The sequence below is a fragment of the Vibrio tapetis subsp. tapetis genome (assembly GCF_900233005.1).
GTDB classification, from domain to species: domain Bacteria; phylum Pseudomonadota; class Gammaproteobacteria; order Enterobacterales; family Vibrionaceae; genus Vibrio; species Vibrio tapetis.
The window spans coordinates 807,402-865,072 of sequence record NZ_LT960612.1; the positions used below are offsets into that span (position 1 = coordinate 807,402).

Here is a 57,671-nt window from a genome sequence, read left to right on the forward strand (position 1 = left end):
TGAATCATCAGGTATTTACCTGCGTCATCTAGGTATACAGAAGCGATGAGGTTTGCTTGGTAACCCGTTTCAGATGCGTTGTCTTTGCTCAATGTTACGTGAGCAAGATTTGGGAAGATAGCTAACCAATCTAGCCCTGTTTCAACTTTTGCGATTGCGCCGATGGCCACAAGATCAAAATCACCGGTATGGTTTTTGATGTAATCAACAGAAACACCCACTTTAGAGATGACGTTCCACTCAACGTCTTGCGTACCGAATAAACGTGCACGGGTACTATTCGCAGTATCTTCGTGATCTTCTGCTTGTTGGTAAGAGCGAGAGTGCTCTAACAAACCAAGGTAGTTGAATTTTTCAGTCAGGTTACCAGCGATACCACCTGTAAGGGTGTAATCTTTGTTGCCCGCTTGGCCCCAAAGGAAAGTATTCGTTTGCGTGACATCTGCCGGATCAATTTGGGTTTCTTCTGCCATTACTAGGTTAGGAGCAAGAGCGAATGTTAAGCCTGTCGCTAAAAGTAGCTTTTTCATATCGATAATCTCTATTACTGTATAGTTGATGGTAACGAGATTATATCCCGCATAGTTTCATATTAAACCATATTTATTATGGGGATTAAAAAACCTCTCAATTTTGAGAGGTTTGGCATGTTGATGCGATGACGAAAAAATATTTAGGCTGCTTCTGTTAGCTTCTTGTTGACAAGATTTTCAACTAAGTCCTTATATTCTTGGAAAGAAGTCACACGTTTAGGCAATACCTGATATTGATTTCCAATGATGACAGCTGGCACTGCATTGATTTTCATTCGTTCAATGTCATTCATGTATTCATGCAATTTGTCATTGGTTTCTTTCGCCATAAATTGCTTCTGAAATTCAAGTGGCTCGATGTCTAACTCTTTGGCTAGAAGCTCAGTTAGTGTGTTCATACACTGAGGCGCTTCATTCGCTTTTAATGCGTCGAAAAGAACTTGTGTATATTCTTTATCTTTATTGCATGATTCAGCGACAGCAAACCCTTTAGTGTAAAGAATGTCCAGTTTATCGTTAGGGCTGAATACAGGGACTTTCTTGACGCATACATCCTTTGGCAGTTGTTGCGCGATTTCTGCATAAACAGAGTCCATCGTAGCGCAATGCCAACAGCGAAAACTGAAGTACACTCGAACGTCGTTATCTTGCTGTACATTAGCCGTTACAACTTGAAAGTCAGTGCCTTCTTTTAAATCCAAAGCCAAAGCAGGTGTGCTAAAAGCAAAAGACAGCAAAGCAATAGATACGAAAGATTTGGTTTTATTTAGCATGTTTTCTACACAAAAGGTTAAGAAGTTGAGGGAATATTATTGTTAAATTGGCTTGATGTCAAATCATTTATGGGGTGAGTGAATGCTTTCATTTAACTTATTGCTTTTTATGATAATAAAAAACCGCCAATAGGCGGTTTTCATAATAGAGTCTTTTGGGGGCTATTAATCATCGCAGTCGTAATATTCTGGATTGTAGCGAAGTACCATGCCTCTCATTGCATTAAATACAATGTCTCTGTGCTCGGTTGGAACATGACTAACCGCATCTTCCAACTCTTGGTTGATGATGACAGACAGTTCGTCGTGAATTTTTTTGCCTTTTAGTGTTAAGAAAATTTTCTTAGCATTTTTATGTGTTGGATCTGGTGTTGAAGCAATATATTCATTCTTTTCAGCGTGGCGAATAAGACTCGTCATCGTGCCTTTACTTCTCAATAGGCGCTCAGCTAGTACGCTTGGGCGTAAGCCGTCTTCCCAGTCTAATTCCATGAGGACTAGCAATTGTTCTACGTTAATTTCTTTATGCAGCTTTTGGATTTCCAATTGAATACGGTTTTGCATTTGACGAGTTGCAATCCAGCTGATACCCGCAGTAGTTTGATAGGGTTTAAGAACATTTTTATCCGACACGAGTTAATTCCTTAATCTATTCATAATCTTTATGAGGTCATAATAACCATAAGATAGTTCGAAGTGAAAGTTGTTTCGGTGACTTTTTTGAAGTATTTCCAACACTTATCTGTAAGGAATTATATTAAACGTTGGCATTTTTTCATGAGTATGTGTTTTTACCTTATGATCCTTTTCATGCAATTGTTTAAAATTGAATTAGTTGAGTCATTGAAAAAGAACTCTTGTGATCTCGGTCAATTTACATTCATAAATCTCAGGCGTAGTATTACTTTATTGTTCAATATTAAATCAATTGGTGGAAGAATGAAAAAATCTCTTATATACACTGCGTTGTTATCTCTGTTTTCACTTCAAGCTAGTGCAAAGTTAATTCAACACACCGAGCAAATCGCTGAAGTGCAGTTCAATGGTTCGTCTTACGAACTCGGGCAACACGTTGCGGATGTGGCCGGCGCTCAAATCTTAGATAGTATTGACCGATTCAATAATATGTTAGGTGTCATGTTACCTGGCCTTAATGTTGTTTCTATTTCTAAAAGCTTTGAAAGCAAAGATGTGTTCACAAAGCTTGAAAAAAGTAGCCCAGATGCAGCCGCTTACATCAAAGGATTGGCGAAAGGTTTAAATCGGACTCCTGAGTTACTGTTATCCGTTGCTATGTCTGATGAGGCTATTTTGGAAAGTCAAAGCAATGGCGGTATGGGCTTCCTACAAGCGGATGTTGATTCAAGTGCTCCTGCGAGGTGCACTGTAATGGCGAAGTCTGATCAACAAGGATCGGCTTGGGGGGCGGCTAACTTCGATTACATGGGCATTAATTACACCGGCCTTATCGTCTTACATCATACCGATACTGATGGCAAAACACGTGTTATTCAAACTTGGGCTGGCTTGATCCCTTATGGCGGTATTTCTAAGGGTGGACAGATGGTGTTGATGAATACTCTGGCCAGTGATGGTACGGCTCGTGAAAAAGATAAGGGTGAGATCATCAGTGACCATGCCACGCCTTCTTTTTACTTATCTTGGGATGCTTACAATATTGAGCAACCAAAACAAGTGATTGATATGGTGAAAAATCATGATGGCTACACGGCATTCTTTTCTTACATCGTGGCGGATGGTAACAACGAAGTCGTGAACATTGAGAATGGTTATAAAGGTGCCGTTCGAACCTCTACCGGCCCGTGGAAAGCCCACGCTAACCATTCAACCTATCAACAAGAAACGTTTGTTGATGAGTCATTTGCCGCTCACTCTCTGACACGTCAAGCCGCAGCGGACAAGTTTATGCCTAGCGCTACGGGTGAGATGGCTGAAGCTCAAAATTTTCTTGGCACAAAACCACTTTGGAAAGGTCGTGGTGAGTTGATGGGAACAGTAACGTCGACTTACATGAACTGGACGCCAACAGAAACGACCATGTACATTCAGACTGATAAGTCTGGTGATGGTGAGCGCACGGTTGTGATTAACAACCACTTTGTTGTAAAAGACGAAAGTGAGTCTTACGCTGACATCAGTTCGTAATAGCAACAGGCTATACTGTTTGAGCCTAGCGAATTTGCTTAATGCCGATCGTTTAGCTACTTGAACGATCCTCCAGAGGCCTCATAATCGGTCGTAACGTAAGTTACGGCCGATTTTTTATGTCTGAGTTTTCAAAAGAGTTACAGGTTACCGCAGAGTTTTGCCACGAACGTCCAATCGATGTGTTTAATAAACACATTCCTTGGGAATGGGTTGAAGAAGCTGTTCAACAAACTGGACGAGTATCGCTCAGAAAGCGACGCCTCCCCGCAGAGCAAGCTGTTTGGTTAGTATTAGGGATTGGGCTCCAACGTAATCGCTCCATTCAAGATGTCTGCGACAAGTTGGAGTTAGCATTCCCTGATGTAGATGGTGAACTCACACCTATGGCAACAAGCAGTATTATCAAGGGGAAAGAACGCCTCGGCGATAAACCTATGCGTTACTTATTTAAAACTACAGCCCAACAGTGGGAGCAACAATCAGACTTTGACGAAGTTTGTGGCTTAAAGCTTCTTAGTGTCGATGGAACGTATTTCAAAACTCACAATACCGAAGAAAATCAGCATTTTGGGTTTGCTCAAAAAGGTGCATCATTTCCAAGCGTGTTGGCAGTAACATTAATGTCTACACGTAGCCACCTTGTGTCCGATGCTGCTTTTGGACCAGTAACAAACAGTGAAATATCATATGCCCAACAACTTGTGGGGTCAGCACCAGATGACTCATTAACACTTTTTGATAGAGGGTTCACTTCTGCGGAGTTATTTACCAGCTGGCAGGGTGCTAGCAGTAACAGCCACTGGTTAACACCAATCAAAACCAAAATGCGCTATGACATAATCGAGAGTTATACTGATTATGATCATCTCATTGAGATGCCTGTTTCACCACAAGCTCAAAAGCAGACTCCCTATCTTGGCAAGAGATGGCAAGCACGCCTTATTCTAATTCCAACCCCTAAAGGTGAAATCAAAGGCTTCATTACTTCGTGCTTATGCCCTGAGCGCTATCTGTTTGATGACTTAGTTAAAGTGTATTGGGAGCGTTGGGAAATCGAACGCAGTTACGGCGAACTAAAGCAGTATCAGTTACAAAACAAACCAACATTACGAAGTAAGAAAAAAGTCGGGATATATCAGGAGCTATGGGGAATATTAACCAGCTATAACATCGTGAGGCTGGAAATGGCTGAGATGGCTAAACAACATGAAGTTGAGCCTCTACGGATCAGCTTCATTAATGCCTTATTTTTGATTATGGATGAGATGATTTGGGCGAGCGACACTCGAAGTCCAGGAGCGATACCAAAAAACTTAAAAGCTCTCAGGGACAATGGGAAGCGGCTTATTCTCCCCAAGAAACGGAAAAGGAAACCATACCCCAGAGCGGTTTTAAAAAAGCCAGCCCGATACCCCAATAAACATGCCACTCGCTCTTAAGCGAGTGGCATTAAGCGAATTTGCTGGGCTTTTTTCTGTCTCGATATCGGAGTTAGGTCGTTGAGTGTTCAGAAAAGCAATTTACCGTATAGAGGTTTGACCTGATCGTTCTACGGTCTTAAACGAACGCTTTTGCTTGCCTTATGCAAGTGGTTGAGTTATTAAGGGGTAAATGTCGTTCATGTGAAACCATAACAAATTGGAGTTGGCTTGTGATTAGTAAACGATTTTTTAAAACAAAAGATGAAGTAGAAGTAACTTTTGTCCTTGATGTAGAAAAAGCCTCATCGGTGGCTTTGGTTGCTGATTTCCTGGACTGGGAAGCTCAGCCAATGAAGCTGAATAAGAAAGATAAGGCGTTTAAATTTAAAACTCGCCTGCCTAAAGGGAAAGAGTTTGAGTTTCGTTATCTTGTGAATGAATCTGAGTGGGTTAACGATGCGCACGCAGACCGCTATGTGCCTAATTCATTTGGACAAGATAACGGTTTGATTTCTACTACTCAAGCATAGTGCTTTTTGTGGTGAGTTTTTGTTAGCGCTACTCATTAGTAGCGCTTTTTCATTCTTATCTTAATGGCTTTTAGTCTTGACGCTTTGTTTGCTTTTTCTCCTAAATTTAGCTCGATGATGACAACCGCTGTTTTAAGTAATTGATAAACAGTTTGGTTCTCGTATGCTCGTAATCTAATTTAGGGTAGTAGGCATATACGGTTGTTGTATCTGCAGTAATGTTTGGTAGGACTTGAACGAGTTCGTTAGCATCTAACATATCTTGTATCATCATGCGGCTAGCGATGAGAACACCCATTCCCGCTTTTGCACCATAAAATAACGCCTCAGGATTCGTGGTAACGAAGTTTCCTCCTAAGGTTACTCGTTGCCCTGTAGAAAGCTGGATGTCTTTTTCTAGCCTCTCCCCCCATACCAAAACATTATGTAACTTCAAATCAGAGACAGATTGAGGAGAGCCATGGGTCGCTAGATAACCCGGCGAAGCAAACAGTTCCGCTTTATGCTCAAACAGAGGTGTGGCTTTAAAGCTTAGTGAGTTCATCTGTTCGATTTCTCTGCTGATAAATAGATCCAAACTGAGTTCAGGTAGTTGGCCCGAGATCGTGGTCGTCAGTTGGACTTTGATCTCGGGATACTGGCGTAGGAAATCATCTAAATAGCGGACAATAAATTTGGAGCCAACGGCCAGCGTAGCGCCTATTTTTAGTACGCCAGCAGGGGTTTGATTAACGGAACGAGTTTCGTCGATGACAGACTGCCATTGTTCCATTTGCACGCAGGATCGCTCGTAGAATAATGCGCCAGCTTCCGTTAAGTTGATGGATCGGGTTGTGCGCTTAAGTAATTGAACGCCAACACGCTCTTCTAGCCAGTGTATTCTCTTACTGACTGCCGAACTCGTGGTATTGAGCCTGCGGGCTGCGCTGCTGAAGCTCCCTTCATCGACTACTCGAATATAACTGCGTATTGCTTCGTTCCAATCCATAATCCCCCCATACTCTTGTTATTATTTATTCCCCACAGGACTTAATCTATTTCCTATTTGGCTAATTATCAATTGCTATGACTAAATGTACACTAGATGCATGAAGAATGAATCGTTTAATAAACTGCCGTTGTTTCTTGCAATGATGGTTATCGCCACCGGTCAGGTTGGCGTTGGAATTTACCTACCAGCATTACCACTTATCAGTGGTGACTTAGGGGTGAACGCCGAACAAGTGCAATACATCGTTACCGGTTATTTGGTTAGCCTAGGGGTGTCGCAACTATTTTATGGCCCAGTTGCGGATGCAATTGGACGCCGACCTGTGTTTATCTTTGGTCAAGGGCTCTACTTAGTTGGTACGTTAATTTGCGTGGTATTTGGCCATGACTTATCCATGATTATTTTAGGGCGTGTCCTGCAAGGGTTTGGTGCGGGTAGCGCCTCTGTTATTGGAGCCAGTATTTTACGATACTCGTATAACGGCGGCCAACTGGCTCGGGCGCTTTCGTACATGTCTATTCTGGGCTCTGTTATGCCGATGGTTTCACCTGTGTTAGGTGGTTGGCTCGCGTGGAGTTTGGGTTGGCAGTCGGTGTTTTTCTTTGTGTTTATCTACGTTGCTGCCATCTATGTTCTAGGGTGCACTATATTGCCCGAAACACTGCCATATAAAAAATCGGAACTAAAGCTGAGGCATGTATTTAGTCGCTATATTGGACTCATTAAAAGCAGCCAAGTGCTCACCAGTGCTTCTTACAATTGGATTAATTTCTTGATGATCATGGTGACCTTGTCTTTAATGCCCTACTTGTTACAAGGCGAGCTAGGAATGAGCACCGCTGATTATGGCGTGGTGATGATTTTACCATCGTTTGGTCTGTTGGTTGGTAGCTTGGTGCAAAACGTGATACGCCGTTATCTAGGCAGCAATCAGATATTGGCGTTGGCTTTGATGATGTGCAGTGTATCAGGTATGTGGTTACTGCTGAGTGATATGACAATGTTCTCTCTTATCGCATCTGTCTCGCTTCTAGCGACAGCGCAAGGCTTCATTTCACCCGTGGCCAATAGGTTATTGCTCGAACCCCATAAAAGACAGGCTGGAACGGTTACTGCGTTATCTGGCGCAATACAGATGTCGCTTACCGGATTACTTGGTGGGTGGCTAGCCGGTTGGGTTCACAGCCAAACAACGTTGGGGTTATTTTATTTAACCATGACGCTGATTATGTTGGGCTTGCTGGGTTATCGCATCTACAGTCAAAAGAGATACGAGATAGGCACGGCGATAGATTAAACGGAGTAAGATGACAAATAGCGAGTTGGACGGCCAAACAATGTAATGAATTATGAGCTTAATACGAAACTTGAGTAACCTCGCGAAATAGACTTTTGTTGGCTGTTGTTTTGCGGCCTACTTATCATGAACATAAAAGCTGAGTTGCATAATAAAAGTACTAAAGCTAACGTGAAATTTGATAATGATTCCATAATTATAAAAAATTTCAGTGGGCTTAGGGTGAACAAAGTGCAGAAACAGCAAATAGTCTCAACGGTTTCATCCGCTCGCGACCATAAAGTAGTTGCGGATGTGGTATTCGATTTTCTTGTAGAGCGAATCAATCCAAGAGCCATGTATTTTATACAAGATCCGCTATTAGTCCCTGAAGCCAATCCTTTGTACTCACGAGGTGACTATACTCCGGTCATTTCGTTTCCTGAGACCTTTTGGCGTTGGGCGGCCCAATTTGATACCTCAGAGAATCTGATCCCCCTTGAAATCAATACCTGTGCTTGGAACTACCAAGATGCACTGGGTGGGGAGTGCTATATCATGATGTTTGATAACCACCACGATTGGCGAACCTACCTATTTGTTGAAGCGGTTGACCCAAAATACATAGAAGATCAAAGTTTTAGACTTGATTTGGATGTACTTAACTTTGTGGCTTCGCGCTGGCAGTGTTTACGAGCAGAGCGAGACGCTGCAAGGGAGTTTAAAAATCGAGACATTCGGGAAGCGAAATACTTAGACGAGATCCGTTCACGAGAACAGTTCATTGAACAAATGAAAATGATCCAACAAGTTGCTGTTGGGCTATCAAATCCGCCGACATTGGATGAACTGTATCTAGGTATTGTTGAAGCCATGCGAAATCAGCTCGGATTCGATCGCAGCGTGTTCATGTTATTAGATTTAAAAAAGCGTTGTTTTACTGGTACCTATGGTACAAGCGAACATGGGGAAACCATTTCAGAGTACCACACCATCTACGATATTCATCAATTAGAAGAACAGTACATTGAAGCATTATATAGCCCCGATGAAAATCTAGTGATTATTGAAGATGCACCGCTTTACAGCTCCGGCTCAGTCGTCGGGCAAGGTTGGAATGGGATGTTGATTTTACGAGACGGCGAAGATGCGATTGGTTGGGTTGCGTTTGATAATTTCATTCGCCGTGAGCCAATTAGTAAATATGACAGAGGGATATTACGCTCGCTTGGTTCTTTGATGTCTCAAATTTATATTCGTAAAAGACAAGAACAGAACATGCGTTTATTGCATTCGAGTATGGTTGAACTTTCTCGCTGTACGACAGTAAGCGAAGTGTGTCGTTCGGCGGTTGATTTTGCCATTCATCACCTTGGTATTGACCGCTTAGCGGTGTTTTTGACCGACAGCGAACTGACCGAGATAGAGGGAACATGGGGCACGGACATTCAAGGTAATGTGGTAGACGAAAGCTATTATCGAAGCGAAGTTCAATACGATAGGCCGTTAGTCAGCACGGCGATAGCCCAACCAAATGAAATTTCGTTTGAAGACTCTGTCCCCATCTATCATGACAAACGCATTGTCGGTAACGGTTGGACTGCCATGACATTACTGAAAAGCTCAACTGAAGGGCCAATTGCATTCATTGCCGCAGACAATCTATTGTCTCGTAAACCGCTAACCAGTCAGTTACAAGAATTGATGTTGCTATTTGCGTCCAATTTGACGGAAGTGCTTCAACGTACCAAAGCACAAGAAGGGATACGCAACCTAAACGAAAATCTTGAGCGCGAAGTTAAAAGGCGCACGTTAGAATTAGAGCAAGCGAATCAACAACTGGAACTGTTATCCAATATCGACCCATTAACTCGGCTTGGAAATCGTCGCCAGTTGAGTAAGTTGATGGATAGTTTTGAAATGATGCCAAATAGTGCCCCGGTGGGCTTCGGTTTGATTTTATTGGATCTCGATTTTTTTGGTTTGTTCAATAATGCCTATGGTCACCTTGAAGGGGACATCACGTTAATACGTATTGGTAATATTCTGAATGGTTTTTGTAAAACAGATGGTGAGAGTTTCTGCCGAATTGGCGGTGAAGAGTTTGCGCTGTTGTTATCAAATACCAATGAGAAAAGCACCTGTCAATTAGCTGAGGAGATTCGGCAGGCCATTGAAAAAGAATCCATTTCACACAATCAGAACCCGCCCAAAAACCTGCTTACAGTTTCTGTCGGCTATTATTTTTCCTCAGCATTGCCGAAAAATTTCGATTTTGAAACCATGTACAGTAAAGCCGATGACGCATTGTATGAAGCTAAAGCAGGAGGAAGAAATCAAGTTGTAGGCGCAAGTGAAGTGCATTATGAGCTAAGCTATTAGCGTTGTTCTAAGGCTAATTATTAGCTAAGTGATAATACGATTACGGTTGCTGAGTCAATTCCGGTTGGATAGAGATATTAACCGTATCGTGATAGCGGCCACTTGGTTTGTTTTTTGTATCCCCTACCAGAAATGTCATGGGTATGGGCTTACCAGACGTAGAGTGTTGACTAAACCATTGATCAATAGATTGGTTTAGGTCGATATTCTGATTCTCTAATGTCAATTGGTAGGCGATATCCCATTGTGAGTTCTCTGATTGATGACGTAAAACCCCGCGATTTATTGATTCGACAGTAATGGAATAACCCCCGGTACTTTGCACCCATAGTTTAGGCCCAGGCTGGACGGTTTTATTTTTAGTTAAGTCACCGATGTTCAATTCATAGTGTCGTTGAGACAAGCCATAAAATTGTATCTTGGCACTGGGTAAAACCGATACGCTCACATCATAGGTTAGCTGTTGTTCCTGTTGGGCTAGGTTTGCGTTAGGCCCAGAGAATGAAGCGTGTAACTGACCCGTAAAATGACCGGCTGTAAGCCATTGATTGGGCGGATATCGAATTTGAAATCTTGCAGTTTCATTCAATTCAGAAAGGGAAATATACCACCGGCCTGCCTTCTCGTAACCGGCATTGCCATGCCATTCTAGCTTCATTTCTTTAGAGCCTGAACGGCGTAATACTTTAGCGCCTTGATCAATATCTAGCTCAACGTCGATTGCGCATTCTTGGCCTGTAATCTCTGCTCTAATTTGGTAGTTTTGTATCAGTGGCATTCCGCCCGTAAAGAACACATCGTAAGTTGATTTAGCCGAGAGAGGCTCAATACTGAGCAAGTTAAATTGGCAATCTAGATTGCTTGAAAGGGCGTGACCAGACAGGATGCTAGCTAAAAAACAAATAAGAAATCGGCGATTAATCCACATAGAGTTCTCCTAACAAGGTTAAAACATCGCTGTCTTGATCCAAAGTGATCACAAGACTTCTTTTTTTCTTCATGTTGAGCTCTAAACGATAAGATCCCGGTTGTAACCCTGAAATAGCAAATCGGCCAGTACGGTTAGTGAAAAATTCAACGGATTCTTGTTTGTCATCATCCAGAAAAATGGCATTGCCTGCGATGAGCTGGATCGGCGAGCCGGTTTTTTTATCGAGCATTCGGCCGATTACCGTTAACACCGCGTCAGACCCGACGGTGAGTTGGTAACCTCGGTTGTAACCCGGGTTCAGTAAGAATGCACCGTCGCCCAAATCGTAACCAGGTGGAAGGTTTTCTACGTCGTAGCCAATCAACTGTGCATTGTAGGCAACCAAGTCTGGCAGCAATACGTTGCTGCTAGAGTCACTCACGACACGGGCATACTCGGTGTTTCTGAGTGGTTCGATGGCCACCCGATTCTCAGCTAAGCTTTTGTGTTTTTTGATCACCGCGAACGACTCGCCGACTTTACGGCCAATCGCCACTGATGTGCCCGCAAAGGCAATAGCACTGGATAATTGCACTCGAGTATTGTGAGTTCGATTATCTTGATTGATGTCTTCGTAGCGTGTTGTATGGTCAGCGACAAATTGATATCGGTTACCCGTGTAATTCACACCCGCATCGACATCAGCATTGACTTTTGGGTCGGTTGTTACTGTCGCAAACGCGGAAAGAGCACCAGTATTGCCGACGCCTTCCTTATAATTTATATCCATTATAGCTTGATCGTTTTGCCCCACGTAACGTCCCACAATTCGAGTGGCTTGACTCAACGGCCAGCTCAGAGTGAGCGACGCTGATAATTCATCCTGCTGCTGTTGGTAATCACGATAATCCACCCGAGTACTCCAAGTCGCTGGAGTATCAAAAAATGAACCAGAAAGACTAGGGCTCAATGACCAGTAGTTATTATTAGATGAAATACCAGAACTGTAGGTGGCCGATGCGGCGGCTCGTAGTCTTGGCGTCAGATTTACGGAACCAAACATAGAGATGTAATGGGCAATATTATTTAAAATTTGGTCATCGACTTGATAATCATCGACCCCAGCAAAGTTCTCAGTTTGATAATCGTAGATCACGCTCCATTGCGGGCGAAGCGAATGATTGTCAGCAAAGCTGGCATCAAAGGCAATGCGCATGGCGTGCCCGTCACCCATGTTTGGGTGGTGACTTTTTGACGCGATGAACTCAGTCACGCCAAACGGCCCCGCCATTAACAAAGAGCTGCCATATTGATACAGATCCTCTTGGCTTTGCGCGTTTAAACCAATAGTTAACCAGGGATACACGCCCAAATCCAGATAACCGTGTAGCAGTCTTTGGTCGGTTTCATATTTTATTTGGTTGCCATTAAAGCCGCTAGGTGCCCCAAACATTAAGCTGTATTCAAACTCTCCACTATCGAGTAAATCATTACCGGTCGCGACTGAAAATTGAACTCGTTCTTGTTTGCCAGTTGCATCAGTAATGATCAATTCAATGTCGTTGTTCCCCTGAGCAAGCGGAATGTCATTGAGGTTATAGCTACCTGCATTGAGTGTTAAACGTTGGACGATAGCCCCATCAATGACAACGTCGACACTTGACGTTCGTTGTAATGTAAATGATTGAGTGGCCTTAGGACGCACATTTCGAGTGGGGATAAGAGTAAAGTCTCGAGTGATCCCGATACCAAGAATATCGGCACTGCCTTGTAGGTTCTTGCCGTTATTAAACATATCACCCACAACCAGCCGAGTCCCTTGAGTTGGAAAGTCGACGTTAACTCGTGTGCCATTGCGCGAATAACTGGCGGCTTCGGTACTAGAATGTTGGTAGTTTGATTCGTACTCGAGATTAGCTTGACCAACACTGAATGCAGACTCAAAACGGTGATTCGTCTGGCGGTCGATAATGGAATCCTTGTTAACGGCCTGCGTTTGTGTGCCCGATAAACTGACATTGACATAGCCACTGACCAATGAGGGTTCCAAGTAATTAGAATCTAGCTGTGAACCAGCAGCGGAAAGTTGTTGGGTGAGTAAATGGTCGGTAGGAACCAAAATTGTACATTCCAGAGTTGAAAAACTAAAAATTAGGTCTAATCCGACAGCGCGAAAGTCTTGTTGAGAGAGAATATCAGTGGCATTTGATTGCGCTAGTTTGGTTATCGTTTCTCTTGAAATTAAGCGCTTTAGTAACGCTATTGTGGCGCTTTTTGGCAACAAGATTTGATCATCTTTTGTGATGGTCAATTGAGCTTCACCAATCACACTATCGCTGATTTTCAACAGCGAAATCATTTCAATATCGCGGCCGGTTTGGTTGAGTTTCATCGTCTCGGCCTTGGGCCAAGTGGGGAAGAAAACCAGAGATGTAAACCCGATAGCCCATAGGCAGAGTCGTCGTAAACTCATGGTATCAAGCCTTGATACTCACCGGGGGGAAGTGCGTGTTTAGGAAGGATACTGAGCGTTGAGAATGGGGGAATAAACCGCTCATCAAGTTGATCGAAGAGTTGCGCATTGTAGTTTTTGGATAGTGTGGTGGTGGTTGGTACAAATTTGATGAGGCTTAAGTAGGTATAGCGATTGCCGTGATTGACCAGTTTCACTTCACCGCTCTTCTCAACATGTAAAGCCACGTTTGCTTGTTGTGACTGAGAGAAAACATGCACCAGAGCGTTATAGTGAACCTGAACTGAAATACCACTTCGCTTCTCTGCCGAATGGCTGACGGTCGATAGGCCAACACCTAGGTTACGCATCGATTCAGAAGATAAAGCCGGTTGGCTTAGCCGTAAATAGTAACTTTCAGAATTAGTTTGTTGGTTTTTGCTTACCCATTGAAGGCGAAACACCTGAGACTGAGCAGGGTGTAAAATACTGGCTAGTGGAAACACCAGTAAGTTATCGTCCTCTACTTCCTCAGTAATGAACTCGCCATTCGCTTGAAAGACAATCCGACGTAAACTGGCTTCAAGTGGCACACTTTGATTGGTGTTATTCGTGACCACTACTTGGGACATACCGCCACGTTGAGTGTCTATTTCTAATACGGTTGGTGACAGTACAAGGCTGTTGGAGAGAGCGGAGAAAAGCATCAAACCTATGAGTAGAAATAGTTTTCGTTTCATCATATTTATTCCGCATCTTCAATTTCGATAGAAACTGAGTCCGAATCAAACCCTTTAATCGGTTCCATGATGAAGGTGCGCTTAGATTTAGGTAAAACTAAGGTGCCAGCAACTAAGTTACTTAATTCAGAGCCCTTTATGAATCTAGATTGATTTTTGTCTGAAATTTTCCAATTGGTTTGCGTTAAGCGACCGTAGCTGTTGCCCTCATTTTTTACTTTAACCAACCATTGATTTTTTGAATGCTCAATTCCATCAATGCTGAGGTCTGAATGTGTGTTCTGAGGCTTGATATTTAACAAGGTATTAAATTGAAGCAGTAGCCCTAAGCTTGCGGAATCAGCATTCGGTTTTTTCACTTTTACTTGGCGAACGGAAATTCGGTAAGATTTTGACTGTGAAATGGATGGGTTACCAAGATAGCGAACCATGACAGACTGAGAACGACCAGGAGGGATAATGGCGGTAAACGGAATAACAAGTAGGTTATCTTCGGCTAATTGGGTCGTTTCGTTACCATGTTCATCCATGGTCATTGAAAAAGGAGTCAACTCTACCGTCAGAGGATCGCTGCCAGTATTGTCAATTCTCATCGACATTTGAGCGCCTTTTCCTATTGGCGATAACTCTGCGACCATAGGTTGCACTTTATATGCATATGTCGAGGAACTAACAAGTAAACCGACGATGAAAAATACCTGCTTTACTGGCATCATGATTGCTACTCCTTAGCGAGAAGTGGGAGGCCGAAGCCCCCCAAACAGTCCGCTTTGACCGTGATTTATTTGCGTTTAGTTTGCTGTGATTTGAACCGTTAATGTGTCTGAATAACCGCCAGACCACTGAGCCGTTGATGCCGTTTCTACAACTAAAGATGCAGCCGTACCGCTCGCAAGATTTGAACCGCTATATCCTTGAGTTGCACTCACATTATTCAGCCCTGGACCACCTGCCGTAACCAGCACAAGAGGTGTCATGCTCGATGGGGTTAATGTGGCGGTATAGCCGATTGCGAAATCTTCATTATCATCAGATTCAAGCCCACCTTCGGCACTGGTTAGCGTGACAACTGCGCCATCTGCATCGTTACATTTCAATGTTAGGTTTGCGGTTACAGTTTGTGTCGATGCATCAATTTGGCCAAAATCGAGTAATTGAGTGTAGAGGCCGTTAACTTCACATACTGGTGCGACATACCCGACGAGCTGAACATCACCAGCATTAGCTTGAGTAGTAAATGCTGCGGTGACTGCGATTGCACATATTGTTAGCTTATTCATATTGTTGACTCCTTTCACGGGGTAAAATTACTAGTTGTGCCCAACACCAAAATGGGCTGTGTTTGGTTTTTGGGTATTCATACTTCTTATTGGCTTATGGCATCTAGTGATGGATAAACATCAATCTCGATGACATCTTCGTACTGTCCTGCATAAAGCAGTTTGTCGCTGAGCGTTACTTTCATTATTCCTTTAGCCGAAAATGGAATGGCATCAGCACCGTTAATAACATTGGGTGACAATAGGTCACGGCTTGCCATTGAGGAACTTAGCCCGACCGACACAACATCTATTTCCAGTTGATAGTTAGTCAGGATTTTTCTATTACTGTCTAACAACTGTAAACCACCATTTTTTGAATATACAGACAACGTTAAAGGTTGGTTGCAATAAACGTTAAACGGCAACGATTGTTGTTTATGGTCGTTAAATACCATTTTGTTATTGGTACTAAAGTTAATGTTGCACTGGCTAGGTATGTAACCAGAAATATCTATTGATAACTGTTCTCCGGTTGAGGCCCAACTAGGATTATTTAATGTAAACAAACTAAAAAAAAGATAAGCATTGACCGTGAATCTTTTTTTCATTGTATATCGTCCTATGTCCCTCAGCCGTGAAATAACTATAAATGCAATTCCTAATGTAAGAGTGTTAAACAAGATTGATATGGAAGGAAAAGTATTAGTTAAGTTGTAGTTTTGGCATGTTGCTTTAAGTAATATCGTTTTAATTCATCAAGGTATGCTGGTTTGGTCCGAATAGTATGGTAAGTATCAATTTAGAGACATCAACTGAGGTTAATATGTATTTGATTGTTTTATTTCTTATTTTAAATGGCAATGAAATACTACATATTTATTTAGAGGCTTATCATGATTGAAAATATTTCAACTAAGAATCATATAAAAAAGACGGTTGTATTTATTGGAAAGGTTAATATTCATTCACAACTAATTCGTAGAGAATTAGAAAGAACTAATAAATTTATTATAAAACAGATAAATATAGATGAATTTAGTAAAGACAATATCATTAGCACAGCGTCAGTAGTATTGATGAGTTATGATTGCAGTAATGAACTTTCCCATAACGAGTTATTTCCCTCGAGCTCATTAACTAGCAATTTAGTTGTGTACGACATACCGCTAGAGTTGAAAAATCGTTATCTTGCTTCTTGGTATAGTTTAAAAGGCGTTTTATATGAAAATGCCTCGCTTGACCACCTCACTCGTTGTGTTGAAGCTGTTGCCGTTGGGGATTTTTGGCTGCCACGTCATCTTATGGCCCGAATGCTTGATAAAATGAGACCTTATGCATTGTCTTCCCAAAGTGATATTGAAGATTTAACTAAGCGAGAAAAACAGATTTTTGATCGTTTAGTGTGTGGCCGATCTAACCTTCAAATTGCAAATGAGCTCTTTATCGCTGAAAGTACGGTTAAAACACACGTCTATAAATTGTATAAAAAGTTGAATGTTAGTTGTCGAAGAGACGCCGTTAAGTTGGCTCGTAAGAAGTGTCAGCCTGCTGTTGTTAAGTTCTCGAAAATGAACACGTTTAATAAACTGACGCCATTAAAAAGGGAGTGGCACTAAAATGATGCAAGTGAAACGTTAATATTCGCTCAGCCTCATATCTGTATGGCTTATGTAATGTGTATTTGGTATAACTGTATGTAATTATTTGTATTTTCTCGTTAGGAAATGGGATGTCATACCAAATACATACTCATTTTGGACATCATCAAACTTTATCTAAAACGGCTGTCGTGGCGAGTTTTGCTGCGTTACTTTCTGCTTGTAGCAGCACATCTAGTACGTCTAATCAGTTTATCCCAGACACCAAATGGCACTCTAGTCAGCTCGAAAATGGGTTGGGCTATCACTTGTATGAGAAAAAAGGTGAGCCTATCGAGTTGCGTTTCATTGTTCGTGCTGGTGCGTTGAATGAATCGGAAAATCAGTATGGTTACGCTCATTTTCTAGAGCATATGGCTTTTAATGGTACCCAGCATTACCAAGGCAACGACATTGTTGCTGAGTTTGAAAAAGCGGGAATGAGCTTTGGTGCTGACTTAAACGCATTTACATCCCATGAAGTGACGTCTTATACACTATCTCTTCCTGACCAAACCAGTTTAGCGATGGCCTTAGAGTGGCTTCGAGATGTTGGCGACGGCATTAGCTTTGATTCTGCTGAAGTAGAAAAAGAAAAAGGGGTGGTATTAGGCGAGATTAGAAGTTACGAGCGTAATGAAAGATCTGTATTTGATCAGGCATTTGATGTTGCATTAGGTGATTCAGTCTACGCGACATACGATGTTTTGGGGACTAAAGAGAGCATTTCAAATATCGATATAGATCAGCTGAAGCGTTTTATCAAGCTTGGTATGTGCCTAACAATGCTGAGCTTGTGGTTGTGGGTGATTTTGATAAAAAAGCCTTAGTCAAAGCGATCAGTGATGAATTCGGATCTTGGGAAAAGCGTGACCTAACGGCAATTTCACCGCCCGCTGAGGTTAAAGTTTGGGATAACGAAGCGCTGCTGCTAGATGCACCTGAAGGATCATCGTCTGGGTTCGGGCTTTTTAGTCACTTGCGTACATTAGGCGATTCAGACAAGTTAAGCCAGCAAGAAGACCTCTATATTGATTTAGTGAATGGGTTGCTTTCCAATCGCTTGAAGAACAGAGCGTTTGAAGAAAACAAGTTGTTGCTTGATATCGGTGCCCAGTCATTTGTTACGTATGATCAACAGTATAGTGTGATTTATGCCGACTATGATGAGCAAGAGCGATTGACGATGCTTGAGTTTATGGCCAAAGAGCTGACGAGTATTCGTGATTATGGCTTTGTAGAAAGTGAGCTGTACACGGTTATGTCTCAGTTTAATAGTGAGCATGCCAATATCGATTTGGATGAAACCAACACAAGCTCTAGCAGCATTGCAAACTACAAGCAAAACACCCTGATTGATGATCGAGTTTATCAAGATATTGCAGATTATCGTGACAACTTAAGAGCATTTATCGATAAGGTGACCCTTAGCGACGTGAATAAGCGAGTGAACCGACTACTAAGTGCAGAGTTAAAACACATTTACTCTGCGAGCTTAGCCGATGATATGAGCGAAGCTGAACAAGGGCGTAGATTGCGCTCGTATCATCTTCCAATGCTCGCCATGTTGGAACAGCCAGGTCAGAAAACGTATATTAGTAGCGTCCCGAATGAACTGATTACTCCCACTTCGCATGGCAAGGTTGTTGAGCAAAAAACGCTGAGTGAGAATATGCATTTTTGGCAACTGGATAACGGGATGAAAGTTTGGCTTAAACGTGTACCTGAAGCTGAGAAAGAACTGTATTTGTCTTACGCTGCCAGAGGGGGAATCAAAAGTGTCGATGCCAAATTAAACCCGGCAGTCGAACTGGCATTGGATTCGTTTATGCGCAGTGGCCTTGGTAAATTTAATGCAGTTGAAGCAGACCGCTTCTTAACTGAAAATGGCATTACGCTGTACCCTATACTTGCTTCCAGTGCGCAAGGTTTTAGTATGACTTCTCACAAGGAGTCTCTTGATAACGCATTTTCCGCGTTGTATACCGCGGCCACTTCGATGCAGGTTCAAGCGAATCAGCTTGAGTTGGTTAAAAAGAATGTCGTTAACAACCGCATACAGGGGCTTAAATCGTCTTCAGGCCAGTTAACGAAAGCAGCGCGTGAAGTCTTGTACCAACCAAATAGCTACTATCAATTCCCTTCTGTTGAGCAGATTAAAGCGGTGACAGTGGAAGAAGTTCAAAGCCTTTATGATGGGCTGTTCCGTCAAAAGTACGGCTTTGATGTTGTTATCGTTGCTGACATGTCGGCATCTGAAGTCGAACCTTACCTGACGCGTTATCTAGCAAATATTCAGTATGATGAAAAAACAGATATGGGGTCGCAAACCGCAAAATTGAAGGAGGATCGCCAAGACCTTCGATTAGATATTTCTAAGGAAAACAGCGTTGCGTTTAATCTGTTCTACTCAAGTTATTATAAGACTAATTCAACACGAGAACTCATTCAGCTTGATTTGATCTACTATCTGCTTGAGACCCGTTATCGAAACGAGCTTCGAGAAGAAAGGGGGCTAGATTACACACCGGCGGTGATCCTTTCCGTCGAAGATAAAGCCGATATTGCTTCTGTTGTGATCAGTTTAAATTTGGATACAGCGGATGTAGAGAAAGCCCGTAAGGCGTTGAATGACATTCACAAAGAGCTGGCAAGTGGCTTTACTCAGTTAGAGTTGGATACCGCTAAAAAGCAAGTAAGCCATTCGCTTTCAGTGCAAAAAGACAATCCATTTGCGCAACTTTCCTGGCACCAACGAGCCGTGCTGTATGGCTATGACTTTGAAATATTTAGCCGTGCACCCGCAATACTCAATACGATCTCCGTCGATGATGTGAACAAAACGCTCAATGCGTTAATGGGGCAGGATACAGCAACCTTTGTGGCTGAAATGTGGCCGAAGCCTTAGTGAGGCGATGTCTCATTTTAGAGAGGTATAACAACAAAATATTAACAATAAGATGTGAGCAACTTGACACATTGCTGTTGGTGGCTTTTCTTTAATACTTGTTTGATATTTTTATCAAGCAGCGTGTAGTTAGACATTCATGTAGAAGGAGCATACAAAGTGAAGCTAATTTCAATATCAGTATTAATGGCAGGTTCGGCTTTGATGTTTGGTTGCCAATCGACGGCACCAATGTCAGAAGATGAAAAAATGGTTACCTCGAAGTTGTGCTCGGTGGGTGATATGTCGGGCGTCTCTGCAAACCAAGATATGTTTGAAAAGGCAGTCATGGATTGTGGTGGATATGACATCTTTACCGAGGACATGCTAGTTGGGAGCACATTGACGTTTTCTTTCAACAATGGCAAGAGCACTCGCATAATGAAGGCTGCTGAAGATGGAACAGCATCTTATGATAAGCCGGAAAAAGGAACTTCAGAAACGATTCAGTGGAAGCTGGATGACAGAGGAAACTTGTCTTTGATGTTTGAAGACGGTTATCTGTGGCACTGGGTTCTACAAGCGGAAGCGGGGAATTACTGGGCTATTAAGAGCTATGGTATCGGGGCCAAAGCGGAAGAGCGTGACATCATGAGCATGGTGGTGACGGTTACGCCTCCTGTGGAAATATAACCTACTCGTGATTCAATAAAAAACCACTCAGTCATTTCTTACTGAGTGGTTTTTTTATTTACGGCCTGAAAAGCTCTTGTTGGATTTTCGTATTATTTACAATTTAGCCAGTGAGGTATTAATCACTTGGTTACCGTGAGGAGACAAGTGCTTGAACATGGACTTCAGCGCTTTCTTATCAACGGACATGCTTTCGTGTTCAGGCCTTGAGCTATATAGGCTTGCGAGAAACTCATCCACTAGTGTTTGTAGGTTTTTACGCTCTTCACTCGACGGTGAATAGAGGGTCATCCATTTTTGGTAATCGCGATTGAACGCTATTCCGTCGTTATCGTCCAGAGCGCGGTTGATAGACGTCAGCAGCGATGAATTGGTGTCTAACTTGATGACTGTCGGTACGGATAGGTTGTTTGATGGGCTGCGTTTTTCTTTCAGCCAAAGTGCAACAAACACTAACCAAAGTAATGCAAAAAGGCCACTTGCATATGGCCAGATCCCAGCATCAACCACCGTGATGGTTTGGGTGGGGATATCCGATGCAATAGTGGGAGCCAAATTGTCTGATTCTGTGCTGGCTTTTACGGTCCAATTTGCGCCGTTTATCTTAGCAAATTGAGCCTTGTTGGAGTCACTATGCCACCAGTTCACACCGACGCTCGGGAGGGCGTATTCTCCGGCCTGTTTGGCGATTAAAACCTGCTTTAATGTCATGGTGGTGAGGCCATTTTCATCCGTTTGATAGGTTGCGGGCTCTTGATATAAACGAATGTTATTCGAGTATTCCACCACCAAGTTTGGCAATTGTTGCGCAGATAAGTTAGCGGCCTTAAGGACTAAGGTACGGCTAATGGGTGTGCCGACTTCAGAAGAGAAGCTATCGCCGTTGATTTGTGCTCCATCCGCGTCTTGCCAAAGCTGTTGTAGTGACAGTTGTGTGGTGGGTAACCAAGTCCCTTGGTAATCACTTGGCTTGTCTTTGATGTTGAGAATGACGGGCTGAGCACTGGTATTTAATTGGATAAGACGAGTGCGGCCACGGTTATCAGCCTCTACTAGTGAGCCTGTTAAAGTCGAAGGGGTTAAGGTGATGGTTCCTGATTGATTGGCACTGACATTAAAAGATTGTTCGACGACGGTTGCTTGAATGCCACTGATAACGGTTTGATACTGATTGGCTTCCGCAACGGGAGTGATGGTTAGGCCGTCGCCAGTTGGGGCTTCAATATTCGTATTTTGCAATCGGCGCGGGTCTGCTTTTAGAATCAACTTAGTGTGGAGCAGTGTTGTTTCTCCGATATACAGTGTGTGTTTGTCTACGGTCGCTTGCATCTTCACCACGTCGGCTTGTGTGGTTGCTTCGCTATCCATAGACACTTGTACGTCTATTGCCTTTGTCTTGGCTCCGTTTATGTCAAAGCTCGGGATAGTTAACACGCCTAATCGACTGGCCGCGAGCGCTATTTTCCACTCGCTGCGCAGTGATGTTCGTCCGTTGACGCTATTTTGATAAGAACCAAAGCTTGGCCGGCCTATGTAAAAATCTGGTTCTAGCGCCGAGAAGTCGACCTCGTTGCCTTTTGCCCGTGTATCTACACTGATGGTCAGTTGAAATACTTCGTCTTTGTTGACTTTGTTAGTACTCACACTCGCGGTGGCGACTGGAGCGGCGTAACTTTGCACACTACCCAATGACGCAAAACATGCGATCAATAATAAGGGCCATGTTTTGAAAATAGAGACTTTTACCATGATTTCTTCACTTTGTTAGGTGATTCTTTTTGCTGCGCTTGCAGAAGCATTTGCGCTTTTAATAAGAAGCTCGGATCGCCCTGGCTTTGGATCTGTTCCAATTTGCGCAAGTTCGGATCTACGTGTTGTGTGTTGTCTGAATCTTGCGCCATTGACGCTGTTTTAGCGTGAGCATTGTCATTTTCAACACCATCTGTATCTGACGCTGGTTCTGTTTTGCTTTCTTGTTGCGACGTTTGATTCGCTTCATCTGAAGTCGGCTGTTCTTGACGCTGCTCGTTTTGAGCTTGCTCCTCTGGAGACGGTTGCCCTTGAGATTGAGCTTCTTCGGGTTGGCTTTGTTGTTCTGGTTTCCCTTGCTCTGATTGGGTTTTATCCGATGCGCTTTGATCTGAATTTTTTTCACCAGAAGAAGGTTCGCCATCAGACGACGGATTCGAATTAGACGGATCATTGCCCTTTTTGTCTGGGCTATTCTGATCGTTTTTTTGTTGGTCATCCGGTTGTTGATTGTTGCTGCCATCTTTTTGCTGCTGCTCTTTTTGTTGTTGCTGTTTTTGTTGCTCAAGAGCGTGTTCTACGATGGCCAGATTTTTCTTAATATCATCGGCGTCAGGTGACTCTTTCAATAAGGATTGATAGGCTGATTTGGCGTCCTCCAACTGCCCATTTTGCGCTAAGGCGTTGGCGAGATTGTACTTGGCGTTGGCCGTGTCGATCCCTTGTAGGCTATCAATGGCCTGCTGATATTCCCCAGCTTGATAGTGCGCCACACCTTGCCATTCTTTACTCGAAAATTGACTTGCCGCTTGTTGGTAATCTTGCTGTTGAAAAGACTCGTAGCCTTGTTGATTGGCGTTTTGTAAAGGCGCAGATATTGATGCAGCCAAAGCAGGTTGACTTGGCGTGAGTGGCAGAACAAGCAGAGCCAATGAAAATAACCATCCTTTACGAAATAAGCCAAGCAAGGGCAGCAGTACAAACGGAAGCAACCAGAAGCCATTATTAATACGGCTACTGAGTTGTTTTCCGTTCGCCTCTGAACTGTTGATCTCTGAACTTGAGGTCAGGCTGAAGTTCGCAATGGCATCGACGTCTTGGTTATCTTGTCTTAACGCGCTGAATACCCCTTCGGTGCTGCGCGCCAAGCTTTGCAGACCAGAAAGATTAGTGGTTGCCATAACAGTGACACCGCTGTTGTCTTTTAACAGTGTGCCGTCAGGTTGAGTGATAGGAGATCCTTGCTGCGTGCCAACAGCAAGAACTGAAATACGCCACGGTTGGCCCGACAAGTGATTGTTCAACGCTGTTAGCTGGTCGGTATCGATATCATCGGCCAACACAATCACGTCACCTTGCTGGTGCCCAGCTTCTTTCATCAGTTGAATAGCTTGCTCTATACCGGCTGGTAAGTTACCACCTTGAAATGGCATGATCTCCGGTGATAAGTTTTGTACTAAATCCGCTAAAGTTTGACTGTCGGTGGTCAATGGGCTGAGTGTATAGGCATCTCCGGCAAACGCGACTAAACCAGTTGTGCCTTCTTTCCATTTAGGAAGAAGATCCAATGCCTTGTATTTGAGCTGCGTTAGACGATTAGGCTTGATGTCCGTTGCGTATAAACTGCGAGACATATCCAACACCAATACACGAGCACTTTGCAGTTGAAACGCAGGGCGCTCTTGTTGCTGCCAGCTTGGCCCTGCTAAAGCGATACATCCGAAGATCCAGCTGAACAACAGGAGCTTAGGTAAATGAGATGCACGGCTTTGTTCTAAGCCGAGCCCAGTTGCGATATGAGCTGCGATGAGTCCCTGTTTTGAACGGCTTCGAATGAGCCAAAATGCCAATACAATGGCTGGTAACATGGCGAGCAACCATAATGGCGTGATGAACATGAAATCAACCATGATGCCTCCTTAATACGGCAACAAACATGGATAAAAATAGCGCAATGGCAAGTGGGAGGGTGAACCATTCTGATTGTGGTCGCCAAGTTTGACTGACCGAAGTGATAGGTTCTAGTTTGTTAATTTCATCGTATATATTGGCCAAATCTTTGCTGTCTCGAGCTCTAAAGTATTGGCCTCCTGTTATTTGGGCTATCTCGGTTAACATTTTTTCATCCAGGTCTTGGGCGGTGTTAACGGTACGCTCAAAAAAGAAGTCCTTCACTACCATTTCGCCCGCACCCACACCAATGGTGTAGATGGTCGCGCCATATTGTTTGGCTATTTTGGTTGCTTCAATAGGGTCGATGATACCAGCGGTGTTGCTGCCATCACTGAGTAATACCATGACACGTTGTGGTGCTTCACTATCGATGAACGTTTTAGTGGCAAGGCCTATGCCTTCTCCGATTGCAGTTTTAGTGCCGATCAACTTTAGTACGGTTCTATTTAACTGGGCTTTGACGGTGCTCTTATCTAGTGTCAGTGGCGTTTGCAGATAGGCATGATCAGCAAACAAGACCAAGCCTAGCCTGTCTCCGCTTCGTTTATCAATGAAGTCACCAACGACTTGTTTCACTGCCGTTAGGCGATCGATAAAGTCGTTGCCTTGCTTCATGTCCTCTTGGCTCATGGAGTAGGATAAATCTACCACTAGCATCATATCTCGATGTTTTGGATGAAACTCGACGGGTTCACCAAGCCATACTGGGCGAGCCAATGCAGTTACCGCCATCATCCAAGTAATGACGGCCAGTAATTTTAGCAATTTGGAGAGGCTGGGGGTTTGCGCGTCTTCCGTTGGCACAAACGGGAGCTTGATTGCTTCTTGGTTAGGCGCTGGTGGAGCAAAGAAATAAATTAGGGACGGTAAAGGCAGTAAGAAAAATGCCCACCACCAAGCGAAACTAAGCATGAGTTGCTCCTTGATTCTGGCGAGGTTTTGGTGGCAGGGCTTGTACAATCCATTGTTTAGCATCTGCAATTAATGCGGGGTCTTCCTCTCCTGATTGATATAGCGCGGTGTCCCAGCGAGCCTGTTTGGTAACAAAAGTTGGTTGGTTTAACTGTTGGTCAAGAAATTGATACCAACTCTTCCCTGTTAAGGAGGCAATGTGTTGACGAGGAAAGTAGCTCATGGCGGCTTGGCGCATCAGGTTATGTGCCTCCATGACGCTGGTTGATGATGAAAATTGGCGAAGTGCTTGAGTTTTAGCTCGGAGCTTTTGCTCGCGACGATAAAGTGCATAAATAAGGGCGAAAACCAGGCCGACTGTCGTAAAGATGAGCAGCCACCATCCCCATGCGAGCGGCCAGGCGCTCGGTTCTAACGGTAACCGTAAAGATTCAAGAGGAAGAGGAGGTGTTTCCATATTCGGTTGGGGGTTGTTAACGGCCATTTTGCCCTCCTTTTACTTGCAGATCATGCAGTTGAGTGAGCAAAGAAACGTTGCTAGAGATTTCGCTAGTAGGTATCGCAAGTGACTGGCAAGCTTGAGTAAAAGGAGTCAAAGCGTGTTGAAATTTCTGCTCTATTTTGTCTTTTGTGGCTTTTGAACCAAAATTTAGCCAAGCGCTGCTGAATGCATCTTTTACGTGTGCAAGCCCTTTATATTGCGTTTCACCGTGCTCTAGCGGGTCTGAGATCTGAATGGCTCGAATGTGATTATGTTGGCGCAATTGGCTGAGCAGTGCCTGGTGCTTGTCGCCAAACCGCTGGAAGTCGCTGATTAATATCACGTCACTGCCCTTGGGGCATAATCGATGAAGAGACTGCAAAACGTCGGTCACTGAGGTCGAATTTTCTGATGCTTGAGTGATTGAAATCGCATCACTGTGTTTTCGAACCATTTGGTCGGCAATGTACAGGGCTCCTTTCGCCCGAGCCGTTGGCTTTAGGTCGTACAGAGAGGCGCCGTCATCAATGATGGCACCGATTCGGTCTCCATTGCTTACGGTTAGCCAACTGATTAGGCTGGCCATGTGTGCAGCTTGCACGGATTTCAGCATCAATTGAGAACCAAAACGCATGGTTGTACTCAGGTCAATATACAAAATAACGGGTTGTTCTCGTTCTTCTGTAAACAACTTGGTGTGCGTTTTTCCAGTGCGAGCGGTAACGCGCCAATCAATAGAACGAATGTCGTCACCGGCTTGGTACTGGCGCACTTCAGCAAAGTCCATTCCTCGCCCTTGATGTCGGCTTTGGTGCCCACCGTTTAACTGAGACCACAAACTTCTCGCTGGTGGTTGCCAGTGTACCGTTTGGCTTTTATAGGCGAGTAGCTCATCTAGGCACAGTTGCACGCCATTGCTTTTTTCAGGCAAAGCCAACGCTTGCGAGGTGCCCGGCGATGTGGTTGGCGCCGCTTTTCTTTTCCCTTTCATGACAACCCCTAAGCGCTGCCAACAACACTGAGTAAGTGGTCAATTACTTGGTTTGGTTTTATGCCTTGAGCTTGAGCCGAATAACTTAGCAGTAAACGGTGTCTTAGAACCGGGTAAGCCATGGCTTGTATATCTTCTGGTGTCACGTAATCTCGGCCAGCTAACCAAGCATGAGCGCGACTGGCTCTGTCTAAGGCAATGCTGGCTCGTGGGCTGACTCCCATATCAAGCCATGATGCTAAATCTTGGCTGTATTCTTGTGGTTGTCTGGTTGCCATGACTAAGCGGATGATGTATTCCTCAACGCCTTCAGCCATGTGAGTGGCTAATGCTTCTTGGCGTGCCGCGAATACGTCGCTTTGCGTCACCTTAATTGCTGAATGGTTGATTTGACCTTGAGCTTCCCCACGATTAAGCCTGAGTATTTTTAGCTCGTTTTCAGCGTCTGGGTAGTTCACTTCTAAATGCAATAAAAAGCGATCCAATTGAGCTTCTGGCAATGGGTAGGTGCCTTCTTGCTCTATCGGGTTCTGAGTTGCCATGACCAAAAACAGTTCTGGTAGCGCATAGGTATTGCGCCCAGCGGTGATTTGCTTCTCTGCCATGGCTTCAAGCATGGCGGCTTGAACTTTTGCTGGGGCACGGTTGATTTCGTCGGCCAGCAGTAGAGAGTTAAATATTGGGCCAGATTGAAAAGTGAACTCTCCGGTTTCTGGGCGGTATATATCGGTTCCCGTTAAATCAGCAGGCAGAAGATCGGGAGTAAACTGAATTCTGTGGAAATCCCCTTCAATACAATCAGCAAGGCTTTTAACGGCTCGGGTTTTTGCAAGACCAGGAGGGCCTTCGACCAATATATGACCGTCAGCTAACAGGGCAACTAACAGCTGCTTAACCAGACCGTGTTGGCCTATCACTTGGGAATTTAAGTAGTTTTGTAATTGAAGGAAGGTGTTTGATTGCATATCGATTACGTTCCAATGGTTATCAACGTCACATATCTGACCTAAATCAGAAAAAAAAGTTCAGCTTAACAATTTAATAAAATGCTGATTGCGAAAGAGAAAACAAACCTATCATTAAATAGTTTTTGACGCCAAACGTTTGCGATCTGCTGGGGGGCTAAAATAGGCCCAATTTTTTGCGTATAATTGGAAGGTATGTGTAAGCATACGTAAATCCACAGTATTATTTGTATACGCTGGCCGTCAATATTTTGTATAAATCATTTATAGGCCGGCATTAATTATTTGTTTGAAAAAGGCAAAACTATGATTGGCTCGCGCTCAATGAGTATTAAACGAAAAATCGTTGTCGGGATTACCTTTGCGGTAATTGCATCAACTAGCCTAGTTGATGCAATTACCGCAAAATCAGTCCCGAGATGTATTGGAACACCGTCTGGTCGATATTGAGTTACCGTCTATGCTGGACTTAGTGGGCGTACAAATTGACGGTGAAGTCTCACAAATGCTGGCAGCGGCCGAGCAACTCGCGTCGAATCAATTTATTCACCAAGCAATCAAGAATACCGATCGTGATCCTGAAAGTGAAGCCATGTTAGTCAAACAATTGAACGTGGTTCGCGATCAATATGGACTTAACGATGCGTCAGTTGCGAACCGTAATACGGCGTATTATTGGAATCAAGGCGGCTTTTTACGTGAATTGAATCAACAGCAAGATGGTTGGTTCTTTGGCTTTACTCAGTCAGGACAAAAAACCAGCGTCAGCATTTTCCAAGAAGCTAATGGCGACGTGAAAATGTTCTCTAACTTCCAGCAAGTGAATGGTTTAGCTATGTCAGGATTATCGAAGTCACTGACGGACATGGTTAATTTGCTAAACAGTTTTCAGATAGAACAGTCTGGCTACGTTTATTTAGTGAACGCCGAAGGTAAGGTTCAGATCCACAAACAAGCAGGTAAACGCAAAGATAGCCTAACCTCACTCTATGGTGGTGAGACTTCGGCTTTACTTAACAAATCTGCTTTTAACTTGATCACCGCTCAAGACAATGGCCAAGAGGTGTTTGTTGCGACTCGCTACATACCTTCGATGGACTGGTTTGTGGTAGCTCAAGTACCTGTAGATGAAGTGTTTGCAGAGCTCAACGCTACCGCGCAAAAAATGCTGATCACGACACTTGCAGTGGCCGCCGCCTTTATCTTTTTAGGGCTGATCCTTGCTAGAAGTATCACTCGTCCAATTCAGGTGATTTCTGAGCGATTCAGAGAGCTGGGTGAAGGTGACGGTGATTTGTCTCAACGTATCCCGATTAATGGTAATGACGAACTAGCGAAACTTTCTGAAGGATTTAACGGCTTCATTGAGAAAATTCATGGGTCAGTTAAAGAAGTGGCTGAAACCAGTCATGCACTTCAAATTGCGGCGCAAGGGGTTTCAGAAAAATCTCATTCGACGCACGATAATAGCCAAAATCAACGTGACCAAACTATTCAAGTGGTTACGGCGATCAACGAAATGGGCGCAACCATCAGTGAAATCGCTACGAATGCCGCAACCGCAGCAGAGACAGCGAGTGGGGCTGAGAGCAATACCGAAGAAGGTCGTGCTGTTGTCTTTAAAGCAAAAGATGCGATCAGTCGTTTATCATCAGACATTGACCACATTGGCAGTGTTGTTCAAAAACTGGCGGGCACGACACAAGATATCGGTTCAATCTTGGATGTGATCCGTGATATTTCTGACCAAACGAATCTACTGGCATTGAATGCGGCTATCGAAGCGGCTCGTGCGGGTGAGCAAGGTCGTGGTTTTGCAGTGGTAGCCGATGAGGTTCGTAACCTTGCAAGCCGCACGGCATCTTCAACTGAAGAAATTCAGAAGATGATTAACCAGCTTCAAGGGGATGCTCAAAATGCAGTCGATGCAATGGAAGCTGGGAAGGCGGTAACGCAAGAAGGCGTAGTGTCGACGGACCAAGCTGTGGGAGTCTTAGCACAAATCTCTGAAAGCATTTCTGATATATCAGATCGTAATACTCAAGTGGCTACGGCGACAGAAGAGCAATCTACGGTTGTGCATACCATTAATGAGAACATCGAAGAAATCAACGCTATCAACGAAATGACAACCAATGCGGCGCAAGAATTGGCAGATGCAAGTAACGAGCTGCAAGAGCTATCTCGTCGTTTGGATGCCATGGTTGGTGGCTTTAAACTCTAGATTGAGACTGAAAAAATGAGTAGACTCAGCTTAGAGTTAATTATTGGGTAAGTGATATGAGCGATTTTGAAAAAGAACTGGAACAGATAACAGAACAAGTGGCAAATGAGCCAGAAGTGAAACTGCCTTCAATTGAAGAGCAAAAAGCCGTTGTTGCTGAATTGAAGCGTTTGGAAGCGGAAGGAAAGCTGACTCCAGAAATTCTAGAAAAGCACTTTGGTCAATTTCAAGAGAACGCAGGCGGCCCGATCCACTAAGCTTTGCCTAATAGAAAAAGCACCGAAAGGTGCTTTTTTTGTGCCTATCGTTTATAAATATGCAAGGATCTTGTCGATCTTGCGTGCTGGGAATATTGATCTTGCTCAATTTATTGGGGCTGGCTAGGGCTATTAAACCGTTGTTTTGTTAACTGCTGCACAAATTTTTACTGTGTGAATTAATAATACTGAACGAGTTTGTTTTAATTGTGTCAATACAATGACATCATCATCACGCGCTAATAAGGAAAGGCCCCATGCCAAAGGTATATTGTGAAGCTTGCGATAAGAAAACCGACCACAAATCGATTATGCGCAAAAACCCTCCTCAATGTACTACTTTCCTCGAGAAATTGTCTTATACCAATCAATCTGTGTTTCAATTCATCTGTGGTAAACATTATTACGATATGGAACGCCAGCATTACTGTCGAGTTTGCAATCATCAAAACAGTATTATTTCGATGAAAGAGCAAAGATTGACTGAAACGCGCGTTGCGTAAAGCCAAACCATAGTTATCGTTGACTGCCTGATCTAATATTTTTCTGGGTTGGCGTCATGTTAGGCAATAACGGATGACGGTAGATTCTGATGCAATCTCGTCCAGAGCGTTTTGCTTGGTACAAGGCATCATCGGCGTGTGCAATGACCTGAGTTATGCTCTCTTCAAAATCCCATTGAACGATGCCATAAGATGAAGTGACCGAAAATGCTTGTTGGGTATCGGTGACAAATGAATGGGTATTGAGCGCAGATTGCAAACGCTGGGTAAATATCAACGCATCACTGAGCTCTGTGTTGGGCAGCATCACAATGAATTCTTCACCGCCAAATCGCGCGCAAATGTCGCTCTCTCGTGCAATATTAGTAATTGTTCTCGCCACACCTTCAATGACCTTGTCGCCCGTGTTATGACCATACTGGTCATTGATGTTTTTAAATAGGTCAATATCTAACAGAACTAAGCAATATGTGCTGTGATTTCGCCTTGCTTGCTTCTCCTCGATTTCTATCAGTTGCGAAAACATACGGCGATTATAAAGTTGTGTAAGCGGGTCAATGGATGCTAAGTGACGTAACCGTTCTTCAACTTCTTCTCTGCGTTCAATTTCCAGCCTTAATTTACGCATTACAAACGTTAAAAAGCCGCACAGTGCAATCATAGTAAACAAAATGATCGACAGTAAAATTACACGATTATTCGCTGTTGTAATGGCACGTTGTTCTGCTCGATAGATAAAGTTGTTGAGGTGATAGCGAGTAGCAATAAGCCCTTCATCAATGAAAACATCAGCCATTTCATCAATTCTATCGGCTTTGATATACCCAATTTCGACCAATTCTGAACGAACGAGATTGGAGATAGCAAGTGCTTCATAACGGAGTTCATCTAGGGTCTTATTCGATCCCCATTTGTTTCTAATGCTATGGATCATGCGTTCAGGGTTTGCGAGTGCATAACGCCAGCCCTTTAGTGTGGCACGTCGAAAATCATCAACGACCTGTGGTTTGCTGTCGATCAGCTTTTGACTCGTGAATAAAAAATCACTGTAAAAATCAATGCCGAGATTTTGAGGATTCAAAGTATGGTAATGAACACCCAATTTTTGGAGCAGAAAGGGCTCGTTTGGGAGGTAGCCGTTAAACGCATCGACATTACCGTTGATGAGATCTTGCAAAGCAAAAGAGCTTTGAATCACGTTAACATCATCGAGGCCTACTTCGCCTTTAGATAACATGGATAAAAATTCAGGGCTGATACTGCCATCTAGGGTCATGATGGATTTGCCTTTCAAGTCGGCCGCGCTGTTAATGTTAGAAGAGGCTAAAGTTAATAGTACTGCTGGTGAGTTCTGAAAAATAGCCGACAGAGCGACGACGGGCTTACCCCTTAACCTTTCTAAGATCAGTTCACCATTTGCAACGCCAAAGTCCAACTCATTGTTAAGGACGAGATCAATCGTGTTGGTGTTAGGGTTGCCTTCATGGAGTGTGACCTTGAGGTTTTCTTGTTCGTAAAAGCCTTGATCTACCGCAGCATAGTAACCGGCAAACTGAAATTGATGCATCCATCGCAGGCCGACGGATATGTGCTCTTGTCCCAAAGCTGAGTAACTCATGCAACCCACGACAAAGGTGAGAATTTTGGTGGTTGTATGGTTTTTTTTCATCGGGAGCACGCTGATATTGTTTACGATAGGAAAAGGCTTGAACGGTTAGTCTAAAGATTCTTAGTTATATGCGCCATAGGTGATATGAAACAATGGTGATTTATCTTGTTTATGATTAATAAAATAAGATTAAATGCGATATGAGTCACCTTTGGTGTGAGAGGTGATGAAGAAGAAGGGTAATCGATGGTTTGTTATGCATTGTTAAGGTGAATGGGTCAGTGCTGCTTCCTCATTTGCATTTTTCATTGCATTTTGCGATTCGATAGTTGTATTTTGCAAATAAAAAAATCATATATGCAGCATTTTTCACCGTTTGAGCGATAATTCGAGTAATTCAAAGTTGGCACGGTGATTGCTTTATACCTAGTGACCCTTTTTAAAGCCGAGGGTCACCTAGCCAACTGACGTTGTTAGTGAATCTATTTGTTCACAATATATATCGGCCAATCGCACTATTATTTGCGATTGGCTTTTTTTGCCGGCAACTCGTCCTCCTCTGGTAACTGACCAAAATCTCCATTCTCAATCAAAAATACAATAAATACCTATTGCATGAACTGAAAGAAAAATGCTATTTAATTGTTAATTAAATGTTTATTTCTAGGCGGTTAATGTGTCGACCTCTCCACCGGATCGAATTGATTATGAAATTTTGCGGCAGCTTAGGCTAAAAGGTCGGCTGACGATGGTTGAACTGGCAAAGTTGGTTAACTTAACCACCTCACCGTGTACTGATAGGGTAAAGCGGCTCGAAAAATCGGGTTATATCTTGGGCTATCATGCAGAATTGTGCCCCGATAAGCTTAACTTAGAAGTTCAGGTGTTTATTCACATTCGTCTTGATCAGACGAGCTTCTCCATCTTTGACAAATTTGCTGCTGCCGTTGAGTTAATGCCAGAAATTGAAGAGTGTTATTCGCTGTCAGGTGATTTTGATACCATGATCAAAGTGCGGGTGAAAGACATGAAAGCGTATCAGGCATTCATGTCGACAAAGTTGGGAACATTACCGGGTGTTATTCAAACTCGCAGTGAAGTGGTGATCGAGGAGCATAAATCTGGGTTTGGCATTAACCCTGACTTAGTTGGGCGCTGATTGTATGCTCGTTTTACCTTAAACGCGAGGGCACTTGCCATTAACGAGCACTACAAAGTGCGGTAACAATCGACCTTTGCATCAGGGTATCTGGTTTGCAGTCGCATTGATTGTTATGGTACTTGCCTTACTTTCCCTTATCGAATGATGCAATGAAATCTCCTTGTCTTGGCTATGCACTGGCATGTCTATTAAGCGTTTCTTCACCCTCAGCTTTTGCTTTCTATCCACTTTGGCTTGCGCCTTTAATGCTTGATGATGAACCACAGTGGACTCTGTCTCAAGTCTCAGCACAATCAGACTTATTTGACTGTGGGCTAGAGGCGGATAACCAGCGGTTTTGCAGCGATGAAATTCGTTATTACAAGGTGCCAGTAATGGGGGAGGTCTTTATAGCAGAAGACAGCATGTCGCAAATTCAACTACAACGTGATTACAGTTTGCTCCATTATTCGGAACTGCAAATAAACCTTCGTAAAGACGGGTTCTTACTGAAAGAAGCCCATATCGGTGGCGAGTCGTTTATTGTTGACGAGGTGCTAAAGACGATGTCAATGGAAGAGGCAAATAAAGCCTTGGTGCCTTTTCTTAATCGTCCTACCGACGCGAATGAACGTACGCTTGTTTGGCAGCGAGGTGACAAATCCAAAGTTAAGCTCGTGACAGACCGAGAGTTTGTAACCGTTATTTTTTATTATCAAGACTGAACGCTATCGACTGTATTTACGACCAATCATACTTTCTGGTTTTGTCCTCGGATGATTATTTAATAAAAAGAGACGGTCTTCTATGTCTTCTATTTTTGATTGATTTGTGAGCGTTCTAACGGAACGTAGACCTGAATTGAAAGCAATCTGTGATCTTGAACTCTAAGCCCCTGACCTAAGCCTTTATACATTGATTTATAGGATGATTCGCCCAGAATTTCGGCCTTTATGATAAACAAGAACAGTCGCGTTTATCGAAGGGGAAGTGTGTGAACAGTCGGAATTGGAATAAAGGCAATACTCTGATTATCAGTGCAATATTGTCTGGCGTGTTAGTGGGTTGTGGTAGCAGTGGAAGCTCCTCTAGTGAATTGCAACCTGTCGTGGATGATAAACCCGTCGTCACGCCTTATGCCTGCCTTGATAGCACGGAACAAGCGGTTAACGATTTACGTATTTATCAAGTGATGGTGGAGAGCTTTGTCAGTGGAGACGATACCATAGGCCACGGTACGGGATACGGAACGAGCCAGCATAATGGTGATATCCAAGGCATCATTGACTCGCTCGATTACGTTGAGTCACTTGGCATGAACGCGATTTGGCTTACGCCTATTTTCAATTCTGTTGCTATCGATGGACAAAATCACTGGGCAGATAGGTTAGACGCGACGGGATATTTTGCGACCGATTATTTTGCAATAGATCCTCGATTTGGCACGATGGAAAAAGCCAAAGAACTGGTCGAAAAAGCACACGCCAAAGGTTTATATGTCTTCTTTGATGGGGTGTTTGGTCACCATAAGGAAAACGTTGTTGCTTCTCCGACTGGAAAGCGACCGGTTGGTAAAAGTAACCCCGTTTCGTATCCAGAAAGTTTAGCCTTCTATCAAGAGGTCGCCGAATACTGGGTCACGGAGCTTAAAATTGATGGCTGGCGTTTAGACCAAGCCTATCAAGTACCAACGGACGCTTGGAGCCAAATTCGCAAAACGGTCGACCAAGCATCTGCCAGTGTGACTTACCAGAACAAAGAGGGCAAGACGGTGAACCCGCTCGGCTACATGGTGGCCGAAATTTGGAATAACGAGAGTTATATTAAGCAAACGGGCTATGGTGAAACGAATGCGCCAGCATTGTGCTCAGCGTTTGATTTCCCTGTTCGTTATCGTGTGGTCGAAACTTTCGCTGTGAATGAAAGTGGCGTTGGTGGTAAAGGAGGTGATTGGCTTAATGAAGGCATGAGTTTACACCAAACCTACCCGGATCACGCCAAGCCCAATTTGATGATAGGCAACCATGATTTGGTTCGATTTGGTGATCTAATACAAAGGGGAGAATTGGGCCAGCCAACAGAGGCGAAGTACTGGCAACGTTACCGTGCTGCTTTGTCGTTTCAAGCGGCTTATACTGGACCAATCACGATGTACTACGGCGATGAAATTGGCGATCAATTAGATGGGTATGCTAATAAAGTTGAAACCGATTGTGCAGTGCAGGGGTTATGTGAAGATCACGTAGCGAGAACCGATGGTAAAGTTGCTGGCGTTAATGCGACATTGAATCGTGATCAAGCAGCACTAAAGAACTACGTGACGTCATTGATGAAGCTACGTGCCGAACACCCAGCCCTATATTCAGGAAAACGCGTTAATGTTATTGCGTCTAAGCAGGCCTATGTAGACCACAAACAATTTGGCACTGACACGGTACTTTATGTCGTCAGCACCAGTGACCAAGCTCAGACCTTGACCATAACGGGCGAGCAAATAGGTTCTGCGGGAAAATTGGTTGACCTACAAAGTCGCGATGAGTTGGCTTTGGCCTCTGGTCACTACACGATCACGTTAGCGCCATTCGAAGCCCGTTTTTTAAAGGTTGATACACCGAACTCAGTGGGGCCGATAGCAAGCTCTACGTCTAACGGTGCGATTGATGGGGATGCCTTTATGGCAAAATGTGATAATCCGTTATCTGATGAGGCAGGTCCGGTCAGTAACGCGTTATACGTTGTTGGTGATTTTTCTGACTCCAACTGGAAACACGTCGAGGGACGTAAGCTAACGCATAGGGGAAATGGCGTTTATCAAATGACATTCACCGAAAAGCCGGGCAGTTACAAAATGCAATATGCGACCAAGGGATGGCGTTCTCAGTACACTGCTGAGGGGATGGGCTTAAAATTGGGCAAAGAAACGGCGCTAATGAACGGCGGTTACGGTAAAGATACCGTTGCGTCGTTGATTGATGGCGGTGAATACGTCTGGAGTTTAAAGTTTGACGACTCCGGTAACCCCACCTCTGTGATGGTCGCGCAATGTCAGTAAGGATGATGCGTGATACTTGCTCGTTAGTCGTTTTCGCTATGAAATAGCCAAGCCGCACTAGTCTATTAGCTGCACTGGCCTATTAGCTACATCTGTCTATTAGCCTCACCGTCTTTTAGAATTCAATTTATTGAGTTAAAGGTGGTGAGGTTTTTTTCGCTGTAAAGTATGACGTTGTGCTCTAAGTTACGTTAGCCAAAAAAACCAACCGGGAGGAAAAAATCTAATTCGAATTTTTCATCATCGGCAAGAAAGTGGTTTTTCCGATAATGTACATAAGCAGGAGATGCCATCATTTTAAGGCCGGACTTAGGCAGCCAATGCTCTTGAATTAAGCTAATTTGTGGTAACAGTTCCCCATATACGCCATACAATGAAAACTTGGCGTATAGTCCTCCGGGGATGGTCAGTTGATTGACCAGCCCTCGTTGCGGGATTGGCTTATCAATCTCGACGCACGCGACATAACGACATTGATCTAACTCGACCCATGCCGGGTTTGAATGATGAATACCAAATTGCCCAGAAAAGTCTCGTTCTTCACTGCTAGCCCAGGCTTTGAGTAACTGCCAAGGTTGCCTGATAGAGCGGTTATAGCCTGTATGACGAATGTAAGCCACATTACGTTCAGGTACTTGGGTGATCTCTGGGGTCGGTAATCGACTGACGTCTATACGACGATAACACCGAGCCACTTCTTCGTTTTTTAAGTAGGGTTTGTCTTGATGCTGACGGTTTCCTTTGCGCCATTCTCCTGGGGACACGGCAAACGTGCTCTTGAACGCACGGCTAAAAGACGAGACGGAACTAAAACCACTTCTTTCAGCAATATCGAATATCGACGAGCGGGCATCAAACATCAGTTGGTTGGCGGCATACTCCATTCGAGTACGGCGGATATACTGGTGGACAGGTTCACCGACGATTTGTTTGAAAATTCGGTGAAAATGCTGCTCGGAATAGGCGGCTACCTTAGCTAGATCTGCAGCTAACAGTTCGCGACTAATATCTTGATGAATATAATACAGTACGTCGTTAATCCGCGACAGATTCTGAGGTGGAGTTGGGTCGACCGGGCTCGATTGGTTATTCAACATACAAAAGTCACCGGATAGCATAAATGGACATACATTAAAGCATAAACGGACACTTGAAAGGCGGATTATTTTTGTATCCTGTGGATACACAATTGAGTCACGGAAAGCCAGATGGAAACCACTTACGCCTTGCAACAGATCCAATCGTCCTATATTCGAGAGATATTAGAAGCGGCGACAAACCCTAACGTTATTTCACTGGCTGGTGGTCTACCTGACCAAGCGACATTCCCAATTGAATTGATGAAGCCAACATTGGAAGGACTGTCGGCAATGCCGGAGGTATTCCAATATGGAGAAACCGCGGGCTATGGGCCTCTAATCAAGCACCTTACGGCTTTATATGAACTACCTGAGCACCATAAGGCGATGGTTACAACGGGCTCTCAGCAAGGTTTAGACTTGATTGCCCGTGCTTACGTAAACCCTAATGATACCGTTGCAATGGAAGCGCCATGCTACCTTGGTGCCATGCAGGTGTTTGGTATGTGCCAGGCGAATATTGTGACTGTTGACCAAAACAATCACGGCCCGGAGTTGGAACAACTTGAACGTTGTTTCAAAGAGCAAAGCCCTAAAATATTCTATGCGGTACCAGATTTCCATAATCCAACAGGAGTGTGTTGGTCATTAAAGACCCGCAAACGTGTTGCTCAGCTATGCGAACAGTACAATGTGACTCTTATTGAAGACTCACCGTATCGTGAAATTCGTTTTTCTGGAGAAGCGTTACCCTTGGTTTCAAGCTTTTGCCCCGATCATGCCATTGTATTGCGCTCGTTCTCCAAAATTGCCTCTCCTGGCCTCCGTATTGGGGTGGTAACGGGTAAAGCGTCATACATCGAGCCCATGATCAAAGTGAAACAAGGCGCCGATTTACATTCAAGCGTACCGATGCAAGCGCTGCTTTTAGGGTTATTAGAGCACCCTGAATTTGACAAGCACATTAAAAAAATTGGTGACTTATATCAGACGAGATGTAATAAATTGACTGATGAACTGGCTGCCCAGTTACCAAGCTCGTGTTCCTTTTCACTTGTTGAAGGCGGTATGTTTGTTTGGGTGACGGTGCCAGAATGCGACACTTTTGAGTTGGCAAAAACATTGCTTAAGTCTGGAGTCGCGGTAGTACCTAGCGCGGTGTTTTATCCGAAAGGCACCAAGGTGCAATCGGCATTAAGACTTAACTTTACCAACTCCTCATTGGATGAATTAGAACTTGGAGTGACCAGAATTAAGCAGGCGTTGGTTCAGTCAGTTTCTTGATTGCTTTATCATTTGGCGACCACTAGATCAAAACAGCCCACGAGTCAGTGGGCTGTTTTTGTTGAAGTGTATCCAGTAAAAACCTTAGCCAAATGGGTACCAAAATAGTTCGGTTTCTAGGTAGCGTTTTGCAATGGCAGCAATAACTGCAGTCATCGCTGTTGCTATCACGATTACATCCACTTTGTTAAGGGGCTTAAGGCTGTACCAATGACGACTTTTATGGCGGCCAAAACCTCGTAACGTCATGGCATTGGAAATCTCTTCTGCTCTATCTAAGCTTGAGAAAATCAACGGCCCAAGAATACTGGCGACGTTTTTCATTCGAGTAAAGAATGGGGCATTACGGGATAGATCCACACCTCGTGCTTGCTGGGCGTGCATAATGTTAATGAAATCTTTTTTTACTTCAGGCAGGTATCGCAAAGTCAAACTGACCGCATAGGCTATTTTGTACGGTACACCTAAACGATTTAAGCTCGCTGCAAATTCCGTAGGATGAGTAGTGAAGACAAATACCAACGCCATTGGGAACATGCTGAAGTATTTAAGCGTTACGGTGATCAGGTAGTACAAGGTTTCCTGCGTGAGGGAATAGCTCCCCCAAAGTGGCACCAATACGGTGTGACTGCCTATGAACTCACTCCCTTGAGTTGGAGCAAGTAAAAACATAAATAATGCGTTCAAAGACAGTACTGTTCCCGTGCCAATAAGTAACGGTTTATAGACGTTGAAGGGCACACGACTCATGCGCAGTAGTGTCATACCCAATAAGATCATGCCAGCAATAATACGGACATCAAAGGTCGTCAATACCACGGTAACCCAAGCAACGAACATGACAAATTTAGTGATGCCGTTTAAATGGTGCAGAGGTGAGCCGGTATTGACATAGTTGATGCCAAATTTCATTTTAGAGACGCGCTGACTCATGCTACATGCCCCTGTTCGCCAGAGATAAAGTGCTGCATAAACTCATCGGTTTGTTCAATGCCAGCTTTAATGGCGAGTTCATATAGGCTTGTGGGCGCTAAATTCGCTTTGCAAAGCAGTTCAGGTCGGCTGAAAACAGAAGTCACAGGTGCGTCTGCGATGAGTTGGTTGTCTGCAATAACAATAGATCTTGTGGTGTATTCTAGAACGAGGTGCATGTCATGAGAAATGATGAGTACCGTTAAGCCAAGATCGTTGTTCAGTTCTTTAATGAAGCTGAGCATGGAGGTGTAGTTGCGATAATCTTGACCTGCTGTCGGCTCATCAAGAATGAGTAACTCAGGTTCTAAAACCAAGATTGAGGCAATAGTGACGCGCTTTTTTTGGCCATAGCTGAGTGCTTCAATTGGCCAGTGTCGATATTTGCTTAAGCCACAAAGAGTAAGGGCTTTGGTTACTTTAGTTTCAATACTTGCTTCGTCCATGCCTTTATTGCGAAGACCGAAAGCGATTTCATCAAAAATCATATGGTGGGAGATCATATGATTTGGGTTTTGCATCACGACGCCAACTTTGGCACTGCGCTCAAATATTGATAGCTCAGACAAATCTTGCCCGTTCATAATGATTTGACCTGCATCCGGTTCTAACACACCCATAATCAGTTTGGTTATGGTCGACTTACCTGAACCATTTTTACCTAATATTGAAACGAATTCGCCTCTATTGATGTGGAACGACACGTTTTCTAATGCGTTTTTTTCGCCATCATATGAATAGGTTAACCCGTGAGATTCGAGCAACCTTTCTTGTTGCACGCTCACGCTTTCTATTGGTCTTTGGTGGAACCACTGGTCGATACATTGTTGATGCGGCGTGACGTCAAATTCAGCAAAGTTCGACAAAGATTCGTGTGCTTGTACTTGGCATTGAGCTCTTTTTAAAGCCGACAAAAACAGAGGCTCACGAATGCCGTGCTCGGATAAAAGCGAAGAATGGAGCAATTCGTTTGGTTTGAGATCCGCGATGATTGCTCCCGCGTCCATAAGAACGATGCGATCTACTGGGCGGTGTAGCACGTCTTCTAAACGATGCTCAATGATGATGGTGGTCTTGCCACTTTTCAGGTGCAAATCGTCGATGATTTCTATGGTCGCTTTGCCCGTTTTCGGATCAAGGCTCGCTAGTGGTTCATCAAATAGCAAGATATCGACATCATCGACCATAACACCGGCTAAAGAAACTCGCTGCTTTTGCCCCCCTGAAAGGTCATGAGGAGAGTGCTCTAGTAGATCATCTAAATCGACCATGCGGGCCGTTTTTTCTACCAGTTCAAGCATTTCGCTATGTTCAATTAGCTGGTTTTCAAGAGCAAAGGCAATGTCTTCTGCAATGCTTAAACCAACAAACTGGCTGTCGGTATCTTGTAATACGGTGCCAACTTGCTCGGTAAATTGATGCAACTTCATATTGGCCGTGTCTTGGCCGTTTATGGTTAACGACCCAGAGATTTCGCCTTTGATAGCGTGAGGGATCAAGCCATTTAAGCACTGACCAAGGGTAGATTTGCCACTGCCACTTGGCCCGATAATTAAGATTTTCTCTCCTTTCTCTATCCTTAGATTGATATGTTTTAATGTCGGTTTATCCAGAGACTCATATCTAAAAGAGAAGTCAGAAAATTCAATAGTCATGCTTTACTCGGCTTCAGACAGGTTTTGGCTTTGTTGCTTGCGCTTGGCAACGGATTTCAAAATGAAGTAACCCACAACTGAAATTAAAACAGCATTACCCGATGCGATGATCGTGAGCTGAGTGAAGACTTTGGTGAAAGGTTCGGCGTACAAAATGGTGTCTAAAAAAGCGGAGCAACCGTACCCAATCACATTACCAACAAGAGCTAGCCCTGCAAATAACACGATATCTTTGACGGGTAATTGGCCTTGTTCAAGGCGGTGCTTAGTGAGGATAGGAAATAGCCCGATGATCAAGCCTACGATGCCAGAACCCAGAACCCAGTACCCATGTGATCCAAACGCCCCAACCTGCAAATAGATCGGTTACCCAGTGACCAATGAACCCCACCAAAAAGCCAACAATTGGGCCAAACAGTACAGAGAAAAGCGCCAATACGGCCATTGCCGGTTTTAATGTGGTGTTGGCAAATACGGGAATACCAAACATCGGCAGTCCACCGATGCCGTATAACGCTGCGCCAATGGCAATGACAACAACGGTTTTTGCTGTGAAATTCATAGGAAATCCTTGAGGTTAAAAATGTGCGAGGTGCTAAACCAAGGCGCGAATTCTACCTTTTTTTGCTTGCTCATTCTAGATGTGTGTCTAGACATCTAGAATGATGAATGGACGTGCAATGAGGCTGATTGCAAGCACAGATATTCGATATTTTTCGGGTTAATAGTCCTCGAATCTGGATTGAGGTGCGGATTTAGGCATTAAATTATTAGTTATTGGTGCAAATTAAGTGTACGAATGTTGCAATAAAGTAACACTTAATTGCGAGGCATTTTGTATATATCAACATTTTACCGTGTATTTATGGTTTGTTCTTCTAAAGTTGTTTTACGAGTGAAGTTAAGTGTTCGAGAATTCCTCTCGAACGCCATTAATTTATAAAACAATAAGTTAAGGAACGGACAGTTATGAACATTGTGACAAGGAACAAAGGAATTTTCCCTCTTAGCACGCTAACAGTGTCTTGCCTGATGGCATTTAACAGTTATGCGGCCGTAGATTGCAGTGCCATGCCCAATTGGGACGCCGCGACGGCCTATGGTGGCGGAGCGCAAGTTCAGCACAATAATACCGCGTACCAAGCGAATTATTGGACGCAGAATAACGATCCTTCAACTCACTCTGGAGATTACGCACAATGGCAGGTGGTCGATACCTGTTCTGGAGGTGTCGTCGTTAATGATCCTCCAAGTGTGTCTTTGACGTCTCCTGTTGCTAACAGTGAATTTAACGTGGGTGACACCGTTACCTTTACCGCCAATGCCGCCGATACAGACGGCTCGGTCGCCAAAGTTGATTTCTTAGTTGCTGGCGTCGTCGTGGGCTCAGCAACCTCTGCGCCTTACTCATTTTCATGGAGTGCTACGGAAGGCGCTCATACGGTCAGTGCTAAATCTGTGGATGATCAAGGTGCAGAAAGTACCTTAAGCAGCGCTAACATTACTGTGACTCAAACAGGACCGGTTAATGTGCCGCCTACCGTAGATGTCGCCTTGTCCGTTGCAAGTGTTGATGTTGACGCTAACGGCAACGGCTGCAGACAGCGACGGCACGGTTGATAAAGTGGATTTTTATGTGGCTGGTACTTTGGTGGGTACTGCAGCGACCGCACCATATACTCTGGATTACACAACCACTCGCAGTGGCACGCTTGCCGTGTATGCAAAAGCCACCGATAACTTAGGGGCAACCAGTAACTCTACAACAAGCAACCTTACCGTAAATGCTGGGCCCGTTGTCAGCACTTGTCGTCCTGATGGTTTGTACCAAACGGAAGGTGTGAATGTGCCTTATTGTTCCATCTACGATCAAGATGGTCGTGAAATGATGGGCGTTGATCACCCTCGACGTGTGATCGGTTACTTTACCAGCTGGAGAGCGGGTGATGATCCGCAATCGTCTTATCTAGTGAATGACATTCCGTGGGAGCAATTAACCCACATTAACTACGCGTTTGTGAGTATCGGCTCTGATGGAAAAGTAAACGTTGGTGATGTCACTGATCCAAACAATGCCGCTGTGGGTAAAGAGTGGCCTGATGTGGACATCGATCCAACGCTTGGCTTTAAAGGGCATTTTGGTGCACTTGCAACCGCGAAAAAACTGCACGATGTGAAGACGCTCATTTCTATTGGTGGCTGGGCTGAAACGGGTGGCCACTTTGCAACAGATGGAACCCGTGTAGCCGATGGCGGCTTCTACACCATGACCACAAACGCCGATGGTAGCGTTAATCATCAAGCCATTGAAACCTTTGCAACATCCGCTGTTGCGATGATGAAAAAGTACCAGTTTGATGGTCTAGATATCGATTATGAATACCCAACATCAATGGCGGGTGCTGGTAATCCGGATGATGTGGCTTTTTCTGAGCCTCGCCGTGCTTACCTAATGGAATCGTACAATGTATTGATGAAAGTGCTGCGTGAGAAGTTAGATGCAGCCAGTGCTCAAGATGGTGTTCATTACATGCTAACCATTGCCGCGCCTTCTTCTGCTTATCTCCTACGTGGTATGGAAACCATGTCAGTCGCTAAGTACTTAGATTACGTCAATATCATGTCTTACGACTTACACGGTGCGTGGAATGATCACGTGGGTCATAACGCTGCATTGTACGACACTGGTCTAGATTCTGAGCTAGCTCAATGGAACGTATACGGAACGGCGGCCTATGGCGGGATCGGTTATCTCAATACAGATTGGGCGTTCCATTACTTCCGTGGTGCGATGCCGGCTGGGCGAATCAATATTGGTGTGCCTTACTATACTCGTGGCTGGCAAGGTGTGACTGGCGGAACCAACGGATTATGGGGGCGCGGCGCGCTACCCAACCAAGCTGAGTGTCGGAGAGAAGAACAACTGTGGCTACGGTGCAACGGGTATCGACAACATGTGGCACGATACCGATCCTAAAGGCAACGAAATGGGTGCAGGCTCAAACCCAATGTGGCATGCCAAAAACCTAGAAAATGGAGTTTGGGGTTCGTATGCTACCGCTTATAAACTCGACCCAGTTAATGATCCGAGCGATCAACTTGTTGGAACCTACACTCGTCATTACGATGCCGTCGCCGTCGCTCCATGGCTATGGAACGCAGAGAAAGGCGTGTTCCTATCAACAGAAGATAAAGCCTCTATTAACGTGAAATCGGATTACGTTATTGATAAAGAAATTGGCGGCATCATGTTCTGGGAGCTTGCTGGGGATTACAACTGTTATGTGTTAGATGCTTCAGGTAACCGTACGACCATCGATAGCACGGAAGCGGCTTGTCAAACGGGTAATGGCGAATATCATATGGGTAACACCATGACCAAAGCCATTTATGACAAGTTCGCCACAGCAACGCCATATGGTAACAAAGTGGCGGTGACACCAATACCTACAGAAGCGGTGGATATTGGCGTGAGCATTGGTGGATTTAAAGTTGGTGATCAAAACTACCCAATCAATCCTAAAATCACCTTTACTAACAATACTGGACAAGAACTGCCAGGAGGCACTGAATTCCAGTTTGATATTCCAGTTTCGGCTCCAGACAACGCAAAAGATCAGTCCGGCGGTGGCTTGACGGTGATCTCTGCAGGTCATTCGCGTGCTGATAATATTGGTGGTTTAGATGGAACCATGCACCGCGTAGCGTTCACTTTACCGACATGGAAAGCGTTACCAGCTGGTGGAATATACGAGCTTGATATGGTGTATTACTTACCGATTTCAGGCCCAGCTAATTACGCGGTGAAGGTGAACGGCGTGGACTACGCGTTTAAGTTTGAGCAGCCTGACCTCCCAATTGCAACCATTACTTCCGGAGGTAACAACGGTGGCAATAATGGGGGTAACATGGGAGAGACTTGTGATGTCACAGGGCTGCAGACTTATCCTGCTCTGCCACAAAATGATCATGCCAACAACGGCGATAAAGTCATTTACCAAGGCACGGTGTATCAAGCGAACTGGTGGACAGCTTCAGTTCCAGGAAGTGATGGCAGTTGGACTAAGGTCTGTGACATTTAACTAAAAAGTAGATAGGAATAAAAGCACGCTGAAGACTTCAGCGTGCTTTTTTACGTTTAGAAAAGAGTGGTCTAGTATTACTAATCAAGGGTTGCTTTTGTAGAGGAGATGACTGCAACACAACTTATGTTAGCTATCTCGGGGGGAGACCTAGCATTCAATTCTATCTCAACGTCGTTTGGAACCGTTTTATTATTGAGGCTCTAACGGGCTCAATGGTGGTAGCCCGATACTACATTGCTTATCTATGTGAGGAATGAGTCGCATAACTCGGAATAATCGTGCATAGACGGTTCAACTAACAATCAACAATCAGCAATCAGCAATCAGCAATCAATAAGCAAGAATCAAGAATCAAGACCCAGATAAATAGAGGCTGCCTCTTGGCTTGGCCTTTTAAAAACAGTAAGTTAATGTTCTCAATGTGATCGGTCGGAGTTTGTATGTTGCAGTTATTGTCTCGACATCATCGAAATGTGTCGAAATCAAAAAGGTGGAGGCTCGTGCTCTCTTCCTTGCTTATTTTATCCAGTGGGTATTCTCAGGCTGAATCGTTACTGTTTACAACGGAAGATTGGAGGCCATTTGTCTTTGCTGGAGAAACCAACGTTCAAGCTCAAATGCCGGGGTTCAGTGTGGAAATTGTTAATGCTGCATTTCGTAACATGGGCTATAGCATTGAATATGAACCCAAGCCATTCAAACGTCAGATAAAGGAAACACAGTCGGGCAAATATGCAGGGATTGTGGGGTTGCTAGCCTCGGATGCACCGAATTTGATCTACCCGAAAGAGGGCGTTGGTGAAATCCGAAATTGTTTTTACGTAGGTAAACACAGTCGTTGGCACTATGAGCAACCAGAGTCGCTCAGGCAGGTGGTCTTGGGTGTCATAGGAGGTTATACCTATGGCGTTATTGATTCACATATCTGGCAATATCGAGACAGTCAAATTTACGTTTATAGCGGTGATAATGATAAAGCCCTGTCACGTTTGATAGAGCTAGTTCAAGCGCAGCGAGTAGATGTCGTGGTAGAAGACGAAGCCGTGATGGAGTTTTATCTTGTGCAATCGGGACTCAAAGGCAATGTGAAACAGGTCGGGTGCCTAGATGCGGAACCCGCCATGGTGGGTTTTACGCCGAAAGACTCACGAGCTCAAGAATGGGCTGATGAGTTTGATAAACAGGTCGATTCAATGAGGAAATCAGGTGAACTTCGACGTATTCTTGGCAAGTATGGCGTTTCAGATTGGAGCCCGATACACAGCAAGTGATTCCTGTCGTATGAGTTTTACTTTCTAGTCGTGTGCGCGGTAAACTAACGTGTCATTTATGGAGTACGACGATGAAATACGATTGGATACTGTTTGATGCAGATGAAACCTTGTTTAGCTTTGACGCATTGAAAGGCTTACAAACGATGTTTGCTCGGTTGGGTGTCACCTTTACAGAGCAAGACTTTTCGGAATATCAACGCATCAATAAGCCACTTTGGGTGCAATACCAAAATGGAGAGATTACAGCAGGCCAATTGCAACAAGATCGATTTCTATCTTGGGCTGAAAAGTTGAGTACAACAGCCCATGAATTAAATCGCTTGTTTCTTGAGGCAATGGCCGATATTTGTCAGGTACTGCCTGGTGTAAAAGAGCTACTCGATTTGATCGGTAACCAAGCTCAGTTGGGTATTATTACGAACGGTTTTACTCAGTTGCAACAAATTCGTCTAGAGAAAACAGGTCTGACAGACTATTTTCAACATGTGATCATCTCAGAAGAGATTGGTGTTGCAAAGCCAGACCGTGCTATTTTCGATTTTGCGTTGGCTAAGATGGGGCAACCAGATAGACAGAAAGTATTGATGGTGGGCGACAATGTTCATTCTGATGTACTCGGAGGGATCAACGCTGGTGTCGAAACCTGTTGGATCAATTGGGATGGCGATGCTAAACCGGATCATATCGAACCTCATTTTCAAGTCAAAAACTGGTTCGAACTTAAGCAGTTGTTAATTGCATAAACAGACAGCCTAAATATCCATATTAAAATAGTGGATTAGACTCTCATTTGAGGGTCTTTTTTATTTTGGTAAGCGAGTTAGTTGATATAGTTAAATCCAATTGAATTCGTCAGAGGGTAATTGCTATGAAACGATTTTTTCCTTCCTCAGTCATGCTGACTCCGTTTGTTGTGAAACACTACCAAGAACAAGACGACGATCAGAGTCAAAGTGATGAACGAGATGAAACTGAACAGCCAGTTGAACAGAATGAGAAAATACAAACCCCTAGCTGAGCGTCAACCTTCTCATAAATGAACAATATGAAGCTCGTGTCCTGCGAGCTTTGAACGCTATAGCTTTTCAAACCACCTCCCTTTCTGTGCTCTCCCTTACGCTCTTAAACTATTTTTCTATCACCCGCATTCGAATGTTGAAAATCAACTGTGTTAGCGTGGCCATTTAGGGGGTAGAAATGGCTATTTTGAGGGTTTTTAAGTTGTTGGTTTTTAAGGTTTTGTTTTTGTGGGAAAACAAGGTCTTGAGATGTTAGCCTATCAGAAATTAAGGCTTCACCTAATAGAGGCCGGAATCAACATTTAAGGAAAACCATGGACCATAGTGCAAAAACATTCGAAGGACAGACTTTTTCTCACCAAGATCTGCAATTTGCTAGATTCGAAAACTGTGCTTTTTATAATTGCGATTTTAGTCGTGCCGATCTTCGCGAAGCGCAGTTCATAGATTGTCGGTTCATTGAAAGTGGCGCTATTGAAGGCTGTAATTTTGAGTTCGCAAACCTTAAAGACGCGAGCTTTAAAGATTGCCGTTTATCAATGAGCTACTTTGTTGGTGCGAATTGCTTTGGGGTTGAGTTTCGCGGGTGTGATTTAAAGGGGGCAAATTTTATGAAAGCCAACTTTGCTAATCGAGTCAGTCACCAAGTGTACTTTTGTTCGGCTTATATTACGGGTTGTAATTTGTCATACACCAATTTCGAAATGGCCTGCATCGAAAAGTGCGATCTATTTGAAAACAGGTGGAATGGGGCAAATTTAGATAATGCGTCATTTAGGGGATCAGATTTATCTCGAGGTGAGTTTTCCCCAGAGAGTTGGGGGACGTTCCGTCTTGAGAACAGTGATTTGACCCACGTAGAGCTGAACGGGCTCGATATACGAAGAGTATCACTGGAAGGGGTTAAAATATGCGAATGGCAGCAAGAGCAACTTCTCGAACCTTTGGGGATTCTCGTTTTGCCTAGCTAACAACCGCTCAAACACGATTTAGCTGGTAACTTTGTCGATTTGAGCACATAAGATGATGAACTTATATGATAATTTTATTTATCTTCGTACTTACCAGCGCTAAAGGAATAGTTAGTTCAGATGTTCAAAAAAGTTGAAGCTCCTCATATGACCTCGTCAGGTTTAAAAGTAGGCGATTCCGTTATTGCAATTGCGAAAATGGACCGACTGTATGTCAAAAACTACACGGCGCTGGATAAAGTGAAGCGCTCACTTGTCGTGGCATTGGTTTTTTCTTTTTTTGGTCTTCTCGTTCACCCATTGTATCTAGGGCTTCCGCTATTCGTACTGATTTTAGCCCTTGCGTATTGGAAAGCACCAGAGGTAGAGCTAAGAGCTCTGATGGTGCCTTCCTCCGATATGGCAGCAGTAGATACAGGCTTACATAAAAGCAACGATCCACATGTTTATCAAAACGTTGTAGAGAAATTTCATGCGTTAAAATCGTATGAAGAGCTTATCGCACATCATGATGATGACATGGATGAATAACGCACTATTACTTGCCATCGTGATTAGCGGAGCGTTACATATTTCCGCTATTTCCCACGCACCTAATTGGCGGTACTACTTATTTAAACCCATACCTATCGTGCTCATGATGGTGGCGATTTTTCTGAACTCTGCCCCCGATGTTGGCTTGACTCGCTACGCGTGGCTTATTGTTAGCGGGTTAGTGATGTCTGCCATTGGTGATGTGTTTTTAATGCAGCCTAGAGATAAGTTTATACCTGGGTTAGTGGCATTTTTAATGGCACATCTTTTTTATAGCGGAGCATTTTGGATGCTCGTTGAAGGGGACATGGTTTGGTGGTTGCCTGCGGTGTTGTTTTCAGCTGGAATCATGATCGTCTTGATTTTACTGCCGTATTTAAATGCAATGTTAATCCCCGTCACTGTGTATATGCTGGTTATTATTCAAATGGCTTGGGCGGCTGGAGAGCTGTATTTGACCGTCCCTAGTATGATGAGTATCGTGGCATTTTCAGGAGCATTGATTTTTTTGGTTTCGGATTTGACGTTGGCTTTTCATCGTTTTAAGCAGCCAAGTCAGGTTAAGCAGGTATTCCTTATGGTGACCTATTATTTGGCGCAATTAGGTATCACTTATTCAGTTTTACTGTAACTGAATAAGTGCGAATAGAAGGCGACTTGGCAAATAGAGAAAAAGCAGGCTGATGCCTGCTTACTATAGAAATCTTTGAATCCACGAGAATTACGCCATCGCAGATTTTGACTCTTCAGATCGAGCCTGTTGCTCACTCTTAATCTCTCGCACGTAACGGTATACGGTATCTCTAGATACTTGCAAATTAGTGGCCGTTGTTACAATGGCATCTTTAATATTAAACGTGCCGTTGTCATAGAGCTTTTCTACAATAATTCTATTTCTTTTTGATGGCGAAATACCTTGGTCCATCATGGCTTCTTTTCTGATCTTAGCAATGGTGTCGTTTAGCATTTCGTCCGGGCTTTTAGAAAAAGTTTCAGGGGACGTCATCGTATTGGAAATAGAATTGCTATTAGGAACCATACTGCTAAACAGCGAATGGATAGGGGCATCCATATTCGAGTTGATACAAAGGAGTCCAATCGCTTTACCGATGTCATTGCGGATCAGTGTGGTTACCGAACGCAGAAGTTTGCCTTGTGGCCCTTTACTGAAGTACGGTTCAGAAACGTCGATACCCGTTTTCAGCTTTTCGAGGGCTAAATTAGTGATCGGGGCACCAATATCGCGATCGGTCACGTGACCATTGGCGATTTTAATAATAGACGGGTTATCAATGTCTAAACTGTGTAATACAACTTCGGTATGATTTCCGTACATAGCAGCAATTCCATCTACGACATTAAACGTAGCCTGCAAAATCAATTTATCACTTAACGATAATGTGACGAGCATGAAAGCTTCCTCTTGGCCTGTTTATTAGTAAATGAAAGAACGTTAGACATAGAATGAAAAACGCTACTCCAATAATGAAGTAGCGATTATGCACCTTAAGAGGACATGATATCAATGATTTCTTTGTCGGTAATTGCCATACCAGTACTGACCATTCGGCCGATATTACGTATGGTTTTTTCAACATCGTTAGCAATAACACCTTGGTCATCGATAGACTGATTGTTTAGAGCTAAGAGCATGCCTTTCATTGCGGCTTGTGATGAACTACCGACTTTCATCGCACAGGTAGATTTTGCACCGTCACACACCATTCCCGAAGTATCGCTTAGTACATTTTTAATAGCAGAACAAGATTGCTCAAAACTTCCGCCTTTCAAGTAAACCATCGCCATAGACGCCGCTGAACTTGTCGCTGTGTTACCACAGAATGCACAAAGAGGTGGGTAGTGAGATTTGATGTAAACAGCGCCTAGATGGCTAAGAATCAGCGCACGAGCCAATTTTTCATCGTCAGCTTTAACAAATTCAGCTGTTTTTACCACTGGGATTGTTGCCGCGATACCTTGGTTACCGCTGCCATAGTTGCTCATTGCCGGTAGTGTCGCACCACCCATACGAGCATCTGAAGCGGCAGAAGTGTACATAAGGATATCCGCAGAAAGGCTAGGGCTCATTAGGCCTTCAGCCATGCTGCTTCCCATTGTACGGCCAATTTCCAAACCGTATTTATTGTCTAGGCCTTCTTGTGAAAGTGCGACATTAAGATCACGAGCTTGTAGGATAAATTCGATGTCGGCAAAATCGGCTTGAGTCGCGAACTCGTAAATACCTTGAATGCTTATATCAACACCTTCACAAATTGAAGCCGTTGAGCCACAAGCTGTCGCTTCGTCTGTCGCGAATGTGATTTCACCGTTTAATTTCTTCTCAACGATGCGAGTATGGCCACCGCTGATCGTGATTTCTGCGGTGTTGTCACCAAGGGTTGCGATCGCTCGGCAGAAAATGAACTCGTCTGTTTTTTCACGAGATACTTCAACATTACCAGCATCGATCATTGCTTGAGCTTTAGTTACGTCATCTGCATTGATTTTAGCTAGTACTTCAAGGCCAGCCTCGAAATCACCCGCAACAGCACCAGACGCAGCAGCAATTGGAAGGCCAATTTTGCCAGTACCAGGAACAAAAACACCCATTGAGTTTTTGTACAGGTTGTCTGATACAAAGACTTTCAGAGTTTCTGGCGCGCCACCCAGCATTTGAGCTACAGCACTGCTTGCGTATGCAGCTGAAATTGGCTCAGTACAGCCAAGAGCAGGTTTAACGACTGAGTTAATGATGTCGATATATTGTTTCCATTGAGCTTTCATAACAGACCCTTATTTTTTGTGAGCGATAGCTTCAACTTCGACAAGAACGCCTAATGGCAAGTCTTTTACTGCAAAGCAGCTACGTGCTGGGCAGTCTGTTTTGAATAGATCTGCGTAAACGGCGTTGAAGGCGGCGAAATCAGAGATGTTCGCTAAGTAACAGGTCGTTTTTAGGACTGTTTCTGCGTTACCACCACCTGCTTCTAGAACACTCACTAAGTTCTTAAGAGACTGAACGCTTTGCTCGGTGATGCCACCTTCAACTACTTTACCTGTTGCGCTATCAACCGGAAGTTGACCTGATGTAAAGATCATGCCGTTGAATTCAGTACCGTGAGAGTAAGGACCAATAGCAGCAGGAGCTGACGGAGAAGTAACTACAGTTTTCATAGGTTCTACCTTTAATGTTTGTTTTAATCTTCAAAGATTTGTTGTGGAGCCTTGAAGGTTATTGTGCAAATTATCTTGCAAACAATAATGCAAAAATAATTGCATAAAGAAAACTTAGTATTACATTAAACGTGACGAAAGTCACAATTCGTGCCTATTTTGTGAGGTTAATAGCGCTAAAATTGATCTGGATGCGTGATCAAATTAATTTGCAGTTAAAATTACTTGCAAAAGTTGCGATATCAAATAAAGTTGCATTCATAAAATAATTTGACATAAACCTATGGGTTGATTGGTATGAAGAAACAACTGATGAGTGCGGGCTTTAAGGTAATTGCTCCGTTGTGTATTGGCGCTTTCCCTTTTTCTTTTATAGTTGGAGCGGTAAGTATTCAAGCTGGCATGGATGTCTTTCAAAGTACGCTGTGGGCGTTTACTGTTTTCGCCGGATCTGCACAAATGGTGGCGCTGGGTCTTTTTCAGTCTGGCGCGAGTATGGCCGTTATCATGTTGACGACATTCATTATTAATCTTCGTCACATTTTATACAGTGCTTCTTTATCTGAGCATGCAAAAGAATATCCCCTCCATATCCGTATGCTGATGTCTTATGGCTTAACTGACGAAGTTTACGCCGCAACAATTACTGAGGTGAGAGAAGAAAAAGAAGGCCGTCATTGGTTTTATCTTGCTGCAATGGGCGGCTTCTGGGCTAACTGGGTAATTGCGAATTTGCTAGGTGCTTTGGTGGGAAGTTCATTCCCTGATATTGCCAACTATGGCTTAGAGTTTGCGATGGTTGCAGCATTTATAGCGATTGTTATTCCTCAGGTAAAAAGTCGTGAGTGTATTATCGCAGCCGTTGTGGCAACCGTATCAGGCATTCTTTTGTCTGGCCTTCCGCATTCATTAGGTTTAGTCATTGCCGCCGCGATTGGTGTTTTTGCTGGTTATCAGATGGATCTCGCGACTGAACGTGAGGAAGCTGAAGCGCTGATAAAAAAATCACAAGCTCAGGAAAAACAAGAAGAGACATTAACCGAACAAGTGCACGTTGCACTGCCAACCGCAAATAACGAGGCCTAATACTATGGATTATTCAACATTCATCATTCTTACACTTGGTATGGCAGCCATTACTTTTGTTATTCGTTTTTCGGTAATCGGTATGGCCGGTTCGTTCGAGATGTCTGAACGAGTAAAACGTACTTTGCGTTTCGTTCCTATCACGGTGTTACCTGCGATCATCGCTGTTGAAGTGTTGGGTACCGGCACTGATCTGGCATTCAATCTTGATAACCCGAAAGTGTTGGCCGCAATTGTGTGTACGATAGTTAGCTTACGTTTTGATCTTGTATGGGTAGTTGTGAGTGGCATGGTGTCACTGATTATATTCCAAAATATACTGGCATAAACGAACAGTTGGGAGCAGAGCAGTGTGATAGCTGCTCAGTAAGAGGCCCGGTTTTCTCGGACTAGGTCTTTTACTTAAGGACGTACGAATTGTTAAATGGGTATGGCAATTTGTACGAAAATAGAAAGGCGCTCGAAGTATCGAGCGCCTTTTTTGATCAATATGTTGCGATACGGCACCAATCACAGATACCGCGCATTAAGTATTGCCCTGAAATGCTTGCCAGAACTTTAACCCTTCCAACACGCCTTGCGCGTGAGTTGCTTTACTGGTGTAAACATTTTCCAACTTAGATAAGTGAGCCACTTCCTTGTAGTGATTGGCGACCAAAATGGAATTGATACCGCAGATGGTTAACATGGCAGTGTCGTTTGCGGAATCTCCGGCAACGCAGACTTCATTGGCTGTCAAATTGTTCTTAGCCATTAGATGATGAATGGCACTGGCTTTGTTGATGCCTTCCGGTGTGACATCTAGATACCAATCGTGGGAATAAGTGAGATCAACGGTCACACCGTGTTGCTGTAGGATCGCGACGATTTCGTCATATTGTTTCTTATCAAGCTTCCCCTCAAAAGTGCACTTATAGGGGCCTTGATGATTGGGGTTACAATCACCAAGGTAACGTAAGTTGCGAAGCGCATTATGTACCGCGGGTTTGTTCCAGCTAGCGTGTAGATTTTTTTGCCACTCGGAATCCGTTGTTAGCTCGTGGCCGTGATGAATTTGTGTGCCCACGTCACTAATAATGGTACGTGGTAACGGATAGTTATTGCCAGCGAGCCCTTGTTTAATTAGGGGGAGAGTTCGTCCTGTCGCAATGACAAAGCTTAAGTCAGAGTGTTCATTCAAGTAATCAGTAAATTGTTCTACCCCAGACGAAGATCCTCCATCGAGCGTGCCATCGAAGTCGCATACCAGCATTTTTATCATGGTGAATCCCTGAAGTGTTATAAGCCATCGCTTAAGGATGGTGAGATACGTGCAGTGAATTACGGTTTATCTCGTTTCAAATTACAGGTTGATGTCATTCTTTTTTAGATACAAGACTAGGCCTTAGAATTTGCAGATTGGTTCAAAGATTGTACACCTAAGAGCAAATGTCACTAGGGTTAAACAGATTACGTCGATTTAGGGCGATTCCATATAGAGAGAAGTCACTATTGTGCTAATATGCCGCGTTCTGCTATATGGACGAACTACAAATCTCACTGTTTGATTGAGCGTAGTGAACCTCGACCATAATGATTTAATGAGGATACAAATATGAGCAAGTTAACTGCTGCAGAGCGCAAAGCGAGAGATGAAGAACGTTTTTCTCAGCGTGTGAATGAGCGCAGAGAAAAGGGCGAAGATGTCGTGGCATACGCGCTAGCAAATAAAAAAGCGGTTAAGTTCCTGACTAAATCTGAGCGTCGCAGCCTTAAAGAGAGAAAAGCCGCGCTGCAAGATGAAGCGAACTTAAAAGAGCAAGAAGAGCTAAAAAGAATCGCAGCGGCATTTCAAGGCGAAGATAACGCGGAATAGCACCAAGCTTCTCGTGCTCATGTTTTAGCGCCAATAGCTATCATGAGTAGCAAAAAAGGCGAGCCATTGATGATGGCTCGCCTTTTTTATTGCAGCACCAAATGCTTAAGCGGTTGAGCCCGATAGCGCTAGAGCGTCGTATAAATTCGCGCTACCATTAGAGTGCTTTGTTTTATTTTCAACATGTCGGACTTTTTCATACCATGGCTAAACGCTCTGCTCAGATTCAAATGATTTCGTATGGGATCTACAACACGTGGGATTCTCGTACCAAAGCTCTGCCTAAAATCCAAGAATTCACCACGACTATCGTTGCACAAGAAGAGGTGGAATTTGGTTTTACTGTAAATATTAAGAAAGCCAAAGGTGAACGCATGAAATATTGCATCACTCATCCTGGTATTATCAATAAAAAAGGCAAAGTACTTGCCCCATTTGATGGTGAAGAGCACGTGGGTAGTAACGACTGGACATTTTATCTCGGCGACACTATCCAACTTTTGCACCCAGTAGATGGCCTAGAAAGTAACCTAGGTGAATGGCACATGGTATTGGAAATGCAAGGTAACGTGATCGCTGAGAAAACGTTTAAAGTGGTGGCCCGCGACGAAGGCCAGTTTTGGAAGAATAGAGGTTTCTAACAGAGCATGATCTTGGCGGAAAGGCGTATTAATTACACTGTTATCTCGTATTGCCAATAAACCATATTCTAAAACATCGATTTTCTGTTATCTTTCCATTTAAACAGTAGTTTATGGTCTTAAGAGGCATGGATGGCGACAATTTCTGATGTATCCCGTATGGCGGGCGTTTCCAAAGCAACGGTTTCGCGTGTAATTAATGGGACAGGACAAGTCAAAGAGAGCACACGAGCGCTTGTTACTGCTGTGATGAAAGAGCTTAATTATAAGCCGAGTTCAGTCGCACAAGCATTGGCAACAAAAAGCGGTAATAGCATTGGTTTGGTACTGTCGGATTTTACGGGCAGTTACTTTGGTATCTTACTCAAGCAAGCGTCAGTTAGCGCGGATAAAATGGGTAAGCAGCTATTGATTGCTGATGGCCATAACCAAGCCGAAAGTGAACTTGAGGCGGTTCATTCCTTAGTTGAAAAAAAATGTGATGTGATTGTTCTATATAGCAGAATGCTATCAGGTGAACAGGTCATCGCATTGAATAAGTCGATCGACATCCCTTTGGTAAATGTTGGACGAAGGCTACCAGAGGAAGCAGGCTATTCCATTGCTTTTGATCAAAAGCATGCTGTTGAAATGGCGTTGGAGCACTTAATTGCTTTGGGTCACCGTGACATTACGTATGTTGGACCTGAGCCGAAAACACCGACATCTATTTCCCGTGCTGAAGGTTTTGAGCAAGCCGTATTAACGCAGGCTGATCAAGGCTTAGTATCTCGTCATTGTTATTGCCCGTTTGGATTTATCGAAGGCTATGCGGCGGGTCAGAAACTGTTAAATAGTGGCCAATATGGCAGTGCTATTTTGGCGGCTTCAGATGACATTGCCGTTGGTTGTATTAAAGCGTTTACCGAAAGGGGAGTTAACGTGCCAGAGCAGGTATCGATCGTCAGTATCGATAACGATCCATGCAGTGCGTTTGTTACGCCGTCCCTAACCACCATCGATCTACCTATTCAAGCCATTATGGCGAGAGCAATGGAAGTGGCTCAGCAGTTAGTCATCGGAACTTTGGAATTTGAGTCTGAAATGATGCGTGGTCATTTAGTGCTTAGAGACTCGACCAAGTCTGCTAAACAATAATGCTTAAAAAGTGCTCACTCCTAATCGTGAGCATTTAACTGATTTCCGAGTTCTTGTCGGTAATAACTCGCAGACTATCCCTCTAGTTTTATGTCACTTATATTACCTAAATCTCACCGTTATACGTTCGTAATGTCTTTATCTCGGAACTTTCTGTTGTTTCTATCAATAGACCTATATCACTCTTCATAGTTAATTCTCGACTAAAAATTAGATCTCGCTAGCATAAGCTGTATGAATATTGATCGACGTGGTGATTGTTGGGGTATATATGTAACCGGTTACCGAAACCGGTTACATTTTTTATTCTCAGTGTAGGAAAGAAACCTAAGGAGAGGAACAATGAAAATATTTTTATGTTGTGCCGCTGGAATGTCGACAAGCATGCTCGTGACCAAAATGGAGCAAGCAG

51 protein-coding genes and 3 pseudogenes (2 of these 54 cut by a window edge) are annotated in these 57,671 nt (G+C 43.8%); 29 read left to right on the forward strand and 25 right to left on the reverse strand.

The window, feature by feature from the left end; genetic code table 11:
• From VTAP4600_RS20675 to VTAP4600_RS20685, 3 genes are all read right to left on the reverse strand, one after another.
• Nucleotides 1–530, reverse strand: partial view of a hypothetical protein gene (locus tag VTAP4600_RS20675; RefSeq protein WP_102524657.1) — the 5' portion only. Its footprint begins 184 nt before the window's first position; only the first 530 of its 714 coding nucleotides appear in the window; its start codon is at nucleotides 528–530; its stop codon lies beyond the left edge, outside the window.
• A 143-nt stretch (nucleotides 531–673) separates the two neighbouring features.
• Complete coding sequence (locus tag VTAP4600_RS20680; RefSeq protein ID WP_102524658.1) at nucleotides 674–1,306, reverse strand: thioredoxin domain-containing protein; 633 nt, start codon at nucleotides 1,304–1,306, stop codon at nucleotides 674–676.
• A gap of 165 nt (nucleotides 1,307–1,471) precedes the next feature.
• Nucleotides 1,472–1,939 carry a MarR family winged helix-turn-helix transcriptional regulator gene (locus tag VTAP4600_RS20685; protein ID WP_231897987.1) on the reverse strand — a complete coding sequence of 156 codons (468 nt, stop codon included), beginning with the start codon at nucleotides 1,937–1,939 and terminating at the stop codon, nucleotides 1,472–1,474.
• Nucleotides 1,940–2,245: 306 nt separating this feature from the next.
• Here VTAP4600_RS20685 and VTAP4600_RS20690 point away from each other — a divergent pair, with 306 nt between their 5' ends.
• The 3 genes from VTAP4600_RS20690 (at nucleotide 2,246) to VTAP4600_RS20700 (ending at nucleotide 5,426) form a co-directional block, all read left to right on the forward strand.
• Entirely contained in the window at nucleotides 2,246–3,472 is a 1,227-nt protein-coding gene (locus VTAP4600_RS20690; protein WP_102525468.1) for a C45 family autoproteolytic acyltransferase/hydrolase, read from the forward strand.
• Between the two features lie 119 nt (nucleotides 3,473–3,591).
• Nucleotides 3,592–4,914 (forward strand): IS4 family transposase, encoded by a 1,323-nt coding sequence (locus tag VTAP4600_RS20695; RefSeq protein ID WP_012397019.1) that lies wholly within the window; start codon nucleotides 3,592–3,594, stop codon nucleotides 4,912–4,914.
• A gap of 212 nt (nucleotides 4,915–5,126) precedes the next feature.
• Nucleotides 5,127–5,426, forward strand: coding sequence for an isoamylase early set domain-containing protein (locus VTAP4600_RS20700; RefSeq protein ID WP_102525469.1), 300 nt, complete (start codon nucleotides 5,127–5,129; stop codon nucleotides 5,424–5,426).
• A 106-nt stretch (nucleotides 5,427–5,532) separates the two neighbouring features.
• Here VTAP4600_RS20700 and VTAP4600_RS20705 read toward each other — a convergent pair whose 3' ends face one another.
• Nucleotides 5,533–6,414 carry a LysR family transcriptional regulator gene (locus VTAP4600_RS20705; protein ID WP_102524659.1) on the reverse strand — a complete coding sequence of 294 codons (882 nt, stop codon included), beginning with the start codon at nucleotides 6,412–6,414 and terminating at the stop codon, nucleotides 5,533–5,535.
• Nucleotides 6,415–6,514: 100 nt separating this feature from the next.
• Here VTAP4600_RS20705 and VTAP4600_RS20710 point away from each other — a divergent pair, with 100 nt between their 5' ends.
• Nucleotides 6,515–7,714: a multidrug effflux MFS transporter gene (locus VTAP4600_RS20710; protein WP_102524660.1), complete on the forward strand. Its 1,200-nt coding sequence runs from the start codon at nucleotides 6,515–6,517 to the stop codon at nucleotides 7,712–7,714.
• Nucleotides 7,715–7,945: 231 nt separating this feature from the next.
• Entirely contained in the window at nucleotides 7,946–10,075 is a 2,130-nt protein-coding gene (locus VTAP4600_RS20715) for a sensor domain-containing diguanylate cyclase (RefSeq protein WP_102525470.1), read from the forward strand.
• 40 nt (nucleotides 10,076–10,115) lie between these two features.
• Here VTAP4600_RS20715 and VTAP4600_RS20720 read toward each other — a convergent pair whose 3' ends face one another.
• The 6 genes from VTAP4600_RS20720 to VTAP4600_RS20745 form a co-directional block, all read right to left on the reverse strand.
• Entirely contained in the window at nucleotides 10,116–11,003 is an 888-nt protein-coding gene (locus VTAP4600_RS20720) for a hypothetical protein (protein ID WP_102524661.1), read from the reverse strand.
• Nucleotides 10,993–13,377, reverse strand: a complete 2,385-nt coding sequence (locus tag VTAP4600_RS20725) for a fimbria/pilus outer membrane usher protein (RefSeq protein WP_102524662.1) — start codon at nucleotides 13,375–13,377, stop codon at nucleotides 10,993–10,995. The genes VTAP4600_RS20720 and VTAP4600_RS20725 overlap by 11 nt, the downstream gene beginning before the upstream one ends.
• Nucleotides 13,378–13,454: 77 nt before the next feature.
• Nucleotides 13,455–14,180, reverse strand: a complete 726-nt coding sequence (locus VTAP4600_RS20730) for a fimbrial biogenesis chaperone (RefSeq protein WP_102524663.1) — start codon at nucleotides 14,178–14,180, stop codon at nucleotides 13,455–13,457.
• Nucleotides 14,181–14,182: 2 nt separating this feature from the next.
• Entirely contained in the window at nucleotides 14,183–14,893 is a 711-nt protein-coding gene (locus VTAP4600_RS20735; protein ID WP_197708691.1) for a fimbrial biogenesis chaperone, read from the reverse strand.
• 75 nt (nucleotides 14,894–14,968) lie between these two features.
• Complete coding sequence (locus VTAP4600_RS20740; RefSeq protein WP_102524664.1) at nucleotides 14,969–15,457, reverse strand: hypothetical protein; 489 nt, start codon at nucleotides 15,455–15,457, stop codon at nucleotides 14,969–14,971.
• An 86-nt stretch (nucleotides 15,458–15,543) separates the two neighbouring features.
• The gene (locus tag VTAP4600_RS20745) at nucleotides 15,544–16,047 is read right to left on the reverse strand and encodes a hypothetical protein (protein WP_102524665.1); all 504 of its coding nucleotides are present in this window, start codon (nucleotides 16,045–16,047) and stop codon (nucleotides 15,544–15,546) included.
• 285 nt (nucleotides 16,048–16,332) lie between these two features.
• Between VTAP4600_RS20745 and VTAP4600_RS20750 the strand changes: the two genes are divergently transcribed.
• The 4 genes from VTAP4600_RS20750 (at nucleotide 16,333) to VTAP4600_RS20765 (ending at nucleotide 20,656) form a co-directional block, all read left to right on the forward strand.
• Nucleotides 16,333–17,055: a response regulator transcription factor gene (locus VTAP4600_RS20750; RefSeq protein WP_102524666.1), complete on the forward strand. Its 723-nt coding sequence runs from the start codon at nucleotides 16,333–16,335 to the stop codon at nucleotides 17,053–17,055.
• A 113-nt stretch (nucleotides 17,056–17,168) separates the two neighbouring features.
• Entirely contained in the window at nucleotides 17,169–17,906 is a 738-nt protein-coding gene (locus tag VTAP4600_RS20755; protein WP_102524667.1) for a M16 family metallopeptidase, read from the forward strand.
• Entirely contained in the window at nucleotides 17,852–19,984 is a 2,133-nt protein-coding gene (locus VTAP4600_RS20760) for an insulinase family protein (protein ID WP_102524668.1), read from the forward strand. The genes VTAP4600_RS20755 and VTAP4600_RS20760 overlap by 55 nt, the downstream gene beginning before the upstream one ends.
• Nucleotides 19,985–20,143: 159 nt before the next feature.
• The gene (locus tag VTAP4600_RS20765; RefSeq protein ID WP_102524669.1) at nucleotides 20,144–20,656 is read left to right on the forward strand and encodes a hypothetical protein; all 513 of its coding nucleotides are present in this window, start codon (nucleotides 20,144–20,146) and stop codon (nucleotides 20,654–20,656) included.
• A gap of 96 nt (nucleotides 20,657–20,752) precedes the next feature.
• Here the strand turns inward: VTAP4600_RS20765 and VTAP4600_RS20770 are convergent, their stop codons facing one another.
• The 6 genes from VTAP4600_RS20770 to VTAP4600_RS20795 are packed head-to-tail and all read right to left on the reverse strand — an operon-like array spanning nucleotide 20,753 to nucleotide 27,707.
• Nucleotides 20,753–22,405, reverse strand: a complete 1,653-nt coding sequence (locus VTAP4600_RS20770) for a BatD family protein (protein WP_102524670.1) — start codon at nucleotides 22,403–22,405, stop codon at nucleotides 20,753–20,755.
• Nucleotides 22,399–24,315, reverse strand: a complete 1,917-nt coding sequence (locus VTAP4600_RS20775) for a vWA domain-containing protein (protein WP_102524671.1) — start codon at nucleotides 24,313–24,315, stop codon at nucleotides 22,399–22,401. Before VTAP4600_RS20775 ends, VTAP4600_RS20770 begins: the two co-directional genes overlap by 7 nt.
• Complete coding sequence (locus tag VTAP4600_RS20780) at nucleotides 24,308–25,270, reverse strand: vWA domain-containing protein (RefSeq protein ID WP_102524672.1); 963 nt, start codon at nucleotides 25,268–25,270, stop codon at nucleotides 24,308–24,310. Before VTAP4600_RS20780 ends, VTAP4600_RS20775 begins: the two co-directional genes overlap by 8 nt.
• Nucleotides 25,263–25,754, reverse strand: coding sequence for a DUF4381 domain-containing protein (locus tag VTAP4600_RS20785; protein ID WP_231897988.1), 492 nt, complete (start codon nucleotides 25,752–25,754; stop codon nucleotides 25,263–25,265). The genes VTAP4600_RS20780 and VTAP4600_RS20785 overlap by 8 nt, the downstream gene beginning before the upstream one ends.
• On the reverse strand, nucleotides 25,744–26,742 hold the full coding sequence (locus VTAP4600_RS20790; RefSeq protein ID WP_102524673.1) for a DUF58 domain-containing protein: 999 nt from the start codon (nucleotides 26,740–26,742) through the stop codon (nucleotides 25,744–25,746). The genes VTAP4600_RS20785 and VTAP4600_RS20790 overlap by 11 nt, the downstream gene beginning before the upstream one ends.
• A gap of 8 nt (nucleotides 26,743–26,750) precedes the next feature.
• Nucleotides 26,751–27,707, reverse strand: coding sequence for an AAA family ATPase (locus tag VTAP4600_RS20795; RefSeq protein WP_102524674.1), 957 nt, complete (start codon nucleotides 27,705–27,707; stop codon nucleotides 26,751–26,753).
• Nucleotides 27,708–28,013: 306 nt separating this feature from the next.
• Between VTAP4600_RS20795 and VTAP4600_RS20800 the strand changes: the two are divergent.
• The 3 genes and pseudogenes from VTAP4600_RS20800 (at nucleotide 28,014) to VTAP4600_RS20810 (ending at nucleotide 30,691) form a co-directional block, all read left to right on the forward strand.
• Nucleotides 28,014–29,931 (forward strand): annotated as a pseudogene (locus VTAP4600_RS20800) (methyl-accepting chemotaxis protein).
• Between the two features lie 56 nt (nucleotides 29,932–29,987).
• Nucleotides 29,988–30,188 (forward strand): chromosome partitioning protein ParA, encoded by a 201-nt coding sequence (locus VTAP4600_RS20805; RefSeq protein ID WP_102524675.1) that lies wholly within the window; start codon nucleotides 29,988–29,990, stop codon nucleotides 30,186–30,188.
• Between the two features lie 257 nt (nucleotides 30,189–30,445).
• Nucleotides 30,446–30,691, forward strand: a complete 246-nt coding sequence (locus VTAP4600_RS20810) for a hypothetical protein (RefSeq protein ID WP_102524676.1) — start codon at nucleotides 30,446–30,448, stop codon at nucleotides 30,689–30,691.
• 13 nt (nucleotides 30,692–30,704) lie between these two features.
• Here VTAP4600_RS20810 and VTAP4600_RS20815 read toward each other — a convergent pair whose 3' ends face one another.
• Nucleotides 30,705–32,360: a GGDEF domain-containing protein gene (locus tag VTAP4600_RS20815; protein WP_102524677.1), complete on the reverse strand. Its 1,656-nt coding sequence runs from the start codon at nucleotides 32,358–32,360 to the stop codon at nucleotides 30,705–30,707.
• A 616-nt stretch (nucleotides 32,361–32,976) separates the two neighbouring features.
• Between VTAP4600_RS20815 and VTAP4600_RS20820 the strand changes: the two genes are divergently transcribed.
• The 3 genes from VTAP4600_RS20820 to VTAP4600_RS20830 all read left to right on the forward strand — a co-directional run bounded on the left by VTAP4600_RS20820 (nucleotide 32,977) and on the right by VTAP4600_RS20830 (nucleotide 36,493).
• Entirely contained in the window at nucleotides 32,977–33,459 is a 483-nt protein-coding gene (locus tag VTAP4600_RS20820; protein WP_102524678.1) for an Lrp/AsnC ligand binding domain-containing protein, read from the forward strand.
• Between the two features lie 152 nt (nucleotides 33,460–33,611).
• Complete coding sequence (locus VTAP4600_RS20825) at nucleotides 33,612–34,166, forward strand: hypothetical protein (protein ID WP_102524679.1); 555 nt, start codon at nucleotides 33,612–33,614, stop codon at nucleotides 34,164–34,166.
• A 269-nt stretch (nucleotides 34,167–34,435) separates the two neighbouring features.
• Nucleotides 34,436–36,493 carry an alpha-amylase family glycosyl hydrolase gene (locus tag VTAP4600_RS20830; RefSeq protein WP_415239701.1) on the forward strand — a complete coding sequence of 686 codons (2,058 nt, stop codon included), beginning with the start codon at nucleotides 34,436–34,438 and terminating at the stop codon, nucleotides 36,491–36,493.
• Nucleotides 36,494–36,684: 191 nt separating this feature from the next.
• Here the strand turns inward: VTAP4600_RS20830 and VTAP4600_RS20835 are convergent, their stop codons facing one another.
• A complete protein-coding gene (locus VTAP4600_RS20835; protein ID WP_102525474.1) occupies nucleotides 36,685–37,590 on the reverse strand; it encodes an AraC family transcriptional regulator in 906 nt (301 codons plus the stop codon).
• A 111-nt stretch (nucleotides 37,591–37,701) separates the two neighbouring features.
• On the opposite strand from VTAP4600_RS20835, the gene VTAP4600_RS20840 reads away from it, so the two are divergent.
• Nucleotides 37,702–38,856 (forward strand): aminotransferase-like domain-containing protein, encoded by a 1,155-nt coding sequence (locus tag VTAP4600_RS20840; protein WP_102524680.1) that lies wholly within the window; start codon nucleotides 37,702–37,704, stop codon nucleotides 38,854–38,856.
• 84 nt (nucleotides 38,857–38,940) lie between these two features.
• Here the strand turns inward: VTAP4600_RS20840 and VTAP4600_RS20845 are convergent, their stop codons facing one another.
• The 3 genes and pseudogenes from VTAP4600_RS20845 to VTAP4600_RS20855 form a co-directional block, all read right to left on the reverse strand.
• Entirely contained in the window at nucleotides 38,941–39,789 is an 849-nt protein-coding gene (locus tag VTAP4600_RS20845; RefSeq protein WP_102524681.1) for an energy-coupling factor transporter transmembrane component T family protein, read from the reverse strand.
• The gene (locus VTAP4600_RS20850; protein WP_102524682.1) at nucleotides 39,786–41,483 is read right to left on the reverse strand and encodes an ABC transporter ATP-binding protein; all 1,698 of its coding nucleotides are present in this window, start codon (nucleotides 41,481–41,483) and stop codon (nucleotides 39,786–39,788) included. Before VTAP4600_RS20850 ends, VTAP4600_RS20845 begins: the two co-directional genes overlap by 4 nt.
• Nucleotides 41,484–41,486: 3 nt before the next feature.
• A pseudogene (locus tag VTAP4600_RS20855) lies at nucleotides 41,487–42,045 on the reverse strand (ECF-type riboflavin transporter substrate-binding protein).
• Between the two features lie 407 nt (nucleotides 42,046–42,452).
• Between VTAP4600_RS20855 and VTAP4600_RS20860 the strand changes: the two are divergent.
• The 7 genes and pseudogenes from VTAP4600_RS20860 to VTAP4600_RS20885 all read left to right on the forward strand — a co-directional run bounded on the left by VTAP4600_RS20860 (nucleotide 42,453) and on the right by VTAP4600_RS20885 (nucleotide 49,997).
• Nucleotides 42,453–45,565: pseudogene (locus tag VTAP4600_RS20860) on the forward strand (chitinase C-terminal domain-containing protein).
• Between the two features lie 503 nt (nucleotides 45,566–46,068).
• Entirely contained in the window at nucleotides 46,069–46,839 is a 771-nt protein-coding gene (locus VTAP4600_RS20865; RefSeq protein WP_172443193.1) for a substrate-binding periplasmic protein, read from the forward strand.
• 71 nt (nucleotides 46,840–46,910) lie between these two features.
• A complete protein-coding gene (gene yjjG, locus VTAP4600_RS20870; protein WP_102524684.1) occupies nucleotides 46,911–47,585 on the forward strand; it encodes a pyrimidine 5'-nucleotidase in 675 nt (224 codons plus the stop codon).
• A 125-nt stretch (nucleotides 47,586–47,710) separates the two neighbouring features.
• Nucleotides 47,711–47,860 carry a hypothetical protein gene (locus tag VTAP4600_RS26020; RefSeq protein WP_172443194.1) on the forward strand — a complete coding sequence of 50 codons (150 nt, stop codon included), beginning with the start codon at nucleotides 47,711–47,713 and terminating at the stop codon, nucleotides 47,858–47,860.
• Nucleotides 47,861–48,175: 315 nt separating this feature from the next.
• Entirely contained in the window at nucleotides 48,176–48,832 is a 657-nt protein-coding gene (locus VTAP4600_RS20875) for a Qnr family pentapeptide repeat protein (protein WP_102524685.1), read from the forward strand.
• Between the two features lie 120 nt (nucleotides 48,833–48,952).
• Nucleotides 48,953–49,363, forward strand: a complete 411-nt coding sequence (locus VTAP4600_RS20880; protein WP_102524686.1) for a hypothetical protein — start codon at nucleotides 48,953–48,955, stop codon at nucleotides 49,361–49,363.
• Nucleotides 49,356–49,997, forward strand: a complete 642-nt coding sequence (locus tag VTAP4600_RS20885; RefSeq protein WP_231897989.1) for a lysoplasmalogenase — start codon at nucleotides 49,356–49,358, stop codon at nucleotides 49,995–49,997. Before VTAP4600_RS20880 ends, VTAP4600_RS20885 begins: the two co-directional genes overlap by 8 nt.
• Before the next feature lie 90 nt (nucleotides 49,998–50,087).
• Here VTAP4600_RS20885 and VTAP4600_RS20890 read toward each other — a convergent pair whose 3' ends face one another.
• The 3 genes from VTAP4600_RS20890 to VTAP4600_RS20900 form a co-directional block, all read right to left on the reverse strand.
• On the reverse strand, nucleotides 50,088–50,777 hold the full coding sequence (locus VTAP4600_RS20890; RefSeq protein ID WP_102524687.1) for a helix-turn-helix transcriptional regulator: 690 nt from the start codon (nucleotides 50,775–50,777) through the stop codon (nucleotides 50,088–50,090).
• Nucleotides 50,778–50,872: 95 nt separating this feature from the next.
• Nucleotides 50,873–52,150: an L-cysteine desulfidase family protein gene (locus VTAP4600_RS20895; protein ID WP_102524688.1), complete on the reverse strand. Its 1,278-nt coding sequence runs from the start codon at nucleotides 52,148–52,150 to the stop codon at nucleotides 50,873–50,875.
• 9 nt (nucleotides 52,151–52,159) lie between these two features.
• Nucleotides 52,160–52,540, reverse strand: coding sequence for a Rid family detoxifying hydrolase (locus VTAP4600_RS20900; protein WP_102524689.1), 381 nt, complete (start codon nucleotides 52,538–52,540; stop codon nucleotides 52,160–52,162).
• A 297-nt stretch (nucleotides 52,541–52,837) separates the two neighbouring features.
• Between VTAP4600_RS20900 and VTAP4600_RS20905 the strand changes: the two genes are divergently transcribed.
• Nucleotides 52,838–53,626, forward strand: a complete 789-nt coding sequence (locus tag VTAP4600_RS20905; protein ID WP_102524690.1) for an AzlC family ABC transporter permease — start codon at nucleotides 52,838–52,840, stop codon at nucleotides 53,624–53,626.
• Nucleotides 53,627–53,630: 4 nt separating this feature from the next.
• Entirely contained in the window at nucleotides 53,631–53,954 is a 324-nt protein-coding gene (locus tag VTAP4600_RS20910) for an AzlD domain-containing protein (protein WP_102524691.1), read from the forward strand.
• Between the two features lie 198 nt (nucleotides 53,955–54,152).
• On the opposite strand, the gene VTAP4600_RS20915 is transcribed toward VTAP4600_RS20910, so the two are convergent.
• Nucleotides 54,153–54,887 (reverse strand): HAD-IIB family hydrolase, encoded by a 735-nt coding sequence (locus VTAP4600_RS20915; RefSeq protein WP_102524692.1) that lies wholly within the window; start codon nucleotides 54,885–54,887, stop codon nucleotides 54,153–54,155.
• A gap of 333 nt (nucleotides 54,888–55,220) precedes the next feature.
• Between VTAP4600_RS20915 and VTAP4600_RS20920 the strand changes: the two genes are divergently transcribed.
• The 4 genes from VTAP4600_RS20920 to VTAP4600_RS20935 form a co-directional block, all read left to right on the forward strand.
• Complete coding sequence (locus VTAP4600_RS20920) at nucleotides 55,221–55,481, forward strand: DNA polymerase III subunit epsilon (RefSeq protein ID WP_102524693.1); 261 nt, start codon at nucleotides 55,221–55,223, stop codon at nucleotides 55,479–55,481.
• Between the two features lie 203 nt (nucleotides 55,482–55,684).
• The gene (locus tag VTAP4600_RS20925; protein ID WP_102524694.1) at nucleotides 55,685–56,122 is read left to right on the forward strand and encodes a DUF3859 domain-containing protein; all 438 of its coding nucleotides are present in this window, start codon (nucleotides 55,685–55,687) and stop codon (nucleotides 56,120–56,122) included.
• A gap of 132 nt (nucleotides 56,123–56,254) precedes the next feature.
• Complete coding sequence (locus VTAP4600_RS20930; protein ID WP_102524695.1) at nucleotides 56,255–57,259, forward strand: LacI family DNA-binding transcriptional regulator; 1,005 nt, start codon at nucleotides 56,255–56,257, stop codon at nucleotides 57,257–57,259.
• A 342-nt stretch (nucleotides 57,260–57,601) separates the two neighbouring features.
• On the forward strand, nucleotides 57,602–57,671 hold the 5' portion of the coding sequence (locus tag VTAP4600_RS20935; protein ID WP_102524696.1) for a PTS sugar transporter subunit IIB. 254 nt of this gene lie beyond the right edge of the window; 70 of the gene's 324 nt are visible here — the first part of the coding sequence; the start codon lies at nucleotides 57,602–57,604; the stop codon falls past the right edge of the window.

What these genes read in the sequence shown, in the direction of transcription:
- VTAP4600_RS20725 (WP_102524662.1), bottom strand. Translation starts at nt 13,377, where the DNA reads ATGAAACTCAACCAAACCGGCCGCGATATTGAAATGATTTCGCTGTTG.
- VTAP4600_RS20930 (WP_102524695.1), top strand. Translation starts at nt 56,255, where the DNA reads ATGGCGACAATTTCTGATGTATCCCGTATGGCGGGCGTTTCCAAAGCA.
- VTAP4600_RS20740 (WP_102524664.1), bottom strand. Translation starts at nt 15,457, where the DNA reads ATGAATAAGCTAACAATATGTGCAATCGCAGTCACCGCAGCATTTACT.
- VTAP4600_RS20815 (WP_102524677.1), bottom strand. Translation starts at nt 32,360, where the DNA reads ATGAAAAAAAACCATACAACCACCAAAATTCTCACCTTTGTCGTGGGT.
- VTAP4600_RS20785 (WP_231897988.1), bottom strand. Translation starts at nt 25,754, where the DNA reads ATGGCCGTTAACAACCCCCAACCGAATATGGAAACACCTCCTCTTCCT.
- VTAP4600_RS20695 (WP_012397019.1), top strand. Translation starts at nt 3,592, where the DNA reads ATGTCTGAGTTTTCAAAAGAGTTACAGGTTACCGCAGAGTTTTGCCAC.
- VTAP4600_RS20705 (WP_102524659.1), bottom strand. Translation starts at nt 6,414, where the DNA reads ATGGATTGGAACGAAGCAATACGCAGTTATATTCGAGTAGTCGATGAA.
- VTAP4600_RS20875 (WP_102524685.1), top strand. Translation starts at nt 48,176, where the DNA reads ATGGACCATAGTGCAAAAACATTCGAAGGACAGACTTTTTCTCACCAA.
- VTAP4600_RS20835 (WP_102525474.1), bottom strand. Translation starts at nt 37,590, where the DNA reads ATGTTGAATAACCAATCGAGCCCGGTCGACCCAACTCCACCTCAGAAT.
- VTAP4600_RS20745 (WP_102524665.1), bottom strand. Translation starts at nt 16,047, where the DNA reads ATGAAAAAAAGATTCACGGTCAATGCTTATCTTTTTTTTAGTTTGTTT.
- VTAP4600_RS20840 (WP_102524680.1), top strand. Translation starts at nt 37,702, where the DNA reads ATGGAAACCACTTACGCCTTGCAACAGATCCAATCGTCCTATATTCGA.
- VTAP4600_RS20780 (WP_102524672.1), bottom strand. Translation starts at nt 25,270, where the DNA reads ATGCTTAGTTTCGCTTGGTGGTGGGCATTTTTCTTACTGCCTTTACCG.
- VTAP4600_RS20795 (WP_102524674.1), bottom strand. Translation starts at nt 27,707, where the DNA reads ATGCAATCAAACACCTTCCTTCAATTACAAAACTACTTAAATTCCCAA.
- VTAP4600_RS20900 (WP_102524689.1), bottom strand. Translation starts at nt 52,540, where the DNA reads ATGAAAACTGTAGTTACTTCTCCGTCAGCTCCTGCTGCTATTGGTCCT.
- VTAP4600_RS20755 (WP_102524667.1), top strand. Translation starts at nt 17,169, where the DNA reads ATGTCATACCAAATACATACTCATTTTGGACATCATCAAACTTTATCT.
- VTAP4600_RS20710 (WP_102524660.1), top strand. Translation starts at nt 6,515, where the DNA reads ATGAAGAATGAATCGTTTAATAAACTGCCGTTGTTTCTTGCAATGATG.
- VTAP4600_RS26020 (WP_172443194.1), top strand. Translation starts at nt 47,711, where the DNA reads ATGAAACGATTTTTTCCTTCCTCAGTCATGCTGACTCCGTTTGTTGTG.
- VTAP4600_RS20825 (WP_102524679.1), top strand. Translation starts at nt 33,612, where the DNA reads ATGAAATCTCCTTGTCTTGGCTATGCACTGGCATGTCTATTAAGCGTT.
- VTAP4600_RS20775 (WP_102524671.1), bottom strand. Translation starts at nt 24,315, where the DNA reads ATGGTTGATTTCATGTTCATCACGCCATTATGGTTGCTCGCCATGTTA.
- VTAP4600_RS20850 (WP_102524682.1), bottom strand. Translation starts at nt 41,483, where the DNA reads ATGACTATTGAATTTTCTGACTTCTCTTTTAGATATGAGTCTCTGGAT.
- VTAP4600_RS20905 (WP_102524690.1), top strand. Translation starts at nt 52,838, where the DNA reads ATGAAGAAACAACTGATGAGTGCGGGCTTTAAGGTAATTGCTCCGTTG.
- VTAP4600_RS20880 (WP_102524686.1), top strand. Translation starts at nt 48,953, where the DNA reads ATGTTCAAAAAAGTTGAAGCTCCTCATATGACCTCGTCAGGTTTAAAA.
- VTAP4600_RS20810 (WP_102524676.1), top strand. Translation starts at nt 30,446, where the DNA reads ATGCCAAAGGTATATTGTGAAGCTTGCGATAAGAAAACCGACCACAAA.
- VTAP4600_RS20910 (WP_102524691.1), top strand. Translation starts at nt 53,631, where the DNA reads ATGGATTATTCAACATTCATCATTCTTACACTTGGTATGGCAGCCATT.
- VTAP4600_RS20895 (WP_102524688.1), bottom strand. Translation starts at nt 52,150, where the DNA reads ATGAAAGCTCAATGGAAACAATATATCGACATCATTAACTCAGTCGTT.
- VTAP4600_RS20920 (WP_102524693.1), top strand. Translation starts at nt 55,221, where the DNA reads ATGAGCAAGTTAACTGCTGCAGAGCGCAAAGCGAGAGATGAAGAACGT.
- VTAP4600_RS20735 (WP_197708691.1), bottom strand. Translation starts at nt 14,893, where the DNA reads ATGATGCCAGTAAAGCAGGTATTTTTCATCGTCGGTTTACTTGTTAGT.
- VTAP4600_RS20750 (WP_102524666.1), top strand. Translation starts at nt 16,333, where the DNA reads ATGATTGAAAATATTTCAACTAAGAATCATATAAAAAAGACGGTTGTA.
- VTAP4600_RS20805 (WP_102524675.1), top strand. Translation starts at nt 29,988, where the DNA reads ATGAGCGATTTTGAAAAAGAACTGGAACAGATAACAGAACAAGTGGCA.
- VTAP4600_RS20770 (WP_102524670.1), bottom strand. Translation starts at nt 22,405, where the DNA reads ATGGTAAAAGTCTCTATTTTCAAAACATGGCCCTTATTATTGATCGCA.
- VTAP4600_RS20790 (WP_102524673.1), bottom strand. Translation starts at nt 26,742, where the DNA reads ATGAAAGGGAAAAGAAAAGCGGCGCCAACCACATCGCCGGGCACCTCG.
- VTAP4600_RS20680 (WP_102524658.1), bottom strand. Translation starts at nt 1,306, where the DNA reads ATGCTAAATAAAACCAAATCTTTCGTATCTATTGCTTTGCTGTCTTTT.
- yjjG (WP_102524684.1), top strand. Translation starts at nt 46,911, where the DNA reads ATGAAATACGATTGGATACTGTTTGATGCAGATGAAACCTTGTTTAGC.
- VTAP4600_RS20720 (WP_102524661.1), bottom strand. Translation starts at nt 11,003, where the DNA reads ATGTGGATTAATCGCCGATTTCTTATTTGTTTTTTAGCTAGCATCCTG.
- VTAP4600_RS20885 (WP_231897989.1), top strand. Translation starts at nt 49,356, where the DNA reads ATGAATAACGCACTATTACTTGCCATCGTGATTAGCGGAGCGTTACAT.
- VTAP4600_RS20890 (WP_102524687.1), bottom strand. Translation starts at nt 50,777, where the DNA reads ATGCTCGTCACATTATCGTTAAGTGATAAATTGATTTTGCAGGCTACG.
- VTAP4600_RS20915 (WP_102524692.1), bottom strand. Translation starts at nt 54,887, where the DNA reads ATGATAAAAATGCTGGTATGCGACTTCGATGGCACGCTCGATGGAGGA.
- VTAP4600_RS20730 (WP_102524663.1), bottom strand. Translation starts at nt 14,180, where the DNA reads ATGATGAAACGAAAACTATTTCTACTCATAGGTTTGATGCTTTTCTCC.
- VTAP4600_RS20690 (WP_102525468.1), top strand. Translation starts at nt 2,246, where the DNA reads ATGAAAAAATCTCTTATATACACTGCGTTGTTATCTCTGTTTTCACTT.
- VTAP4600_RS20925 (WP_102524694.1), top strand. Translation starts at nt 55,685, where the DNA reads ATGGCTAAACGCTCTGCTCAGATTCAAATGATTTCGTATGGGATCTAC.
- VTAP4600_RS20845 (WP_102524681.1), bottom strand. Translation starts at nt 39,789, where the DNA reads ATGAGTCAGCGCGTCTCTAAAATGAAATTTGGCATCAACTATGTCAAT.